Origin of the sequence: Sphingobium baderi, from assembly GCF_001456115.1 — a bacterium.
GTDB lineage: Bacteria > Pseudomonadota > Alphaproteobacteria > Sphingomonadales > Sphingomonadaceae > Sphingobium > Sphingobium baderi_A.
Genome location: NZ_CP013264.1, coordinates 223,192 through 274,663 on the forward strand (window position 1 = coordinate 223,192; position 51,472 = coordinate 274,663).

Below are 51,472 nucleotides of genomic sequence, written 5' to 3' on the forward strand. Positions count from 1 at the left end.
TTCTGCACGAACACGTCCTCCACCCGCATCGCCAGCGCCGCGCCGACCCGCGCGAACGAATAGACCATCAACCCGATCAGCGCCCGATCGCGCAGGCCGGCATGGGTGGTCACGTCGATCCTGTCGAGCAACGCCCGCGCCTCGTCGGGGGCCAGCACCGGCGTCTTGCCGCGCCGCTGGCTATGCGCCGGCCCACGCACCGACGCGGCGGGGTTCACTGGCACGACATGGCCCGTCACCAGCCAATCGAACAGATGCTTCACGCCGGCGAGTTGCTGCTTGACGCTGGGCGCGGCCAGCTCGCGCCCCAGCGCCTCGATCCAGGCCGCGACGTGGAGCGGCTGCACGCCGGCAAGGGAGGCGACGCCGCGCGCCTCACACCAGGCCAGGAAGTCGCCCGCCGCGCGCGCATAGGCGCGGCGTGTGTGCGGGTTGCGGATGGTGACGGCAAAGAACTCAAGGAAGCGCAGCCGCGTTGCGTCGTCGGCCGCCGCAATCAGTGCCGGCAGCGCCAGCGTGGGCGAGGGCAGGAGGGCGAGCTGGTTCATCGTGCAATCTTCTCCCAGCGCGCCGGTTCGGGACACGGCTGCGCCAGCTCCCGGCGCAGCTCGTCAAACACCTCGTCGGCGGGGCGGACCGATTCCAGTTCGGCCGCCGATGCGTCCAGCACCCGGCCTAGCAGCTCGTCGCGTAGGTCGCGGTACGGCTCCAATTCACGAAAGTTCTGGACGATCGCGAACACCGCCTCGGATGGATCAACGAACATGCCGCGCTCGACCCGCTCCAACAGCCAATCGGCCTGATCGCCGGTCAGATACGCCTCGAAGCGTAGCCCGCCCGCACGGGCCTGCTCGCGCAGCGCCTTGGCCTGGTCGCGCTCGGCGTAGTTGTCAGCGAAAGCCTCGTCGTCGTCCATATCGCTTCCTTCGGCGGTGGATCTCGGGATCGTTTAAACGGCCTCGCCTGGGTCGCCGCGATAGCGCACCCAAAGGCCGCCCATCGCGTCGCGGTAGCCCCATGCGTCGGCGTAGGTCGTCGGCTCCTGCGCCAGCCAGGCCATGATCGTCAGCATATCCTCGGCAATGACGGCATCGAGGTTGCACAGGTGCAGGATCGGGAAATGGCCGCACTCGTCGCCGTTCCACCAGGCCAGGAGGAAATCGGCCACCTTGCGCGATGCGCCGGTCTCGGCCGCGCGCGTGGCGGGCAGAGCGACGGGCAGCAAACGGCCGATTGCCGCGCCGACTTCATCGAAGCTGACGGCGCGAATGACAGGCCGGCGCTGCGGGGGTGCCGTGTGGGCGATCCCGCTCATGCGCGCGCGCTCCCCTCGCGGCGCGGTCGTCCACCCCGGACATGCGCGCCAGGATCAATGATCGTCTCGGCATGGCGGCTGAGATTTTCGACCGCGCCGGCCATGCCGAATATCTCGACCCGCCCGCCCTTGTTGTAGATGCGCCCCGCTATGGTGCCGTGGAGGATGGCGCGTGCCTTCGGCTCGATCGTCAAGTCGCCCATGATCGTGCCGTGCAGGATGAACCGCACGCCGCCCTGCAGGGTCGCGTTGCCGGTGATGGTGCCATAGAGCGCCATGTCCTCGCCAATCGCGAACGGACCCTCAATGCTGTCGTGAACCGCGCGCATTATGAAGCCGCCTAAGATCAGTCAGACGAATCAAAGCTGCCCCGTTGCAACGAGTTGACCCAGCAGGGCATTGACACGGGTCTGCCATCCGGGGCCGCTGCCGCGCAGATGCTCCACCGTCTTTGCATCCAGTCGGATTTTCACCTCCACCTTCGGCGCTTCCGACTTCGGCCGCCCGCGCCGGGAAGGCTTCATCCCGGCCATGAACGCCGCATCCATCGGCGGATTGTCATCGTGAACCTTCGGATCAAACTTGGCCATGATAGAACCTCACTTCGTGCTTCTCTGCTGGGCGTAGGCTGATGGCGCGCACCGCATCGTTATGAGAGCCTTCGGTGAAAAAGCACATGCAGGCGATCACCGATCAGGCCCATGCCGACGAAACGAACCTCTCCATAATCGAAGCGATCATCTTCGCGCTCAAACGCCGTATCCCAATCGAAATCTTCCGCAGCTCGCAAGGATACGCCGTGCTTGGCGATATTGGCTTCATCCTTGGCCGGGTCGAACTCGATTTCCATAGCAAATAGCGTACACCCATTAAATCGAGGAAGCAATGATTTTCGGGTGCACAAAAATTATGTTGAGTGCCACGCTATTTGGCCACATGATGCCATGATAAATGGCCAAGATGGGTGGTTGCCGGCAGCTCCGGGCCTTTCAGAGAAGGTTTGAAAATGGCGCCAACTCGGCGACGGTGCCGACCAGGCTTTGCCGGGTCAGGATCGCGAGATATTCCTCGACCGTATAGGGCGGCGCGGTAAGACGGGCGCGCACCTTTGCAACGGCGCTGCAAAAGACGCCGGGTGCGAGGTGTAAATGGCTGGTCAGAAATTCGTCGGGATGCTGCGCCTCGATGCCATAGGACGCGAGGGACGAAGCGGGAAAATGCTTGAGGTTCTGCGTCACGATCACGTCGCAGCGCCCGACGATCGCGGCGGCCAGCACATGCCGGTCGCCGCGATCGGGCAAATCAAGAGATGGAATCAGCGTGTCATAGCCCGTCACAAGGGCGTCGCGCATCGCCCTGTCCATGCGGTCGCGCGTGCGTTCCAGCGCGGCTCGGTCGCGGTGCGGTTCGTTGCGTAACAGCGCCTCGATCCACTCGCGATGAATGTCCGCGCTCCATTTGGCCTTGAACAGATCGGTAACGGCAATCTGCATCAGCAGATCGCGCATGGGGGCGGGATAGAGGACGTTAGCGTCCAGCAGCGCCGTATAATGGCTCATGCGTGACGATAGCCCATGTCCTGTTCCTGGGCCTCTCGGGCCAGTTCATCCAGCACGGTTTCCCGGTCGCGGTCGTCACGGGCCTTATAGGCCATCAAATCTTCCATGCGGATACGGCGGTGCGTGCCGACCTTGCGATGCGGGATCACGCCGGTATCGAGCAGGTTGATGAGGAAAGTGCGCGAGACATTGAGCATGTCGGCCGCCTGCACGGTGGTCAGCTCCGCATCCTCGGGAATGATCGTCACACCGCGACCGGCGGCCATCGCGTCGAGAATATCCATGAGCAGCGACACCGCGCCGGCGGGCAGCTCTATGGGCTTCTCCTGTTCGGCGTCGCGCACGCGCAAGGTCAGCGGGCGTTTCTGGCGGGCATAGCCGGCAAGCACCTGGCCCGACAGGCGCGCTATGGCGGCATCCTGCGGTGTCGGCGGCATCTGGCGATGGGCGAGCATGTTCATGGTGGACTCCTTCTCCCTTGAAGTAGGGCATAAACGCCGCAAACGCAATAAATGACATAAGTGACAATATCTAGCCGCCAAGATTCATGGCCTGTTCTATGTGTGATAAAGGACATTATCATACATAGGACGGCATGTGAATCCGGGGCAGGAAGCGCCTTGTATAACGACAAAACTATAATTATATTTCCGTCATGTCGTCCGTTCGCTTTTCGTGGAACCCGCTCAAAGCGGAAGCCAATCTGAAAAAGCACGGCGTCAGTTTCGAGACAGCGGCCCGCGCCTTCGCGGACCCTTTCGCACTCAGTGAGCAAGATCGGATCGAAGGCGGCGAGCAGCGATGGCAGACCTTGGGCCTGGTGGAAGGACATTTGCTCCTGCTGATGGCCCACACCGTCGCCGAGGATGACGATGACGGCGAATATGTGGAGGTCATTCATATCATTTCGGCCCGAAAAGCCGATCGGAAGGAAAGGCGACGTTATGAAGAAGAAAGACGCTGATACCGTGCGCTTCCAGCTCGATCCGGCGGACCTGCCCCCGCTGACCGACGCGCAGAAGGCCGAACTAGACGCCTTGCAGGCGCTGCCGGATAGCGAAATCGACTATAGCGACGTGCCGGCGCTATCGGACGATTTCTGGAAGGGTGCCGAGCGCGGCCGCTTCTACAAGCCGATCAAGCAACAGGTCACGGCGCGGCTCGATGCTGATGTGCTGGCGTGGCTCAAATCGCAAGGCAAGGGCTACCAAGCCCGCATGAACGCTATCCTGCGGCGCGAAATGCTGGCGACCGTGGAGCGGCGCAAAAGCGCCTGACATATGAACATCACCGACAAGGCCCGCACCATCGCCGCCGTGCGCGCGATCAGGCCGGCATCGCTGCATCTGTCGTGGTCGGACGGGACGGCGGCCGATCTCGATCTCGGCGCGATCTTCACCGATCGCGCCTTTGCGGCGCTGCGCTATGCGGGCGAGTTCGCCAAGGTCGAAGTCGGCGATTGGGGGCATAGCCTGGTCTGGCCTTCGGGAGTCGAGCTGGGCGCGGATATGCTGTGGCTCGAAACGCTGTCGGCGACATAGCAGAAAAGACATGGGGTCTTGGCGGTCACTGTCCCTGCGCCTTGACCTCGATCGTGCAGCGCACCGGCTTTTCTGCCTTTTCCGCCTGCTCTCGGCATTTCTGCACCGTCTCGCGATTGGCGTCCGACAGCGGCGAGGCCGCGACGATCAGCCGCCAGCTATCGGGCGCAGCGCTCTGCATCAACCGCTGCCCCGCCTCCCACGGCCCGCGCTCATTGAGAACGCGGGTCGCGATGCGCTCGGGCCAGCGCCAGCTATCCGGCGTCGCGCGCGCCAGCGGGCCGGCAAGGAAAGCGTAGAGCAACAGCCCCGCCACCACACCGCCCGCACCAACGATATACAGCCAGCGGTTTTGCTCGTCGCCCCGGCGCGCGGATGCGAGCCGGTTGCCGATCTCACGGGCGGCCTGGTCCAGCCCCCCGCGCGCCTCGGCGACAAGCCGCGCGTCCTCGCGGCGCGCGGCCGTAGCCGCCGTCGCGATCTGGCTCGCCATGGAATCCGGCGTCATCGACAGCAGCGGACTTTTGGCGATGGGGTCGATCCGCTGGGCGAGCGCCACCAATATCTTTTCGGTGCGCTCCAGCGTCGGCCCATAGTCGGGTATCTCGATATTCTCGCGCGCGGCGGTCAGCCCCTCGATCGCGGCGCGCAGCAACGCTACCTCGCCATGCACCGATGCCAACCGATCCTCGACCCGCGCGAACGCCCGCGCCGGATCGTCGGCGTCTTCATCCTGATCGCTCATGCGCCCTCATCCCTGGGCAACTGCCCGAACATCGCCAGAAAGTCCCGGACGGCGATGATCCGCGCGCCCTCGTAACGGACCATCGACAGCAAATCGCGCTTGTCGCCGGTCACAAGATGATCGGCGCTGCCGGCGACGATCATCGCCAACAGGAAATTGTCGTAAGGATCAGCGCAGGCCATCACGCGCGGAAGGTCCGTCACCATCACGGCCACGTCGCGCAGCTCGTTGACAAGCCGCCCCGCCAGCGCCGGCAAAAGCCGCTCGCGGATTTTGGGATAGCGCGTCACCCGCGCCAGCTCGTCCAGTTGCTCCTGGGAGGTCAGCAGCGCGAACCGCCCTTCCCGCCAGAGCGTGACGATCTGCGCGGGGGGCGATCGGCCCGACAGCAGCGCGCTTATGAGGACATTGGTATCGACGACGACACGCACGGGTCAGCCTGCGGGCTGACGCGCGGCGGTCACCGCCTCTCCTATCAGCGCGTCCAGCTCGTCGGGCGCCATATCTTCAAACTTGCCCCGCGCCTCGGCGATGGTCTGATCGAGCACACGCCATTTTACCGCTTCCTCGATGAAGCGGGAAAGATCGCCTTTCTTCATGCCGCGCTGGGCCAGGAAGCTACGCACTGCAATGTCGGTATTCTTCGATACCGAAACGGTCCAGCGGGTCATATCATTCATGGGTTCGACTCTCTGTTTAAACGCATAGCACCTTAGCGTGATAGGCGCTTATCCGCAAAGCATCAGCGACCAAGGCCACGATCACGGCCAATCCCTAAATCCTGCGTCAACTCGCGGCCCAAATCGCCCCGGCCTATGTCGCGGCTACGCTCCATGCCCATTTCAAGCCCCAGCTCGCGGGTGCGGTCGCGCAGGATCGATTCCACCTGGGGATCGCGCTCAAGGCTTTTCGCCATGCCCGCCATTTCCTTGCCCGCCTTCTCGCGGCCCGTCATGTCGCCGGCGCGATACAGCGCGTCCCGCTGGGCGCTGAGGCCCTGCCAGCGTTCCACGAACCGATCGGCGCGCAAGTTCGGATCGGCCCGCACGCGCGCCTCCTGCGCCATCGCCTCGACCATCGGGCCGCTGCGCCCCGCCGCCGCCTCGCGCAGCAAGCCGGGATCGCGCCGCATCACCGATGCCATATCGTGCGAGGCCCCCGCCCTGATCTGGTCCAGCGCCTGCGTCGCGCGCTCGAGCGCGACCTTCTGATGTTCCAGCACTGGCCCGCCCGATGCGCGCGCCTGCAACACCGCCTCGGCCGAACGCGAAGCCCGCTCGACCGCGCGCCGGAAATCGCGATCCTGGCGCTGCTCGGCACGCGCGGGGGTTTCCTTCGCCGGCGCCGGCGTGCGCGGCGACAATTTCAGCCCGTCGAACATGCCCCGCTTGGGAGCCGCCTTCTCCTTCGCGGCGTCCTTCGTATCCGGCGCGGGTTCGGCCGCCTTCGCCGGCTCGGCTGACAGCTTCAACCCATCGAACATACCGCGCCGCGGCCGCCCTTCGCCCGCGGCCTTTGCCTCGCCAGCGCCGCGGCCCTCGCCGATCTCGCGCGTGCGTGGATCTTCGCCCATCTGGCGCATGGTGCCGGCACGCACCCCGAGAAGCTCCACGCCCTTGCGCTCGGGCGCATCCGCAACGCGGATCTCGCCCGACACGCCTCGCCGGTCGGCGAAAGCACGAATCTCCGCATCGCGGTCGCGACTATCGGACGCGCGATCATAATCCGACGCCATATCCTTCGGTCGCTCGCGCGATAGCGTGCGGATAAGCTGGCGCTCGTCGGCGAAGTCGTCGCGGCCATAATGAAGATGGACGCTCTCCCGGTGCCGGGACATGCCGACATAGGTTGAGTAGCGGTCCATCCCCGGCGTCACCAGCGCATGATCCTGATCGACCGTCACGCCCTGCGCTTTATGGAATGTCGCCGCATAGCCATGATCGACATGGGCATAGTCTTTGAGGTCGAACGCGACGCTGCGGCCATTTTCGAGACTGACCACCATGCTGTCGGGCGACACGCGCTCGACCTTGCCCAGCGTGCCGTTCTTCACCCCCAGCCCGCGATCGTTCTTGAAGAACATGATGTGGTCGCCGGTCGCGAACGCGCGCTCGCCCCGCTCGGCCGACACATGCACGTCCTGGCCCAGCTCGCCATTGGCGCGCAGCCGCTCGCGCGCTTCCTCGTTAAGCTCCCGGACCTCGGCATTGGTGTGGGTGAGGATGATCCGGCTCTTCTCGGGTTCGGCGAGGCGGGCGTGATCCCAGCCCTCGATCAGTTCGGCCCGTGCCTGCTCGCGTGTCTCGGCCGCGTGGACCATGCCATGCTCGGCATAGGCACGGATCGCCTCGTCGGTCCTGCCGGTGGCCAGCGCGCGGGTCGCCTCCTTCTGCCAGTCCTCATGCTGCCGGCGTATCTCGGTGATCTCAGCCCAACCGTGGCGCTCGGTCACGGCCCGGAACGCCGCCCCGGCCTCGATCGCCTGCAACTGCTCGGGGTCGCCGACAAGGACGACCTTGGCCCCTGCCTGTTCGGCATGGGACAGCACGCGCTCCATCTGGCGCGTGCCGATCATGCCCGCCTCGTCTATGACAAGCACGTCGCGCGGGCCTAGCAGCTCGCGGCCCTGTCCCCATTGATATTCCATGCTCGCGATCGTGCGCGAGGCGATGCCCGAACCGCCCTCAAGCCCCTCGGCCGCAATCCCCGACAAGGCCGCACCGCGCACCTGATAGCCGCCGCTCTCCCACGCCTCGCGCGCCACCCCCAGCATCGCGCTCTTGCCGGTGCCGGCATAGCCGACGATCGACGCCAGGCCCTTGTCGCCGGTGATATGCTCCAACGCTCCGCGCTGCTCGGCCGACAGGTCCAGCCCCCTCCCCTCGGCCGACGCCAGCGCGCGGCTCACATGGGCGTCGCCGACGCCATGCCCCCGGTCGATCGCCAGCCCTTCGGCGGCGCGTTCCAACCGCTGCTCGGTGTCGATCATGTCGCGCGAGGTAAAGCGGTCCTCGCCCTTCCCGTCCTTGCCCAGCGCCACCAGTTCGGGCGAGGTCCGCACCGCGCTCATCACCTGGTCGAACTGGTCCTTGCCGTCGCTGTGCCGGAACGCGAACTGCGCGAGGTCGCGGCGCGTGAACGTCGCCTGTTGCCGGGTGATCGCGTCCAGCGCGATCTCGGGCCGCGCAATGATCTTCTCGCCATTCTCGCGCGCGATCCGGGCATGGTCCTCGACCCGCTCGGCCTCAAGCCCCTGTCCAGGCATGCGCGACGCCGCTGGGCCGATCTTGTGCTGCGGCTCAAGGTCGATGCCCTGCGCCTCCAGGCTGCGATGGTCGATCCGCGCGTCAATATCCAGCGCAGCAAGCCGCTCGTTGACATGATCGGCCCATGCCTCGCGCCACTCCTTCAGCAGCGCGCGGTCATTCCAGTCGCGGTTCTTGTTCCCGAACCCGTCTGGGCCGACATCGCGCATCGACAGCATGACATGGGCATGGGGTTTCGGTTGCCCATCTTTCCCCATGTCCCAATGCACATTGAGGTCGGCCACCATGCCGCGTTCGACAAACTGCTTTTCGACAAAATCACGGGCGAGCTGGATGCCCTGTTGCTGGTTCATCTCGCGGGGAATCGAGAACTCGACCTCGCGCGCCAGTTGCGCGTCGCCCCGCTTCTCCTTCGCCTCGACCTCGTTCCATAAGGTCGCGCGATCGTTTAAACGCTCCGGTGCACCCTCGGGCAGCATGATCTCCGAATGGACGACGCCGGCCTTATTCGAGAAATCATGGTTCCGCCCAAGACGGTCATCGTGCAGCCGTTCCGCCGCGCGATAGGCCGCGCTCGCAACGGCACTCGATCCGTTGACGCGGCTGATGACCTTGGCCGAGAAATGGTAGATTGCCATGACGGATGATATCTTCTCTTTCTTCGTGCACAACCGCAAGGTTGTATAAGCGCGCACTCACACTCTCTGCCGTTCGTCTGATTGACTTTGCCGCATTTTTTGTTTGCCACAGTTCTTCGCAACTACGATCGTGCTACGCTGCGGCTCTCAGCCTCGAGCGCGACGGAGAGAATATGCGTAAGGTCCGTGACTATGACGCCGAACTGAAGGCGCTGGGCGACAAGGCCCGCGCTCTCAAGGTGAAGAAGGTGCAGCAGCTAGGCGAACTCGTCACGTCGACCGGTGCCGACGTGCTCGATCTCGATACGCTCGCCGGTGCGTTGCTTGCTGCCGTGGAATCCGCGGATGCGGAAGAAAGGGAGGCTTGGCGCGCGAAAGGCTCCACCTTCTTTCAGCGACGTGGGAAAAAGGCTCGCGGCTGATGTCGCGGAGACCGGTAAGGCGATGGTGCGCACGCATCATGCTATCCGCCGTGTCGAGGCAAGCCATCGTCGGACCGACACAAGGGAATGGATCATGGCCCGACGCGAGCGCACCCGCCATCTCATAGAACTAGGCGGCCTCATCCAGAAAGCCGGCCTGGTCGAGCTGGCCGATGATGATCGTGCCACCCTCTACGGGGCACTGCTCGATCTTGCCGCGAAGGCGCGTGAAGATGGCAACGCGCTCGCGCTGTGGAAGCGGCGCGGCAAACGCGCGTTCGACGCAGACGCGGAGGGTAACAGAGAGCAATTCGGCCATGGCTGAGCGGCCCGATTTTCATATCATTACCGGCGGCCCCGGTTCGGGCAAAACCACGCTGATCGATGCATTGGCTGCGTGGGGCTTCCACCATATGCCCGAAGCCGGTCGCGCCATTATTCGCGATCAGGTCGCCATCGGCGGCACCGCCCTCCCCTGGGCCGATCGCGGGGCCTTCGCTGAACTGATGCTGGGCTGGGAGCTACGATCCTGGCATGAGGCGCATAACAGAAAAGGCCCGGTGATCTTTGATCGCGGCGTTCCTGATGTGTCGGGCTATCTGCACCTATGCGGGTTGCCCGTTCCTGCTCATGTCGCACGCGCCGCCGATCTGTTTCGCTACCAGCGCCGGGTGTTCATCGCTCCGCCCTGGCGCAAGATTTTCGGACAGAACGCGGAATGGAAGCAGGACTTTTTGGAAGCGCAGGCGACATATGAGGCGATGGTCACGGTCTATGCCGACCTTGGCTATGAGCTTGTGTCCCTGCCTCTCGTTCCGGTCGCTGAAAGAGTGCGCTTCGTGCGCGCAAGAATGTGGAGGATCAATGACTGACCGCGTTCCCCGTTCATGGCAGCTCCTGATGGTCGGGTCAGGCGTGCATCGGATCTCGCCCGACCTTTGCGACCGGCTTGTCCGCCTGCTTGATCTCTCGCCGCAAACCCGACTCATCGAAATCGAGACCGATCAGGGTGGTGTCAGCGTTTCACGCGACTGGCCCAGCGACAGGATGGAGGAGGTTTCAGCAATAGAAGCTGAAATCGAATCCTCTCCCGGCATCATCCGCATGACCATGTTCCAGGCGGCCTGACATGGAATGGCTCCGCCAGCTTGGCCGCGCAATCCGCAACCTCGCCCGCATATCACGTCAGAATCCTATATGGGCGATCACGGCCTTCACGCTCAGTCCCATAAGGTTGATCCGTCATCTGCTCGGCGTGCTGTTCCTGTTCCTCGCGACAGCCATCGTGCTCGGCCTGGGCATGCAGTTCATCTTTCGCACGCTGATCGGCCTGGCCCACGATTCCAACCTCTACCAGACCATCATGATGCTGACGGGCCTGGTCGTCATTCTCATCACGCTGCGCGCGCTGTTCCAACCCCTCATCCTTGCTTATGGCGGCCCCGACGACACCCACGGCTCGGCCCGCTTCGCCACGGATCGCGAGACGCGCCCCCTCGCCCAAAATGGCGACGGCCTGATAATTGGCCGCGACCGCAAATCGGGCAAGCTGCTGCGCTATGCCGGCCCCGCCCATTTGCTGACGATTGCGCCGACGCGCACCGGCAAGGGCGTGGGCACGATCATTCCTAACCTGCTCGACTATCCGGGGCCAGTCGTCTGCATCGACCCCAAGGGCGAGAACGCCCGCATCACCGCGCGCCAGCGTGGGACATTCGGCCCGGTCCATGTCCTCGATCCCTTCGGGGTGACGGGGCTTCCCTCGGCCGCGTTCAATCCGCTCGACCGGATCGACCCGGACAGCCTTGATCTCGCGGACGACTGCATGACGCTGGCCGATGCGCTGGTCTATGACGCCCCCGGCGAAGCCGGAGAGGCGCACTGGAACGAGGAAGCCAAGGCGCTGATCGCCGGCATCATCCTGTCGATTGTCACCAGCGAGCCGCCAGCGACGCGCACCCTTGGTACGCTCCGCGACCGGCTGACCCTTGCACCTGCCATTTTCCCGACCATGCTGGAGGCCATGCAGGCCCAGGGCGGTCTCGCCGCGCGCGCCGCCAACCGTCACCTCGGCAAGTCCGATCGCGAAGCCGCCGGCGTGCTGTCGGCCGCGCAGCGCCATACCCATTTCCTCGACAGCCCGCGCATGACGGCCGTGCTGGGACAGTCCGATTTCGCGTTCGCCGATGTGAAGGCGTCACCTGCCACCGTCTATTTGGTGCTGCCGCCCGATCGGCTCGCCACCTATGCTCGCTGGCTGCGCCTGATGCTCGCGCAGGGGCTGGCCGATCTGACACGCGCCCCGGCCTCCCCTAGCCGCTCTGTCTTGTTCCTGCTCGATGAGTTCGCGGCGCTGGGTCGCCTCGAACCCGTCGAGCGCGCTATGAGCTTGATGGCCGGCTACGGCATCCAGCTCTGGCCGATCTTGCAGGACGTTCACCAACTGCGCGCGCTCTACGAGCGCCGCGCCGGCACCTTCTTGTCGAACGCCGGCGTGTTGCAGGTGTTCGGCGTCAACGATCATGATAGCGCAAAACTGGTCTCCGATCTGCTCGGGCAGGAGACGGTAGTGTTCGAGACGATGAGCCGTGCGCTCGATGCGGAAGAAACCGGCATCTCCTTCGGCACCCAGCATGTCGCGCGCCTCCTGCTCACCCCCGATGAGGTCCGCGCCATGCCGGCGAACCTCGAACTGCTGTTCCTCGCGGGGCAACGGCCGATCATCGCCACCAAGCTCGCTTACTACGCCGATCGCGAGTTCGCAGGGAATTTCGATCCGGTAAAGCGTGTTTAAACGGGCCAAATGCATACAAAATAATATCGTTTGTATATCTAACCGATGGCGTTTCGCTATATAGAAATGCGCGCACAATCAACGGAAGGTGTTAAAAATCGTGCTGTGGCGGTCTAAAGGTGAGTTTTGGGGTATGGCCTCACCGTTAGCGATCGACGCGGCGGTGGATGATACCCCGAAGGTCGGAAATCTAGCTTCTAAAAAATAGGCTGCTAGGAAGCCCGTAGAGTGCGTTTGCTATCTCAACCTCATTCCCTTTGCCCCCAAGCCTGGAGTGCGCCTTAGCGGCTCGAAAATAGCCCATGTCGCGACGTTTCCGCCTTCCCTGCCCTTTCCGATTGATTACCACCCTATCCGCCTGGCTTTTCTGGAAAGCCAATTACAACGGTGAAACTGAGCGTGGTGTTGGAAGGCTGGGTGCTGCGGCGCGATCAACCCTTGTTCATTATTAAAAGCGTGCCGGCGTAGCCGGCTCATTATGGGGATGCCGGGTGGGGATCGCGTAGCGATCTGGGGGCGGCCGAAGGCCGCGAGCCGGCGGGGCGGAGCCCCAAGAGGCGGCGCTTTTCTTCTTTTGATGAGGGTTCGACGATCGTGGAGTTATCCACAGGCAAGGCTACCCGAAAACTCACCGTTTGTGTTCTGATTCAAAGATTCTTCTAGATTCAAGATTCAGGGGGTCTGAAACCCGCAGAAAACCAACAAAAACTGCCTTGAAAAGTGAGTGTTAGGGTCGAGTCGCGTGAGTTTTAGGGTAACCTTCGGTGAGTTTTGGGGTCGGTAAAAGTGAGTTTTGGGGTCGAGTCCGGTGAGTGTTGGGGTAGCCACATTTTCATCGGTGAGTTTTGGGGTAGCCCTGCCTGTGATCGAACGGCGAGCTTTAATAATTGCCTAGCTCACCGTAGCTGATAAAGTGAGAGCATGAATCGTACAAGCTCACCTGTAAAAAGCGGAAAGGCAAAAGTTGCCCGGGGCGAGGATACCGCCCTCACTCTCGCGCAAAAGGGACGCGGCAATCCCTTCGATCCCGCCAATTAGGCCCAGTCGGCCCGAAGCTGCGATTTTGGCCATGTTGAAGAACAAAGATTGAACATGGCGATCTACCAGGCTCGCTCTTGTCCTCCAATCTCGTAAACATCGGTCTCGATCGAGCACCTGTAGCTCTCTGCGATGTTGAACATCTCTGTCTGGAGAGATGCGATCTCATCATCGAGGCTGACGCCATCGGCACCCTGATCATAGGCGACGGTCAGCGTGTAATCGCAGTTCCCGGTCTTTTGCATCTGGTAATCCCGCTCCAGCATCGCCTCAATGCGCTCGCGAGCGGGCTTTCTGCCACGACCATGCTTGTTGAAGTTCTCGATGGTCAGATGCAGGGCGATGGTGACAGAAGGCGGCTTTTCCGGCAGCCCGATCCTTGAAGGAATGACGTCAAGCGCCCGATAGACGGTCATTCTTGAGATCTTGAGGTCGCGCGCGACGCTGGCCTTGCTCGCGCCGGCGGTGATCCGGCGTCGGATTTCATCGTCATCGATGTTTTTCTTCCGGCCTTTGTAGACGCCTTCGGCGCGCGCCGCCTCGATCCCGGCGCGCTGCCGGTCCTTGATGAACGTCAGTTCCATGTCCGCGACCATGCCCAGAATGGTGATCACCATCCGCCCCATGCTTCCGGCCGTCGTCACCTCCGGCTCAAGCACCCGCAATGAGGCTCCCTTCTGGTCGAGTTCATGAACCAGATTGAGAACATCGCGTGTGGAGCGACCGAGCCGATCGAGACGCAGGACGACGAGTTCGTCATCGGCGCGCAGGAACTGCATGATCGTCTCAAGCTCCGTGCGTCCAGTGCGCGATGCGCCCGAGCCTGTTTCGGAGCGGAGGATTTCACAGCCCGCTGCCTTCAACCGGGCAACCTGGATGTCGAGATCCTGGTCGATGGTGCTGACGCGGGCGTAGCCGACGCGGGTCATGGGCAAATCCGTCACATTAGGGTGGCTTTGCCCTCGTACAGTAACATTGGTGACGGAACCACCCTTTTGTGACATGTCGTATATGTCACTTCCGATCGTCACGTTCGGGTGCACCCAAATGGTGCGAGCGGAAAGGCCCCGGTCAGGCAGCAAGCCGCCCAAAATCGATCCGGCTATTCAGATCGAGGTCGAAGCGGCCATAAGGATTGACGTGGCTGTAAATCAGCGGTGTGAGGCCGCGATAATCATCCGGCGTCATCCGGCCCGTCCATTTCGGTTCCACCAGCACGCTCTGAAGCATTCGGGTGTTCACATAGACAAGCGACGCTTGCAGCAAATGTAGCGCCAGGACCGAGAGCTGCTGCTCATCGATGCGGTTAGTGGCGATCTCGCCGCCCTTGCCGAAGAAAACGAACCCATTGGCACTGTTCCAGTTTTCAACGACATTCAGGCCTTCATGAATTTCGCGGCGGAAGGACTCCTCGCGCAGATACCGGCACAGGAAGATCGTCTTGACCGCGCGGCCCAGCTCACTCAACGCCTTGTAGGTCGGGTGCATCACCTCGGAGCGGCTAAACCGGCGCAGGATCGCCTCCGGGTCGGCGGTTTTTGTCTGCATCGCGGCTGCATATTTGACCATCTCGTCATATTGCTGCTCGATCTCATCCCAGTTGATCGGACTGGAGAGGATCGGCTGCAAGTGGGGAAGCCGCGTTCGCATGCCGACATCGGGAAGAGCCAGCTTCTGGCGAGCGATCGCTTTCAGGCGGGGTGCAAGCTCAAATCCGAGAAGCCGGCAAAATGCAAAGCCAACCGCGCTTTGGCCATGACTATCAACATATTGTCGCTGGATTTCCATGTCGGTGCAATGGCGCAGCACGCCCTCGATCATGGAGGCGACCTCGGAGGAAGAGCAGCGCTTGAGCTGGGAATAGACGCATGTCGCGCGTCGTTCGACATGCCAGTAGATCATGACGCCCCGTCCACCATAACGCGCATGCCATTCCGTCATCAGGTTGCGATCCCAGGCTCCGAACTTTGTGGAATCTGACGCACAGGCCGTGCCGGCGTCCCCCCAGACTGCAGCATTGCGGATTGCCAGGGTCGCATTCGCAACCCTGGCACACGCCTCCTTGAGCGCCGCGGCATGAACGAAGCGGCGATGGACATGCAGCAGCTCTTCATAGCTGACATCGGGGGTGGCGCCGGCGATCCGCTTGAGCCCGGCATTCGTTCCCAGGCCGTAGAGGCATAGCAGGAGACGTTGATCCAGCGCGGTTTTCGGCAGTGCAACACGCGAGGCCGATGTTTCGAACGCTTCGAGAAGTCCCGTATCAAGGGCAGCCTCCTTCAGTACGTCGAGCAGCCCGGTCATCGGCCAGCGTTGGCCGATCTCGGTCTTGATCGAGGCGAGACCCCTGGGTTCGGGCAAGGGTTTGAACGGGGTGAGAGATATACGGTTCTCGCCGCGCCACAGCAGCCGAACCTTGTCGTTCCGGGGAATATTGGCATTGAGGAGCAACAGTTCCTGAGCAAGCTCTTCCCGGATGGCGCTTGAAAATGCACGCGCATCCGCCGTCAGGTTCAATCCTGTGTAATATGCTTCTCGCCGCGCATCGAAGTCCTTGGGAAGATCGTCATCGGGATTGCGGTATCGGTCCGCCCCGACAACCCAGATTTCCTTAGAACGGATGCGATCGCGCAGTTGCGCGAGGACACAAAGCTCATAACTGATCCGGTTTACGCGCCCCTCTTCATCAATGACGGAACTGCGCCATCTCGCCGGAATGACCTCGTCGACCGGCACTGCGTGCGGCGGCACGTAGCGGCATCCATCATCCACTTTGCTTCTGATCCAGTCCAGGGCCGCCAGCACCGGACGCCACACGGCGTTGTTCGACCGGAACTCCAGTGCCGAAAGCAGGCTTGGCAGCATACGGCGATAATGATTGGCCCATGACCTCCGCATCACCTTGTAGATCCGCCGATCCAAGGCGCCCTTTGCCTGGCTTTCCTTGATGATCGCCGCCAGTTTGTCCTTGCCGGCGATTGGGAAAATGACATCGCAGATGCGCCCGGATGGATCGTCGATCGAAGCGCTGGCAATCTCGACCAGGAGTCGCTCCTTGCCATAGACCCGCTCGATGTCTTTCGCGATATCGCCCACCACCTTGCGTTTCGAGCGCGATCCGATCTTATGGACCGTCTCGATCAGCAGGTCGACCATCGCATCCGTAAGCTGAGCTTCCCGCGCCATCAGATAAACGGCATAGAGCCCGAGCTGGCGCGCCGGTACATGCCGGCGCATCTCCGAGGCTTTCTCGCCGGCAACCCGGCGAACGATCTGATCGACCCATGCCTTGCCCGTGACCGATAGGAAATCTCGGGGAAGAGCAAGCCGTTGGATAAAGGCGAGTTTGGCGGTCACGCCAAGAATGTTTTCGAGCGTCGCCTGACCTGCATCCCCCTTCATCGTGTTGAAGCCGGTCGGGCCATCGGGATCGGCGAGCGAGGCTTCCAGCAAGGCGACCGCATCCGGCGCAAGCCGATCGCGGACTCGGGCCAACAGGGCCTCCAGATAGAGGTGTCGTTGCGAACGGACGAGGCGTTCCAGCTCCTTGCGCGACGGCCCATAGATACGGCGGTCGCGGCACCACAGGAAAACATGCTCGAGCATGGCATTGATCGGCTGCCCGCCCGCACAAAGATCGTCGGAAATCCACCTCGACAACGCCCTGCGATCCGTCTGCGTCATACGGCGGAACCCGAGATGCCGCAAAATCTCCGCGCAATGCCGGCGGGCGGTGCGCCCGGAAAAATCATAGTGGTTCACGGATTTGGCATCGAGACCAAGTTGCTCCGCCAGATACAAGACACCGTCGGAGGGTATCGACGCATGATCCGGCACAAAGAAGCCATGCCCGGCGAAAAATCTAAGCTGAACCGCCAATCCCAGTCGTGCCGTCTCCGCTTTGCCGGTCACGAACGCGATGTCCGAAAAACTCAGGCTCCAGGAGCCGATCAGATCCCCACTCGAAACGCCAAGGCTCATAACGCCGCTCCCTTATCGGAGCGGAACGTCGTTCCTCGCATGGGCGATCGTCAACAACAACCAGCCCGTTCCCGACGTGTTCTCCAAGATGACCAAAATCGCAGCTTCGGGCCGACTGGGCCAACCAGGACTTGTTCATCTGCGACGTGCTGGACGCCATCCCCAAGGATGACATGGCCTCGATGGAGCATCCCGTCTTTTCGCTCTCGACCAAGCCCGACAACCGGACGCGGCGCTACGAGCATAACGGCAACGTCATCGAGATTATCCCCTCGGGCAAGGGGCTGGCGACGATCCACGACAAGGACATATTGATCTACTGCATTTCGCAGCTCGTCGCGAAGATGAACCAGGGCCAGCAGCCGAGCCGCACGGTGCGCCTGCAAGCCTATGACATGCTCGTCGCCACCAACCGGCAAACCAGCGGCGAAGGCTATCGGCTGATGGCCGACGCCCTCGCCCGCCTGCGCGGGACCACGGTGCGGACCAACATTCAAACGGGCGGTATCGAGGAAACGCGGATTTTCGGCCTGATCGAAGAAGCCAAGATCACCCGCAAGACGTTCGACGGGCGAATGCTCGATCTCGAAATCACCTTGTCGGATTGGGTCTATCGCTCGGTTATCAGCAAGAACGTCCTGACGCTCCACCGGGACTATTTCCGGCTCCGCAAGCCGTTCGAGCGGCGCATGTATGAGCTGGCCCGCAAGCATTGCGGCGTGAAGGACGAATGGAAGATCGGCCTAGAGCTGCTACAGAAGAAATGCGGCTCCAACAGCCCGCTCCGGGTGTTCCGCGCCTTGGTCAAGAAGGTCTGCGAGCATGACGCCGATCACGGCCATTTCCCCGACTATGCGGTGACGATGGACGATGACGTGATCCTGTTCCGCAACCGGTCGGGCCTCAAGTCCAAGCCCGATCCGGTCGCCAGCGCCGGCGACGATGCGCCCTATATCGACCCCGAAACCATGCACGACGCCAAGACGGCCGCGCCAGGCTATGACGTGTATGCGCTCTATGACGAATGGGTGTCGTGGTGGCACGACATGGGCAAGCCCGAACTCAAAAGCCCTGCTGGCGCGTTTCTCGGCTTCTGCAAGAAACGGCACGAACGCAAGCCGCTGCGCTGATTCCCGCCCTATGCGGGCAAGCGGCCATGTTCACATGCCCGCATGTTTGCATGTGAGCATGCTCACTTGCCTACGGGGCTTTCCCCCATCTTTCGCAGCCAGTCGTTGAACGCCTCGGCCATCGCATCCTGTAGGCTCATGCCGTGCTTGCGAGCGGTCATGTGCATGGCGAACGACATTTCCGGGCTGAAATAGCCCGTCATGGCCTTCTTGCCCTGACGGCTCGGCGCAACCGGGCTGCTGCTCGATCCGCTGCCGGGGCTTGCGCCTGTGCTGCGGGCGATCGGCGCGGCCGCCCTCCCCTCCGGCTCGGCCGTCGCCGGCGTCGGCGCGGAATCGCGATCCCGCAATGCAAGCAATGATCCTTTCCGGCTGCTCATGCGCTGGCCCTCCGCTTCTTCGATGCTTGCATGTTTACATGCTGGCATGTCCACTTGTAAAGCTGGCGCACCTCGTCGGCCGCCTTGCCGTTCGGCTCGATCTCCATCGCCGTCTTGCCTTCGGCCGCCGCATGGCGAAAGGCGGCACGATCGGCGATATGGTGGGGGCAGGCGTCCAGCCCATAATCCTGCACGAGCTGCGCGGCCTCGTCATACATGCGCGGAGCGGTCGGGCTTCCCGCCGTGAAGATCACGAACGCGGGCTTGCCGCGCATCTTCACAAGGCTGGCGGTCGTCTTGATCGCGGCCAGGTCGAACGCGCTGGGGCGGCAAGGGATCAGCACCAGGTCGGCCGCTTCGACGGCGGCGCTCGCCGCGCTGTCGGCATGGGGCGGGGTGTCGATCACGATGAACGCCGCGCCCTGGCCCGTCGCCTGCTCGATCTTGGCGGCAAGGCGAGGGGGTGCGCTGTCAATCACGACCGGGGGCGCATCCTGTCGCCATGCCGCCCACTGGCTCGCCGTCGCCTGTGGGTCGAGGTCGATCACAAGGGCGGTATGCCCGGAATCCTCGGCGGCTGCGGCCAGATGCAGGGCGAGGGTGGTCTTGCCCGCGCCGCCCTTCTGGCTGATGATCGCGATTGTTGGCATGTGAATATCCTTACATGACCGCATGTTTGCATGTGGTCATACTGGCTCGGTTCGGCTGCGTCAACGAAACCCCGAATTGCGGGGAGGGGAAGGCGGTCTAGCTATCCTCGCCGCCCTCATCCTCGCTGTCATCGTCCAGCGGTTCATGCTGCATCTGTCCGTGATCCTCGATCGGGCAAAGCGGCGCTCCGGCCACCATGAAGCGAGATCCGCTTGCGATCTCGCCCCCGCCATGTGGGTCGTCACCTTGGGCCAAGACTGCTTGCGGGCTTGGGGAGCGAAGCGAGTAGGGCCACGGTGCCGCGCCAGCGGCAGGCGCATGTCCCCTGCCTGGATTGAAATTGTTGCTCAACTGAGCTACATTATCGGCTTGACCAAGGAGGTTCCAATGGCCGCTACCGCTTTCGTGCGCGCGCGCATCGACGAAACATTGAAGGATGAAGCCGCCGCCGTGCTGGCCGAGCTGGGGCTGACCGTCTCGGATGTGGTCCGCATGACCCTTACGCGGGTCGCCAAGGACCATGCGCTGCCGTTCGAGCTGAAGGTGCCGAACGCCGAAACGCGCGCCGCGATCGAGGCGTCCCGCGCGACGATGAAGGCCCGCCGCGCCCGTTTCACCGATGCCCAGGAAATGTTCGATGCCCTCGACCAAGAAGCCCGCCAGCAGTAAGCGGGCTTCGTTCCCAAGAGAGGCGTCCTACGAAAAAAGGTTTGTCAAGGATTGGGAGCGGCTGTCGCGCAGCGGGCGCTACAACATGAAACAGCTCAAGGAAGCGATGATGATGCTCATCGCCAACAATGCGCCATTAGGCCCGGAATGGCTGGATCATCCGCTGAAAGGCGATTGGAGCGATCATCGCGAGTGCCATATCGGCGGCGATTTCCTGCTGATCTATACGATTGAGGGGAATCTGGTGAACTTCGTGCGCGCCGGCACTCATGCGGAACTGTTTGAATAGCCATGCGCGTGATCTTCATCCGCCACGGCCAAAGCACCGGCAACGCCGGCGTGCCCTGCGATGATCTCGGCGCGATCGAGCTGACGGAGCTGGGCCAGGAACAGGCGCGCGAAGTCGCGGCGAGCTGGACGCAAGCGCCCGCGCTCATCGTCACATCGCCCTATACGCGCACGCAACAGACGGCCGCGCCGACGATCGCGCGCTTTCCCGGCGTGCCGGTGGAAGTGTGGCCGATCGAAGAGTTCACCTATCTGCAACCGGCGCGCTGGAACGGCACGCGCAGCGCGGAGCGGATGCCGCACCTCGAACGCTATTGGAGCGTGGCGGACCCGGACTATTGCGACGGGGAAGGGGCGGAAAGTTTCGGCACTCTGCTACGGCGCTGCGAGGCGGCGCTAACGCGCCTCGCCGCCATGCCTACGGGATCGCTGGTCTATGTGTTCGGGCATGGGCAGTTCATCCAGGCCGCGCGCGCGATCGTCGCCGACGCTCATCTGGATGATCGGGGCAAGATGCTCGGATTCTGGCGCAAGGGCGAGCCGCCCGCTATCAGCAACGCGCAGCAGGTAGGGTTTCATTGGCAGGGCGATCGTTGGGCCTGTGCGCCGGCGATTGCCGCCTAGATCAACACCCGCTCCACCTCGTCCAGCGTCACGTCATCGGGCCGCCGATCGTAGAGCTGCGTCGTGCGCGTCGAGCTATGGTTCGCCATCGTCGCGGCCGTCTCCAGGGTGCCGCCGTTTTTCAGATAGGCGGTGATCCCGGTCGCGCGGAACGAATGGTTGCCGATCGCGGTCGCGATCCCGGCCGCCGCCGCGCGCCGGCGCACCATCGCGAACGCGCTTTGCTGGGGCAGGGGGGTAGCGGTCAGCCGCTTGGTCTTGCGGCCGATCGTGCGGAACAGCGGCCCCTTGCGATGCTCGCGCAGCTCGCACCCCTCGATATAGGCCAACAGATATTCCTCTAGATTGTGGTGACAGGGCATTTCGTGGCGCTTACCGCCCTTTTCGTGCAGCCGCACCCATAGGCGGCGGTTCTGCACGAAAGCATCGTCAACGGTCATGGCGACGGCCGCCCCGATCCGCGCGAACGTATAGACCATGAGGCCGATGGCTCTGTTGCAAAGATTGGCGGCAGTCAGAGGTAGGCTGTCGCTCTGCGCCGATCAGGCGGCTGCTGCGAAATGGTGGTTGAGCATGCCCATGGCCTCCGTCAGCGCCGAGGGCCCAATGCCAAAAGCTCTCTCCACAAGGCGCACCTCGCCCCTGATGCCGGGCTGCAGGCACCAGGGGCGAGCCTGTCCTTTGCGCAGGGCTCGCATGACTTCGAATCCCTTGATCGTGGCATAGGCCGTGGGGATCGATTTGAAACCGCGCACCGGCTTGATCAGTATCTTGAGCTTTCCGTGATCGGCCTCGATCACGTTATTGAGATACTTCACCTGCCGGTGGGCCGTCTCCCGGTCCAGCTTTCCTTCGCGCTTCAATTCGGTGATCGCTGCACCATAGCTCGGCGCTTTGTCGGTATTGAGCGTGGCAGGCTTTTCCCAGTGCTTCAGGCCTCGCAGGGCCTTGCCCAGGAACCGCTTCGCTGCCTTGGCGCTGCGGGTCGGCGACAGGTAGAAATCGATCGTGTCGCCCCGCTTGTCGACTGCCCGGTACAGGTAGGTCCACTTGCCCCGCACCTTGACGTAGGTTTCATCCAGGCGCCAGCTCGGATCAAAGCCACGCCGCCAGAACCAGCGCAGCCGCTTCTCCATCTCCGGGGCGTAGCACTGGACCCAGCGATAGATCGTCGTATGGTCGACCGAAATGCCGCGTTCCGCCAGCATTTCCTCAAGGTCGCGATAGCTGATCGGATAGCGACAATACCAGCGCACCGCCCACAGGATCACATCACCCTGGAAATGGCGCCACTTGAAATCCGTCATCGTTCCGTCCGTCCAATCTCCGCCAAGCATGCTCAAGCTTCACGATTTTTGCAACAGAGCCGGAGGAGGAGCATGGGGCCATCCTGTCCGCTGCCCTGCCCTCCGCCCGTCTGGGTCGCGCGGCGCAGCGGCACCTGAAGCAAGCGCAGGGGCAGGCCGCCGGTCTGTTCGCGGGCAAGGAAAAGGCGCCCCTTGTCGTCCACCCGCATATGGGATGCGAAATCGCGACCATTGGCATTGGCGTCGATCCGACCGACGGCGCGCAGCAGGAAAGCGCCATTGGCGGCGCGGATGCGCCCTTCCCCGCCGATCAGCACGGCCATGACGCCCGCTTCGCCAAGCTGCCGCCCCGCTTCCCCCGTCAACAGACGATGCACGTCGTCCAGCGCGCTCGGCTGCCGGACCGGCGTGAAGCGCCAGAGCAGATAATCCTCCGCGCGGCCGGTGCGGCAGATTTCGACATCCAGCCGCAGCGCGCCATGCGCCATGCCGCGCACCGCCGCTTCGCCATCCTTCCATGCCTTTCGCGCGGCATCGGCGAGCTTTTCGGTCGCGGTGGCATCGGTGATGAGGGCAGGCGGCGTCGGATAACCGGCAAACCATTCCCCGAAGAGGTCGCTGGCGCAGACCAGCCGCCCGGTCCGGTCCGTCACGGCAATCGCCATATTCGAGGCATCGGCCGCGGCGCGCGCCACCGTCCAGTCCGGTATCGCCTCGCTATCGGCGGCGGCAGGGGGATAGAGATGGCGGAACCAGGACAGCAGCGCCGCGATCACCAGAACGGCAGCGCCAAAACCGGCCCCCAGCGCCCAGTCGCCCGCCGCATAGAGGACAAGGCCAGCGGAGATCAGCGCGGCGACGATCAGCAGCGGCAAGGCAAGGCGCGAGGGTGGCCGTGCCAACCACGCATCATCCCTACTTTTCAACCGCGTGGCCATGCCCGCGTTCCCCCTGCACCCGCCCTGGACCCGCGCCCTGCCTTAGCAATCAGACAGGCGCGATTTCCTCCAATGCGCTGCTTTCAGGCCGCTTGCCAATCCTCAATTTGCGCGCATGCCATTTCCGTCCCATCCGGTGGCGCCAGAACCAGTCGGCGAGGAAATAGCCGATGGCCGCGGCGGCAAAGGAAATCAGCGCCAGACCAAATAGCAGGGCGGGCGCGGCTTCCGAAAAGAGCCAGGCGCACCATTGCCCGATCGTCGCATGGTCATTGACGAGCGCCATGAAACCCGACGCATCGGCGGTCCGGCCCAGCATCCAGTTGCCGATATAGACCGAAGCCCAGAGGATGAACGGCGTCGTTGCGGGATTGGAGAGGAAAGTCATCGCAGCAGCGACGGGGATATTCGCGCGGAAAGGCAGCGCCAGCAGCGCCGCGCCCGCGATCTGCACGCCGGGGATCAGCAGGAAAATGCCGACCAGCAGCCCCAGCGCCACGCCGCGCGGCACCGAGCGGCGGGTGAAGCGCCACAGCGAGGGTTCCAGCACCCGATGCGCGACCGGAGCAAGGAAGCGGTTATTCTCCAGCGATTCGCGGGTCGGGGCATTGGCATGCCACCAGCGGGTGAAGCGCCCCATGCTCGCTTTAGGCCCCATCAGCCGTGCGCCTTCATGATGCGCTGCTGATCGCGCTTCCAGTCGCGTTCCTTGATCGTCTCACGCTTGTCATGGGTTTTCTTGCCGCGCGCCAAGGCCAGTTCCACCTTCGCCTTGCCCCGGCTGTTGAAATAGATGGACAGCGGCACCAGCGTCATCCCCTTGCGCTCGACCGCTCCGTGCATCCGGGCGATCTCCCGTTCGTGCAGCAGCAGCTTGCGGGGGCGCTTGGGTTCGTGATTATAGCGATTGCCGTGGCTGAATTCGGGGATGTTGCTGTTGACCAGCCACACCTGCTCGCCCTTCACCTCGGCATAGCTTTCGGCGATATGGCCCTCGCCAAAGCGCAGCGACTTCACCTCCGTGCCCTGAAGCGCGATCCCGGCCTCGAACACGTCGTCGATGAAATATTCGAAGCGCGCGCGCCGGTTTTCCGCGACGATCTTCTTCTTGTCGAATGTTTCAGGACGGGGACGGGCCATAATTTCCAGAACTAACCAAGAGGGTCCACATATGGGGTCGCAGGCCCATTAAACCAGACCGGCGATCTCCAGCGCCCGGTCGACGGCTGCACGGCTCGATTCCGACGGCCAGGTGATCGGCAGGCGGACGTCGCCGGGCATGTCGGGCCGGACACGCGTGAGCGCATATTTGACAGGCCCAGGTGAAGAATCGCTGAACAGCGCGTCGTGCAGCGGATAAAGCCGGTCATGCAGCGCCAGCGCGCCGGTCCAGTCCGCGCGCGCGCAGGCCGCCTGAAATTCAGCGCACAGGCGCGGCGCGACGTTCGCGGTGACGGAGATGCATCCCCGTCCACCCGATGCATTGAAGGCAAGCGCAGTTTCGTCATTACCCGATAGCTGGCAGAAGTCCGGCCCGCAGGCGAGGCGCTGCGCGGTGACACGCCCCAGATTCCCGGTAGCGTCCTTGATCCCCACTATGGTGCGATAATCCTGCGCCAGCCGGTGGATCACCGGCACGCCGATATCGGTGATGGTACGACCGGGCACATTGTAAAGCACGATCGGCAGGTCGCAGCGTTCCGCCAGATACGCGAAATGGCGATAGACGCCTTCCTGATTCGGCTTGTTGTAATATGGGGCGACGACCAGCGCGGCGTCGGCGCCCGCCGCCTGAGCGGCGAACATATGTTCAAGGGCGATGCGCGTGTCGTTCGATCCGCAGCCCGCGATCACCGGCACCCGGCCCGCCACCTGATCGACGCAGATCGCGATCACGCGATTATGTTCCGCCACCGTCATGGTCGAGCTTTCCCCGGTGGTGCCGCAGGGGACAAGACCGCCGCTGCCCTCCGCGATCTGCCAATCGACGAGGGCGCGGAAGGCCGTCTCGTCAATCGCCCCGTCGCGAAAGGGCGTCACAAGAGCCGGTATGGACCCGGAAAACATGTTTTTACTCCTTCAATTCTCCGGGCTTCCGGGGCATTGTTTGCTTGAACCGCGCGCTATAGCGCGTCATTCAGGGCCTGATAAGGATGCAATTGCGATTATGTCCATAATGCGTTCGCCCCTTTGCCCAGATGGTTTAATGGTTCCTATGCCTTTGATTGCCCTTTTGCTCGTCACCGCCAGCGCCAGCGCGCAGGTGGATGCCCCGGCTTCGTCCAATCCCAACTTTCCGCCCAGCGCGGTCGTTCAGCCCATTCCGGGCCAGGGCAGCACGACCAGCAGCGCAAGCCAGTGGAATCAGGTCAGCAGCCGGGTGGGCGTTTCGTCCGATTCCTCGGTCAATGGCGCCATCAGCCAGTGGCGCGCCCTGCAGCAGAGCGACGGCCTGGGCTTTTCCACCTATGCCAGCTTCATCATGGCCAATCCCGGCTGGCCGGGGGAGGACCGGATGCGGCGGCTGGCGGAAACCGGGATCAATCCCGACAGCTATGATCCCCGGCAGGTAACGGCCTTCTTCGCCCGCTTTCCGGCGCGCACGGCGGTCGGCCACGCGCGCAACGCGCTGGCGCTGATGCAGCTTGGCCGTATGGACGAAGCGCGGGCGGCCGCGCATAACGCATGGACCGGCGGATCGCTGGCGCCGACGGACGAAATGCGGCTCCTGTCGCTGTTCGGGTCGAGCTTCACCGCCGCCGATCACGACCAGCGCGCAGACGTCCTGCTGTGGGGCAATGACGTGATGGGCGCGACGCGGATGCTGGCCTATGTCTCGCCCGCCCGCCGTCCGGTCTATGCGGCGCGGATCGCCTTCCGCCAGAAAGCGCCCGACGCGGCGATGAAGATGCAGGCGGCCGAAGCGCTGGGCGCGACCGATGCGGGCTTCGTCGCGGACAAGGCGATGTGGCTGCGCGACACCGGCAACTGGGTCGCGGCGCGGCAATATCTGGCCAATCGCGCCACCCTGTCCTTCCGGCCCGGCAATGCCGAGAAATTTTACGAGGTGCTGCTGAACCAGGCCCGCGCTTCAGCGAATGACAGCCAGTGGAGCTTCGCATGGGGCATCGCCAGCAAGATCGACGACGCCTATGCGCCGGGCACGGACGTCAGCGGCCGTCCGATCGGCGAGCGGGACGATTATACCAGCCTTGCCTGGCTGGCGGGGACCACGGCTTTCTATAACCTCAACCGGCCCACCGATGCGGTGGGCATGTTCCGCCGCTACGCCACCGCCGCCAAATCGCCGCAGACCCAGTCCAAGGGCTATTATTGGGCCGGGCGGGCCGCGCTGGCAGCGGGAGACACGGCAGCGGCCAACAGCTATTTCCAGCAGGCAGCAGTCTTCCCCGACCAGTTTTACGGGCAGCTTTCGCTGGAGCGGCTGAGCCGTCCTATCCCGGCGCCTGCCGCCTATGAAAGGCCGGTGGAGATCTCCGCCGCCGACCGGGCCGCGTTCAACAACCGTTCGGTCGTGCGCGCCGTGCGGGCGCTGGGCGCGATGGGCTATTGGGAGGATCAGAGCAAATTCGCCCGCGCCATCGCCAATAATGCCGATAGCGACAGCGATCATTATCTGGCTGCCGAACTCGCCAAGAGCATCGGCCGCCCGGACATGGGCGTGATGGTGGGGCGCCGCGCGGTATCCAGCGGCCTGACCGGCTATGGCGAGAGCGCTTTCCCCCGCGTGCCGGTGCCGCCATCGGCCCAGTCCAACTGGACCATGGTGCACGCCATAGCGCGGCAGGAAAGCCAGTTCGACCGCGCCGCCATCAGCCATGCCGGAGCGCGCGGGCTGATGCAGCTCATGCCCGGCACCGCGCGGGAGCAGGCGGGAAAGCTGGGGATGGGTTACAATCCCGGATCGCTGACCACCGACACCAGCTATAACATCATGCTGGGCTCTTCTTATTTCGAGCGGATGATGAGCTATTATGGCGGCAGCTATCCGCTGGCGGTGGCGGCTTACAATGCCGGGCCGGGCAATGTGAACAAATGGCTGGCGGCCAATGGCGATCCGCGTCTGCCGGGCGGCGATTGGCTGCGCTGGATCGAGAATATCCCGATCTACGAGACGAAGAATTACGTCCAGCGGGTGCTGGAAAATGCCGTCGTCTATGAAGCGATGAACCCGGAACGGGCGCGCTTCCGGGGAAGTCCGGCGGTGCTGAGCCGCTATCTGGGGAAGCAGACACCGGGCTGAAGCTGCGGTAAGAGGCGGGCATGACCGCGCATCCCAACTACATCTCGCCCGAAGGCTTTGCCAAGCTGCGGGCGGAATATGACCATTTGCTGGGCGTCGAGCGGCCGCAGGTGGTGGAAGTGGTCAGCTGGGCCGCGGGCAATGGCGACCGCAGCGAAAATGGCGACTATCTTTATGGCCGCAAGCGGATGCGGGAAATCGACGGGCAGCTTCGCCGCCTGTCGCGGAAGATGAAGGATGCCAAGGTCGTCGACCCCAAGACGCAACCGGACAAGGGCCGCGTCTATTTCGGCGCGACCGTCACCATCGCGGACGAGGATGACAAGCGCCGCACCGTCACCATCGTCGGCAATGACGAAGCGGATGCGAGCGCGGGACGAATCGGCTGGGGCACGCCTATCGCGCGGGCGCTGCGCGGGGCGGCGGTGGGCGACCTGCGCCGGGTGATGCTGCCCGCCGGTGAGAAGGAATATGAGGTGATGGCGATTGCCTATCCCGAATAGGAGGCGCGACGCCTGCGATCGCCTGCCCGGGCAGATAGCCGCGTTTCCTGACTTATCCTGTATCAAGCATTTATGCTGTATTTTTCATGCAGGGCAACTATGAGGACGCCCGCGGACAGCCGAGGGTAAACAGCTTTGCGTCATCTGTCGTTCTTCTGCCTGTTGCTGATGCCGTCAGCCGCCGTCTCGGCGGTTTCGGCATTCCAGCCCGTGGCGATGCCGGTCGGCAGTGGAACGGACTCCATGACTTCGGGCGCGGCGCGCGTGGTCAGCGCCATATTGGAATATACGCGCTGGCCGACCGAACACCCCGTCATCCGATTGTGCGTCGCAGGCGCCCCCCGCCATGCCGGCCGGCTGAACGAGGTCCACCTGCCCAATGAAGCGAAAATCGACCTGTCCACCCTGTCCGGTCCGGCCGATCCGGCGCGAAATCTCTGCGACGCGCTCTATATCGGGCAACTCGCTCCCGTTCCGCTGGGCCGCCTGATCGGCGACATGCGCGGCAAGCCCGTCGTGACCATCGCTGAGGACGATCCCGATTGCCGGAGCGGTGCGATGTTCTGCCTGATCTTCGCGCCGCAAACCCTTTCCTTCCGGCTCAACATCGATGCGGTTTCGCGTTCCGCGGTGCGGATCGACCCGCGCGTGCTACGCATGTCGAAAGGGAGATATTGAGCCATGACCGCTCCGTCTGATCCCGCCATGCCGACGCTTCGCACAGTGCTCGCGCGCGTGCATATGCGCCTGATCCTCTTTGCCGTGCTGATGGCTGGCGCGACATTGCTCATCACCGGGGTCGTGGTCATTCGCGGCTATGCCGAGCGCAACCTGTCCCTGATCGCGCAGACGGTCGCCTATACGGTCGAACCGGCGCTCGTCTTTGATGACATGCAGGCCGCGCGCGACGGAATCGCTACGGTCGCCGCATCGGAAAGCGTGCGCGCCGTCGAAGTCCGCGACGTCCGGGGCCGCCTGCTGGTGGACTGGCGACGACCCGATGGCGGCATGATGGCAGCGATCGCGAGGGGCGGCGGCCTGCTCGCGCCATCGCCCGCGCTGGCCACCATCCGGCGGGGCCAGGATGTCATCGCCCATGTCCGCGTGTCCGGCGACGCCGGAGGGCTGGGCCGCTATATTCTTGCGGCGCTGCTGGCGGGGCTCACCTGCCTCATCCTGACCGTCTTAGCCACGCAGATGCTGGCGCGGCGGTTGCAGCAGGATGTCACTGCACCGCTGGCGCGCATCGCGGAGGTCGCCCATGCCGTGCGCGCCGACCGCCAGTTCGACCGGCGCGTGCCCCCATCCGACATATTGGAGATCGATCGACTAGGCCGCGACTTCAACGCATTGCTGGATGAGCTGGATGACTGGCATGCGGGCCTGCTGTCCGAAAACCGGATGCTGGAGAAGCAGGCTACCCGCGACGCGCTGACGGGCCTGGGCAACCGCGTGATGTTCGAGCAGGTCCTGCCCGGCATCATGGCGCGGGCCGATGCCGATGGCGGCGCCTTTGCCGCCGTCTATATCGACGTGAACCGCTTCAAGCAGGTCAACGACCGGCACGGCCACGATGCGGGCGACGCGATGCTGATCGTGATCGCCGCGCGGCTGCGCGCCGTGTTGCGGCCGGGCGATCAGGCTTTCCGGCTGGGCGGCGACGAATTCGCGCTGATCCTGGCGCCGGACATCAAGCGGGAGGATGTGGCCATCCTTACCCACCGCCTGCTTGCGGGCATGGAGCAGCCGATCATGCTGCCCAGCGGCGAGAGCATCGTCGTATCGCTGAGCGTCGGCAGCGCCCTCTATCCCGACGACAGCGCCGACGCCCGCGATCTGCTGCGGCACGCCGATGCGGCGATGTATGCAGCCAAGGCCAGCCGGACCGGAACCCATGACTGACAGACGCGAGACAAGCATGATGCGCCATCCCCTCTCCCTCCTGCTGCCGCTGTTTGCGCTGGCGGCCTGCCAGACCGTTCAGCCGCAACCGCAGCAGGCCGGCTTCACGCCGCAGCAGGTCGCCACGCTCCAGCAGCAGGGGTTCGAACCGGCCGGTGACGACTGGCAATTCGGCATGGCCGACCGCCTGTTGTTCGGGACCGACGAAAGCACGCTGATCCCGGAACAGCAAGCGGCCATAAGCCGCATTTCCCGAGTGTTGGTCGCGGTCGACATTCACGGCGCGAGAGTGGAGGGACATACCGATTCGACCGGATCGGCCAGCTATAACGAGGCGCTGTCGGCACGGCGCGCGCAGGCCGTCGCTGACGCGCTGGTGGTCGGCGGCATGGCGCGGCAGGCCATGCGCGTCGTCGGCATGGGCGCACGCGTCCCCGTGGAGAGCAATCATCTGGCTAGCGGCCGCCGGGAAAATCGCCGCGTCGTGATCATCGTGTCCCCCGCCGATGCGAGTGACCCTGTTCCTCCCGCAAATGCCAGCCTGCCGTAACGCCTTGCCCCTTACGCCGCGCGGATGGCGGTAAGGAAGGCGTTGGCGCGGGCGTCGAGGCGGTGGGCCTCGTCCGCCAGTTGATGGGCGGTGCGGCGCATGGTGTCGGCGCCATCAACCGCTGCTGCTGCATTGTCGCTGATGTGGCGGGCGCTCTGACGGATATGATCGCTGGAGCCGCCTGCTTCCTCGACGCTGGCGGCCATGTCGCGGCTGAACGCTCCGTGGCGGGCGACGGCCTGAAAGACGGAGGCGGAAATGCGGTCCGCCGTCGCGATCGCCGCGTCCATATGAGCGTGACCTTCCGCCACTTGCGCGGCGGTCCCGCGGATTGCGCCGATCCGCCCGGCAATCTCCGCCGCCGCGTCGCGGGTTTGCCCGGCCAGCAGTTTCACTTCGCGCGCGACGACGGCAAAGCCGTGCCCCGCCTCCCCCGCCCGCGCGGCTTCTATCGACGCGTTCAGCGCCAACATGCCGATGGCCCGCGCGATGCTGTCGATCAGGGCGGTGACTTCGCCAATGCCGTCCGCCTGCGCGCTGAGCATCCGGCTCTGGGCCGAACCAAGACGCGCTTGCTCCACCGCCATGCGGATGGCGGCGCCCGCCCGGCGCACTTCATCCTCCATGGACTGGAAAAGCTGGGCCAGATCCCTGCCGGAAGCGGCGATGCCCGCAAGATTGTCGGCGGTCTGCGCCGCCGCGACGGCCATGCCGGCGGAAGACTGCCCATTATGGGCGGCCCGCTCCGCCGCTTCGGTCGCGAGCGCGGAAAGCTTGTCCGCCATGCCGACCATATCGGCGATCAACTGTTCGATATCGGCGCGGAACGTGGCGCTTTCGCGTGTCACCCGCTCCAGCCGTTCCACCCGCGCCAGGGCAAGCCGCGCATCCCGCTCCGCCGCGAGACGCAGCAGCAGCGGACCGCCGAGCGTCCCGGCATAGCGCCCGCCTTCCGTCAGGATCAGCCCTTCGCACCCTTGTCCCTGCGCGGCATAGAGATCGACCAGCGCCTCCACGCTGGCGGCGCGGTCGATGCAGGCGCAGGGCTGGACATGATCGTCCAGCCGCCCACCGAAACTGGGATTGCGAAGCAACGCATGGCCGAAAGGATTGAACAGGATGCGGCGCATGTCCCGCTCATAAATGGCGCCCGCCGGACGATCCTACCCATCCAGCACGGGAAGCAGGCGAAGCGCGGGATTGTCCTGAAAGCGATCAACCGCTTCGCTGAGCGGGCGGCCAAGCCGGATCGCCACGCCATGCTCGACAGGAAGCGATGAGGGCGCGTGCGCCGGCAGGGCATCGGAAAGTGAGGGCGCGAACATGCGCGCCTTTTAGCGGCGCAGTGGTAAATGAGGCGTTAGGATTTGATGACAGTTTTGTTACAAGATACTGTTTTCATGTTATTTTATTCGACGGTTTATAGCCGAAAGCCTCGCGCGCAAGCTTGACCACGGCGGGGTCGGCTTCCGGGAAATCCATCGGCACCAGCTTTTCCAGCGTCTCCGCGATATAGGTGAGCGCAGCGATGCGGCCGGTCTTGCGGTGGTTATTGTCGATGACTTGCCAAGGCGCATGTTTCGTGTCGGTCCTAGCGAACATGTCGTGCATGGCGTCAAGATAATCGGCGCGGCGGGCGCGGTTACGATAATCGTCCGCGCCGGTTTTCCACCGTTTCCATGGCGTGTCGAGCCGTTCGGCGAGCTGCTTGTCCTGCGTTTCCTGGGTGATGTGGACGAACAGTTTCAGGATGTGGCTGCCGGCGTCGGTCTGCTGCCGTTCGAAGGCGTTGATGTCGTCATAAGCGCGCTTCCACTCCTTTTTCGAACAGAAGCCTTCCACCCGCTCCACCAGCACCCGGCCATACCAGCTTCGGTCGAAAATCGCGATGTTGCGTCCGGCGGGCAGGCGCGTCCAGAAACGCCAGAGGAAATGATGATCGCGCTCCTCTTCATTGGGCGCAGCGATCGGGTGGACCTGATAATAGCGGGGATCCCAATCAGCGGCCATGCGCTTGATGATGCCGCCCTTGCCCGCCGCATCCCATCCTTCCAGCAGGATGACGCTGCGTCGGTCGTGGATGACATGGGCGACCTGAATCTTCGCGAGGCGATGCTGAAGGTCGGCCAGCGCCGCGTCATAATCGCCGGTGAACTTCGGACTATTCTCATAGTCCTTGAGGTCGATGGCCATGCGTCATCCTCCCTTCGAGCCTGCAAAAACAAAGCCCTGTCCTTCTTGTAGAGAAGAACAGGGCTTCGACAAGCCTGCGCGGAAGGCGTCTGGTCAGGCCTTGGCCTGCGGCTCCACGACGCGGATGTGAAGTTCGCGAAGCTGCTTGAGTTCCGCCGGGCTGGGCGCACTCATGAGCAGGTCTTCGGCGCGCTGGTTCATCGGGAACAGCGTGATCTCCCGCAGGTTCTGCGCGCCGCAGAGCAGCATCACGATGCGATCCACGCCCGCCGCCATGCCGCCATGGGGCGGCGCGCCATATTGGAAGGCGCGGTAGAGGCCGCCGAAGCGATCCTCCACATCCTGCTGGGACAGGCCGACCAGTTCGAACGCCTTCACCATCGCTTCGGGCGACTGGTTGCGGATCGAACCGGACGCGATCTCGAACCCGTTGCAGACCATGTCATATTGATAGGCGTTGATGGTGAGCGGATCCTGCCCGTTCAGCGCATCCAGCCCGCCTTGCGGCATGGAGAAGGGGTTGTGGGCGAAGTCGATCTTCTTCTCGTCCTCGTCATATTCGTAGAAGGGGAAGTCGACGATCCAGCACAGCTCAAAGCGATCCTTGTCGATGAGGTCGAGCTGTTCCCCCACGCGGATGCGCGCAAGACCCGCGAGCTTCGCCGCCTGCGATTCCTTGCCCGCCGCGAAGAACACGCCGTCATTGGGGCCAAGGCCCAGCGCGGCGATGAGCTTCGCAGTCGCTTCCTCGCCATGATTCTTGGCGATGGGGCCGCCGGGGACGCCGTCCTTGATGTTGATATAGCCAAGGCCCGAATAGCCCTCGCCCCGCGCCCAGTTGTTCATGTCGTCGAAGAATTTGCGGCTACCCGCGCCCGCGCCGGGGGCCGGGATCGCGCGGATCACGCTGCCGCTTTCCACGAGGCTGGCGAAGATGCCGAAACCCGAACCGTGGAAATGCTCGGTGACGTCGGTGATGAGGATGGGATTACGCAGGTCCGGCTTGTCGCTGCCATATTTCAGCATGGCTTCGGCATGGGGGATGCGCGGGAAGCTGCCCGCCGGGGTCACGGGCTTGCCATCGGCGAAACGCTCAAACACTTGCGCGATCACCGGCTCCATGGTGTTCCACACATCTTCCTGCGTGACGAAGCTCATTTCCAGGTCGAGCTGGTAGAATTCGCCCGGCAGACGGTCAGCGCGCGGGTCTTCGTCGCGGAAGCAGGGCGCGATCTGGAAATAACGGTCGAAGCCCGCGACCATCAAAAGCTGCTTATATTGCTGCGGCGCCTGCGGCAGGGCATAGAATTTGCCTGCATGGATGCGGCTGGGGACGAGGAAATCGCGCGCGCCTTCGGGGCTGGACGCGGTCAGGATCGGCGTCGAATATTCGGTGAAACCCGCATCCTCCATGCGGCGGCGCATGTCGGAGATGATCTTCGTGCGCTTGACGATGTTCGCATGCAGCGTCTCACGCCTCAGGTCGAGGAAGCGGTAGCGCAGGCGAATATCTTCGGGATATTCCTGCTCGCCCGCAACCGGAAGCGGCAGGTCGGCGGCGGCGGAGAGGACAAGGGCATCGTCGGCGCGGATTTCGATCGCGCCGGTCGGCAGGTTCGGATTCACCGCTTCGGCGGCGCGGGCGACGACGCGGCCCGTCACCGTCACGACGCTTTCGGCGCGCAAGCTCTCGATTACCTGAAAGACGGGGCCGTCCACCTCGGTGACGATCTGCACCATGCCATAATGGTCGCGCAGGTCGATGAACACGAGATCGCCATGATCGCGCTTGCGATGCACCCAGCCGGAGACGCGGACCGTCTCACCGACGTTGGCGGCAGTCAGTTCGCCGCATTTATGAGTGCGATAGGCGTGCATGGCGTCTGTTTCTTCCCACTGCGTTTTACGGAAATGACAAATTGTTGCGGCCCCGCTAAGAGCAGGTTTGTCGAACAACGACCAGCCCGCCGGGGCGCGGGCCTGCCCATAATAAGATCGAAGACCATATGCAAATCCATCCGCTGATTACCGACAGCAAGACACTCGCCGAATTTTGCGCCCGCATCGCCAAATCCCCCTATATCGCGATAGATACCGAGTTCATGCGGGAAAACAGCTATTGGCCGGACCTGTGCCTGGTGCAGGTGGCCGACCCGCATGAAGCCGCCGCCATCGACCCGAAGGCGCCGGGACTGGACCTGTCCCCCTTGCTCGACCTGATGGTCGACAATGAGGATGTGCTGAAGGTCTTCCACGCGGGCGGGCAGGATCTGGAGATCATCTACAACCTGACCGGCAAGACGCCCCATCCGCTGTTCGACACGCAGATCGCGGCGATGGCGCTCGGCCTTGGCGAACAGATCGGTTATGGCAATCTGGTCGACGCATGGCTGGGGGTGCAACTCGACAAGGGCGCGCGCTTCACCGACTGGGCGCGGCGGCCGCTGGACAAGCGGCAGATCGACTATGCCATTGGCGACGTCACCTATCTGATCCAGATTTTCCCCATGATGCTGGAGGAACTACGCAAGACCGGGCGCGGCGGCTGGCTGGATCAGGAGATGGAGCGGGTGTGCGACCCTGAAAACTACCGCAACGATCCGCAGGAAGCGTGGCAGCGCGTCCGCATCGCCAGCCGCAAGGCCGATGTTCTGGGGCGGCTGAAGGCGCTGGCGGCATGGCGCGAACTGGAGGCGCAGGACAAGAACCTGCCGCGCGGCCGCATCGTCAAGGACGAGACGCTGGCCGACATCGCCAGCCATCCGCCCCGCAGCCAGGAGGACCTGGGCAAGGTGCGCGGGCTGTCCGCGACGTGGAAGAGCAATGATATTGGCGGACGACTGATGGCGGCGCTGGCGGCTTCGCAACCTCTGCCGCGTGACGAGATGCCCGATCGCGAGCCGCGCCGTCCGGGACTGGGCAAGGACGGGGCGCTGGTTGCCGATCTGCTCAAGCTGCTGCTCAAGATCCGGTCGCGGGATATCAATGTCGCCTCCCGCCTGATCGCACGATCCGACGATATCGACGCGCTGGCGGCGGGCGTGCGCGACGGGCTGTCGATCCTGGAAGGCTGGCGTTACGATCAGTTCGGGCGGGACGCGGTCGATCTGGTCGAAGGGCGGCTGGCCTTCGCGGTGAATAATGGCCGGCTCAAGATGACGCGCACGGAAGAGGAGAGATAGGATGCGTTTCGCGATGATGGCGATGCTGCTGCCGTTGGCGGCCTGTGCGGGCGCGGGCGGCGAAGGACCGGCGAATCCGCCCCCCGTGGCTGAAGGACCGTGCCGTAACGATCCCGTCGCCGGTTTCGTGGGTCAGACCGCGACGGCGGACCTCGGCGCGCAGATGCTGGCGGCGTCGGGCGCGAAAACGCTGCGTTGGGGTGGGCCCAATACGGCGATGACGATGGACTTCCGGCCCGACCGGCTGACCGTGATCTATGACGAGAAGATGGTGATCGGTTCGGCCCGCTGCGGCTGAAGCGGGGCGAGCACGTAGACGCGGTCCGGTCTGGACATCTGGGTGCTCGAATCAGCATTCCAGCCCAATCAGCGTGCTGCTGGATACACGGCCGACATGGCGTTGGCCGTCGATTTCGAGCCAGTCCGGCGTCACTTCCAGACGGCGACCGCGAATGGTGGTGCGTAGATGCTCCACCGCGATGCGATTGCGGGAGATGATACGCAGGATCGCAAGGCCGTCGCCACGCGCCGCCATGATGCTGTATCGGTCGCCGCGCAGGATGAAGTGCCAGCTGCCGTCGGTCGGTAGCCATTCATTACCGTCCACCACCTGCACCGGCGCGCCATCGGGCGCGCCCATCCGCACGCTGATCCGGGTGGCGCCATTGCTGCGGCGCGGCGGCGCGAAGATCAGGATCGGCTCCCCTTCCACCGTGATTGGAATGGGCGTATCCCGGAGCAAGCGCGACCCGCCGATGACGAGATGCGGCAGATCGCTGGAAAAAGGCAGGCGGTCGCGGGCGAAATGGCGCTGCCGCACCACCGGATTGGCGTGGAAATTCTGGACCTGCGCGGGTGTCAGCCGCCCTTCTTCCACCAGGCCGTGGCAGGTCGGGCACATCAGCGTCGCGCCGCGCCCTTCCGGTAATCCCAGATAGCGATAGATGGTAACGCCGCAGCGGACGCAGGCGAAACCGCAGGCCTGACGGACGACGGCGCGTTCCTCCGCCGTCAGATCCGGTAGTGAAGGCATCACACGCAAGGCCATGCACGACGCTCCCTGGCAACGCCGTCCGCCTGATGCGGAGCGGCGGTTCCTTCGCAGCGTCCTCCTGCCTGTGAGAACTCTTGTGGCCCCTTGATGCCTTATCGTTGTAATAAATAGCCGCAAGTCAAGTGGTTTGCGCGCGTCCCTTAACGCTGGGGCAGCAGATCGAGATTGCGCGAGGCCGCGATGGCGCGGATGCGGCCGGGGCGCGGCATGGACTTGATCGCGATTTCCGCTACGTCGCCCGCGCTGAACAATTCGACATTGCCAACATCGAAGAGGCGCTGGCCGAAGCTTTGGGTAATCCGCACGCTGCGGATGCTGGACAGCGCGATTTCGGTGCGTTGCTTGGCCAGCAGGCCGCGTTCCATCAGCACTTCACGTTCGCTGAGCGCCAGCCGCTCGCCCTTGTTCATCACCCACCACACGCCGATGGCGAGGATGCCAACCACCGAAATCAGCAGCAGCAGGAAGAGGAAGGGATGCGCCCGGAACATCGCGGGATGTTCGTCATACAGCCATGTTTCGCTCATCGCTCGCTCCTCGGGTCCGCGCCGACTTCGCATGGGGCGCGCCCCGGCGTCAAGCAGGCGCGACCGGCGCGTTAACCGGATTTTTTCATCCTGATTCTAAACTGTCCGCGTGAAAGGCAAGGATCATGGCATACGGCTTGTACGACATAGACGACCGCAAGGCTGGCCACTTCAACCTGCATGAAGCGGGCCAGGAAAAGCGGCAGAGCGGATTTCCACTGACGGCGCTGATTCTGGCGCTGCTGGGCGGCGCGGCCGCGATCCTCGCGATCGGACCGCAATTGCTGTGGTCGCAGCCCGAATCGAAGCATGGCGGGAACCTTGGCGGAATCGTCATCAACACGACATTCAATGCCTGCAGCGGCGCGGCGCGCGCGGCCGCCTGCGTGGTGTCGCCGCGGGAGTTTTCCTATGGCAACACGACCTACCACCTGTCCGATATCCGCACGCCCGACGGCGAGTTTCCCGCCTGCGACGTGGAGGCGCAACTGGCGGGCAAGGCGACGCGCACCTTTATCGGCATCCTTAACGGCGGGGCGTTCGAATCGCTGCCCGATCCCACCGATTCCAACCCGACCGCGCGCATCCTGATGCGCGACGGCGTGTCCATCGGACAGATCATGATCGCCAAGGGCGTAGCCCAGCCATGGGCGCCCCAACCCTATAACTGGTGCGCGCACGCCAATGTGTAGGGCCGGTCTCTAGCTTTCGTCGCCCATGCGGAGCGCGGCGATAAAGGCTTCCTGCGGAATCTGGACGGAGCCATATTCGCGCATCCGCTTCTTGCCCTCTTTCTGCTTCTCCAATAGCTTTTTCTTGCGGGTGATGTCGCCGCCATAGCATTTGGCGGTCACGTCCTTACGCATCGCCGCGATCGTCTCGCGCGCGATCACCTTGCCGCCGATCGCCGCCTGAATCGGGATCTTGAACAGATGGCGGGGGATGAGATCCTTCAGCCGTTCGCACATGCCGCGCCCGCGCGACTCGGCAGTGCCCCGGTGCACGATCATGCTGAGCGCATCGACCGGCTCGTTGTTGACGAGGATGCCCATCTTGACGAGATCGCCTTCCCGCGTGCCGATCTGGTGATAGTCGAAGCTCGCATAGCCGCGGCTGATCGACTTCAGGCGGTCGTAAAAGTCGAATACGACTTCGTTGAGCGGCAGTTCATAGGTCACCTGCGCGCGGCCGCCGACATAGGTGAGGTTCTTCTGGATGCCCCGCCGGTCCTGACAAAGCTTGAGGATCGACCCCAGATATTCGTCGGGGCAGTAGATCACCGCCTCGATCCACGGCTCCTCGATAAAGTCGATATGATTGGCGTCCGGCATGTCGGCGGGGTTGTGCAAATGCCGGGTCGTGCCGTCGTTCATATGGATGTCATAGACCACCGAAGGCGCGGTGGTGATGAGGTCGAGGTCATATTCGCGGGTCAGGCGCTCCTGAATGATCTCCAGGTGCAGGAGGCCCAGAAAACCGCAGCGGAAGCCGAAGCCCAGCGCGGCGGACGTTTCCATCTCGAAGGAGAAGCTGGCATCGTTGAGGCGCAGCTTGCTGATCGAATCGCGCAGCTTTTCGAAGTCGTTCGCATCGACCGGGAAGAGGCCGCAGAACACCACCGGCTGCACTTCCTTGAAGCCCGGCAACGGTTCCTTCGCGGGGTTCTTCACCGTGGTGATGGTGTCGCCGACGCGGGTCTGGCTGATGTCCTTGATCTGGGCGGTGATGAAGCCGATTTCGCCCGGCCCCAGCTCCGCAAGCTGTTCGATCTTGGGGCGGAAACAGCCGACACGGTCGATCAGATGTTCGGTTTCGCCGATCATGAACTTGATCTGCTGCCCCTTTTTGATGACCCCGTTCATCACGCGCACGAGGATGACGACGCCCAGATAAGGATCATACCAGCTATCGACCAGCATCGCTTCCAACGGCGCATCACGGTCGCCCTTGGGCGCGGGGATCTTCGCGACCACGGCTTCGAGGATGTCGTCGATGCCGATGCCGGACTTGGCGGAGGCGAGGACGGCTTCGGACGCGTCGAGGCCGATCACTTCCTCGATCTCCGCCTTCACCTTTTCCGGCTCGGCTGCGGGCAGGTCGATCTTGTTGATGACAGGCACGATTTCATGGTCATGCTCGATCGACTGATAGACGTTGGCGAGCGTCTGCGCCTCCACGCCCTGCGCGGCGTCCACCACCAGCAGCGCCCCTTCGCAGGCGGCGAGCGAGCGGCTCACTTCATAGGCGAAGTCGACATGACCCGGCGTGTCCATGAGATTGAGCTCATATTTCTCGCCATTGCGCGCGGTGTAATCGAGGCGCACGGTCTGCGCCTTGATGGTGATGCCGCGCTCCTTCTCGATATCCATATTGTCGAGCACCTGCGCCGACATTTCCCGGTCGGTCAGCCCCCCGGTGCGCTGAATCAGGCGATCGGCCAGCGTCGACTTGCCATGGTCGATATGGGCGATGATCGAGAAGTTGCGGATATGCGAAAGATCGGTCATGGAGCGGGCCGATAGCAGCCATTTCATGGGCTGTCAGCCAGTCTTGGGCATGGCATAATCGCAATCGGGACAGCGCCGTCCGCTTGAACCGGCAAATGGTTGTGATAGAACGCCATGTAAAGATCGGGTTGCGCGTCATCACATGGGATATTCTGCAACTTTTTTGGGGGTTTTCGACAATGCAGCGTTTCACGAAATTCCTGGCGGCCGCCGCCGGTCTGGCGATGGCGGCTTCGCCCGCGATGGCCGCCGACAAGGGTTCGTCGGCCCGTCAGGCACAGGCCAAGAAGCAGATGGAAATCCCCCGCTGCACCAAGCGGCTGGGCACGGTGGCCATCGTCGAGCCGGACAACCAGTGGTGGCGTGAACTGAGCCTGGGCAGCCCGGAAGCGATCATCAAGCTGTTCGTGCAGCAATCGGGCTGTTTCGGCCTGGTCAATCGCGGCCGTTCGATGGCCAGCCGCAACATGGAACGCGCCATGGCGGATTCGGGTGAATTGCAGGCAGGTTCCAACCTCGGCAAGGGTCAGGTGAAGGCGGCGGACTATTTCCTGCAGCCCGACATCGTCACCACCAACAGCAACAGCGGCGGCAATGCGCTGGGCGGCCTGGTCGGCGGTTTCCTGGGCGGCCGGACGCTGGGCGCGCTGGCTGGCGGCATTTCCATCAAGAAGAAAGAAGCCAATGTCACGCTGTCGATCGTGAACGCCCGCACGACCGAGGAAGAGGCGATGACAGAAGGCTATTTCCGCAAGTCGGACCTCAGCTTCGGCGGCGGTGGCGGCGTCGGCTGGATGGGTGGTCTCGCCGCGGCTGGCGGTGGCGGTTACCAGAACACCGAAATCGGCCAGGTGATCGTGCTCGCCTATCTGGACGCCTATACCAAGCTGGTAACGCAGCTTGGCGGCCTGCCCGCGAACGCGGCGGCAGCGGCTCCGCAGGCGCAGTAAGCACAGCGCATGGCATGGAAAGGGCGCGGCCGGACACCCGGCGGCGCCCTTTTTCTATGCCTGGCTGGCTGCGGCTTCGGGGATGGCGGCGCGAGAGCGGCGGCGCCACCAGCGAAGAATCGCTTCCCCGGCAGGCCTTTCCACCAGACGATTGATCGCCGTGCCTAGAAACAGCGCCACCAGAAAGGCCGTGGCAAACCCGATCCACGGACTATAACCCGCATCCGCCATGCGGAGCATCACGACGAAGCCGACATGCTGGTGGATGAGGTAGAAGGAATAGCTGATCCCCCCCATCCAGACGAGCGGGCGCAGCGCGATGAAGCGCAGCCGCCCGACGATCAGTGCGGAGAAGGCAAGAAGGAGAACGATCGCCACCAGCGTCACGTCCCATGTCTCCATCGTCGCCACCGACAACAGGGCAAGGGCGGCATAGGGCGTCTGCTGCTTCCACGTCCGTTGCCCCGCCCATATGCGATAGGCCAGCATCCCGATCACGAAGAAGGGTGTATAGCGCAATACGAACAGCATAATGATCCGTTCGGGCATGTCGGGCCAGACATGGAACAGCCAGCGCAGGACCAGCCATGCGGCCAGCACCGGCTCCAGCCGCCGGATGCCGATCCATTTCCAGATCGAGATCATGCAGAAGTAGAAGGCAATCTCCACCGTCAGCGTCCAGTAGGCGCCGTCCACTTCCGGCAGGAAAGCGAAGCCCTGGAGCATCGTGAAATTGGCGAGAATCGCGGCAGGCCCGATCAGAAGCTGCGTCGCCTGCGCCAGATATTCGATCGACAGCGTCAACATCATGGCCACCAGATAGGCCGGATATAGCCGCGCCACGCGATTGATCACGAAATCGGGCACATTGCGTATCCGATCGAGCGTGAAGAAGATCGCAAACCCCGAAATGCAGAAAAACAGCAGCACACGATAGTTGCCGCCGGGGAAGCTGAACGGCACATGCTGCGCCTGCGGGAACAATTCCTGAAAGCGCGTGGAATAATGGAAAATGAGCACGCACAGCGCCCCGATCCCGCGCAGGGCGTCCAGCTCCGTAAGCCGAGTGCGCGGGGAGGAAGGCCGAGCCATGTCCGCCCATAGCAATATAACAGCAACGAATCCGTTAATATCGAGGTTAACGGCGCGCCTTAACCTTCTTTTCCATTAACCAGTTTCAACGAACGATGGCTGATCCTGCGGGCGCAGGCCGTTCCGCCGCTTGTTTGAACGCTGCGAGTTGTTCGGCCAGCACTTTGGCGACCATGGGTGCAATGGTGCGAGGTCCACCCTGCCAATAACCGCCGACATGATAGGATAGCGTGACATGCACGCCGCGTTCCGCAGGCGCGATCGTGAATCCAGAATAGCCGTCACCGCCTCGGACTGGAGCGGCCCAGCGCGCCGGGAAGCCGCAATTGCCGCCCCGGCGCAATATAGAGGATGCGGGCATGTTTGACGCTGCCTGCGGGCCTGCCGTCGCGGCCCGGCATCGTTTCGCAGAAGCAGCCGTCCGCGCGAGGTCCAAGCTGCATGTGCGCGGCATCGCCGCTATAACAGTGCTCGCTGCTCCACCGGCGGGCGGGCTATAACAAAACCGCATAGGCGCTGTCCGCATCCGCGGCGATGTCCACACTGCTGCGCGTGGTAAAGCCAATGTCGCTGGCAGCAGCCACTTCGGATCGCGCGGGCCCGGCGGCAAAGGAACAACCCGCCAGCAAGAGCGTGAGCCATTTGGGCATGGAACCCCTCCCCTGCGTAAGGAGAGGGGAAGATAATTCAGGCGGCGCTGCCGTCCAAGATAGCAGCGATGGCAGCCGTCACATCGTCCATGTCCGCCATGCCGTCAACGCGCGACACAATGCCGCGCGCTTCATAGATCGGCAGGATCGGCGCGGTCTTGGCGCGATATTCGGCCATGCGGGTGCGGACGGTTTCTTCATTGTCGTCCGGCCGGCGCTTGAACTCATGGCCGTGGCACTTGTCGCACTCGCCTTCGATCTTCGGCTTCTTGAAGCTGTCATGATAGCCCGCGCCGCAGGTGGCGCAGGTGAAACGGCCGGTGATACGCTCCACCAGCGCATCTTCGTCCACGTCCAGTTCGATCACATGGTCGAGCATGCGATTACGCTCGGCCAGGATGGTGTCGAGCGAATGGGCCTGCGCCTCCGTACGGGGATAGCCGTCGAAGATCACACCGGTTTCCGCAGGCAACGCATCGAGCGCTTCGCCGATGATGCCCGACACGATTTCATCGGACACCAGTTCACCCGCTTCCATCACGGCCTTCGCCTTGAGGCCGACGGGCGTACCCGCCTTGACCGCAGCGCGCAGCATGTCGCCCGTGGAGAGCTGGACCATGCCCCGATCTTCCACCAGACGGCTGGCCTGCGTGCCCTTACCGGCGCCCGGAGGGCCGAGCAGAATGATATTCATTGCGCGCATTCTCCCCTTGTCTTGCGCTTATGCCTGCGCGCCCCTCAGCGCATCCGGCCTTTCAGCTTCGCCTTCTTGATGAGGTCACCATATTGATGGGCGAGCAGATGGCTTTGGATCTGGGTGACCGTGTCGACTGTCACATTGACCACGATCAGCAGGCTCGTGCCCCCCAGATAGAAGGGGATGCCCGCCCGCGCGATCGCGAATTCCGGCACCAGGCAGATGAAGGCCAGATAGGCCGCGCCGATCACGGTGATCCGCGTCAGCACATAATCCAGATAATTTTCGGTATTCTTGCCCGGACGAATGCCGGGAATGAAACCGCCATTGCGCTTGAGATTGTCCGCCGTCTCTTCCGGATTGAACACCACGGCGGTGTAGAAGAAACAGAAAAAGACGATGCCCAGGCCATAGAGCGCCATATAGACCGGGCTGCCATGCGCCAGATACTGGTTCAGCGTCAGCACGAAATCACCCAGCCTGCTTTCGCCGGCCACCGTCTGCCCCGCGAACTGCGAGATGGTGAGCGGGAGCAGCAACAGCGAGGACGCGAAGATCGGCGGAATGACGCCCGCGGTATTGACCTTGAGCGGCAAATGGCTGCGATCCGCCTGCATGATGCCCTGCCGCGTCTGACGCTTGGGATATTGGATCAACACCCGGCGCTGCGCGCGTTCCATGTAGCAGATCAACAGGACCAGACCCAGCGCCAGCACGATGATGAGCATGATGAGCAGGCCGGAAATCGACCCTTCGCGGCCGGACTTGAAGAGATTGCCCAGCGTCACCGGAAGCTGGGCGACGATGCCCGCCATGATGATGAGCGATACGCCGTTGCCGATGCCGCGCGACGTGATCTGCTCGCCCAGCCACATCAGGAACATGGTGCCGCCGATCAGCGAGACCACCGCCGCGACGCGGAACAGCATCCCTGGATCGACCACCGCCTGCACGCCCGATTGCGCGCCGAAGCTTTCAAGGCCAACGGCGATGAAATAGCCCTGCACGGCGGTCAGGCCGACCGTGCCGTAACGGGTATATTGGTTGAGCTTCTTGCGACCGCTTTCGCCTTCCTTCTTGATCGCCGCCAGTTTGGGCGAGAGGGACGCGCCGAGCTGCACCACGATGGACGCGGTGATATAAGGCATGACGCCGAGCGCAATGAGGCTCATGCGCGAGAGGCTGCCACCCGAAAAGGTGTTGAAGATGTCGAGAATGCCGCCGCTCGTCTGGCTGTAAAGCTGCGACAGCGCAGTCGGATCCACACCCGGCAACGGCACAAAGCTCAGAAAACGGAAGACGATCAGCGCGCCCAGCGTGAACCACAGGCGCTTCTTGAGGTCGGTTGCCTGGCTGAACTTCGCCAGGCTGAGATTGGATGCGAGCTGGTCGGCTCTCGATGCCATCGTGGCTGCCCTTCAAATCATTCTTGCCCGAAACGGAAAATTCGGGCCGGAATCGCTAACCCCTTAGCGGGAGGGAAGCGCCCTGTCGAACGGGGAGTTGTCCATCCGCGACGAATGGCCTTCCCCCGATACGCATAGCCCCGCCGACCCATATCGGGCAGCGGGGCCGTGCTTGCAAGTCTTGGCTGCGCCTCAGGCCTTCTTTGCGGCCTTGGCGGTGCCTTTCTTGGCCTTCGCCTTTTCGGCGGCAGACACCAGCTCGATCACTTCGACCTTGCCACCGGCCTTCTCGACCGCTTCGATCGCGCCCTTCGACGCACCAGCGACCAGGAAGCTGACCTTGGCGGTCAGTTCGCCCTTGCCCAGCAGACGGATGCCGTCCTTGCCGCCACGGGCGAGGCTCGCAGCCTTCAGCGCGGCCTGATCGATGGTGGCCTTCGCGTCAAGCTTACCAGCGTCGATCGCCTTCTGCACCGCGCCCAAGTTCACGATCGCGTAATCCTTGGCGAAGATGTTGTTGAAGCCGCGCTTCGGTATCCGCATGTGGAGCGGCATCTGGCCACCCTCGAAGCCGTTGATGCTGACGCCCGAGCGTGCCTTCGCGCCCTTCTGGCCGCGACCGGCGGTCTTGCCCTTGCCCGAGCCGATACCACGGCCGACGCGCATCCGGCCCTTGCGGGCACCGGCATTATCGTTGATTTCGTTGAGCTTCATATCGTGCACTCGCTTTCGCTATGTTCGCGCTGTCCCCAAGGGACCAATGAGGCCGCGCCGTTAGCGCAACCGCCGAAAAAACGAAAGAGGGGTTTCCCCCTCTCCCGTCCTATTTCTTCGGATCGGAAGGCTTAGCCTTCGACCACTTCCACCATGTGGGGCAGCTTCTTGATCGCACCGCGGACTTCCGCCGTGTCTTCCAGCTCCACCACGCGATGCATCTTGCCAAGGCCCAGGCCGATCAGAATCTTCTTCTGGTCTGCGGGACGGCGGATCGGCGAACCGATCTGCTTGATCTTGATGGTCTTTTTCTCTTGGGCCATATCGATTACTCCGCAATCGCTTCGGCGTCAGCCTGCGCGACTTCGGCCGAGGCGCCACCGCGACGCAGAAGGTCCGCGACCTTCTTGCCACGACGCTGCGCCACCGACTTGGGGCTGGTCTGTTCGCCCAGCGCCTCGAAGGTCGCACGGATCATGTTATAGGGGTTCGACGTGCCGTTGGACTTGGTCACGACGTCCGCGACGCCCAGGCTTTCGAACACGGCGCGCATCGGACCACCGGCGATGATGCCCGTACCGGCGGGTGCAGAACGGACGGTCACCTTGCCCGCGCCGAAATGGCCGAGGCCATCATGGTGCAGGGTGCGGCCTTCCTTGAGCGGAATGCGGACCATCGCCTTCTTGGCCGAGGCGGTCGCCTTGCTGATGGCTTCGGGCACTTCGCGCGCCTTGCCATGGCCAAAGCCCGCACGGCCCTTGCCGTCGCCGACGACGACCAGAGCCGCGAAACCGAAGCGCTTGCCGCCCTTCACGGTCTTGGAGACACGGTTGATGTGAACCAGCTTCTCGATCAGCTCTTCGCCCTGCTCCTCGTCGCGGTTGCCGCGACGGTCGTCGCGGCGTCCACGGCCGCCGCGTTCGCCACGGTTGCGATCGCCGCCACGGCCACGGCCACGGCCGGGGCCGCGACCTTCGGTCGGTGCAGCCTCGACGCCCTCGACGGGCGCGACGACTTCATTGGTGTTTTCGTCAGCCATGATCAGAACTCCAGCCCGCCTTCGCGGGCGGCATCGGCCAGCGCCTTGACGCGGCCATGGAACAGGAAGCCACCGCGGTCGAACACGACCTGGGTGACGCCAGCGGCGGTCGCGGCAGCCGCAACGCGCTTGCCGACTTCGGCCGCGGCTTCGGCGTTCGCACCGGTCTTGCCGCGAACATCCTTTTCCAGGGTCGAAGCGGCAGCAACGGTGCGGCCCTGCGCGTCGTCAATGACCTGGGCATAGATGTGCCGGCCCGAACGATGGACGCTGAGACGGGGTTTGGCCCCCGATACCGCCTTGAGGGCGGTGCGAACGCGGCGGCGACGCCGCTCGAAGAGGGAAAGCTTTGCCATCTTACTTCTTCTTCCCTTCCTTGCGGAAGATGAACTCGCCGTCATATTTGATGCCCTTGCCCTTATAGGGTTCAGGCTTACGCCAGCGACGGATCTCGGCAGCCACCTGGCCGACCTTCTGCTTGTCGATACCGCTGATCTCGACCGTGGTGTTATCCGGGGTCTTGATCTCAATGCCCTCGGGCACCGGGAAATCAACATCATGGCTATAGCCAAGCTGCAGCTTCAGGTTTTTGCCCTGCGCGTTGGCGCGGTAGCCGACACCGGTGATCAGCAGCTTCTTGGAGAAGCCCTCCGTCACGCCGGTGATCAGGTTCTGCACCAGCGTGCGTTGCATGCCCCAGAAGGCCCGCGCTGCTTTGGTCTTGTTCGCAGGCTGCACGGAAATGCCGTCATTTTCGAGCGTGTAGCTGATCTCTTCACGCAGCGGCATGGCGAGGGTGCCCTTCGGACCCTTTACCGAGAGCTGCCCGCCCTCGATGGTCGCAGTCACCCCTGCGGGGATCGCGACCGGCTTTTTACCGATGCGGCTCATCAGAACACCTCCGCCAGCACTTCGCCGCCGACATTCTGCTCACGCGCTTCGGCGTCGGACAGAACGCCACGGGGCGTTGAGACAATGGTGATGCCCAGGCCATTGCGCACGATCGGCAGTTCCTTGGAACCCGAATAGACGCGGCGGCCAGGCTTGGACACGCGGGCGACATGCTTGATCGCCGGCTGGCCCTCGAAATATTTCAGTTCGATCCGCAGGCCGGGGTGCTTGCCGAGAGCTTCTTCGGAATAGCCACGGATATAGCCTTCGCGCTGAAGCACGTCGAGCACGCGGGCACGGAGCTTCGAGGCGGGGGACACAACACTGTCCTTCTTCGCCTGCTGCCCGTTGCGGATGCGGGTGAGCATATCACCCAGGGGATCGGTCAATGCCATCTCAAATGATCCTTACCAGCTCGACTTGGTGACGCCGGGGATCAGGCCCTTGTTGGCCAGATCACGAAGCTGCACGCGGCAGAGACGGAATTTGCGGTAATAAGCCCGGGGACGGCCCGTCAGTTCGCAGCGGTTACGCACGCGGGTCGGATTGCCGTTGCGGGGGATTTCCGCCATCTTCAGACGCGCGATCAGACGATCGCTGTCATCAGCGGTCGTATCATTCGCGATCGCCTTGAGCTTCGCATAGCGGCCGGCATATTTCTTCACCAGCTTCTTGCGGCGCTCGTTCTTGTTGATCGAACTCAGTTTCGCCATGACTTAAGTTCTCTTCCTTAGCTAAAGCGTTGGGAGAGAAGCGGGGCCTGCATTCAGGCCGCCTGCTTCTCTTCTTCCTGCGGGAAGGGGAAGCCGAAGAGACGCAGCAATTCGCGCGCTTCCTCGTCCGTCTTCGCGGTGGTGGTCACGATGATGTCCATGCCGCGCACCTTGTCGATGCGGTCATAGTTGATCTCGGGGAAGATGATCTGCTCCTTGATGCCGAAGGCATAGTTGCCACGGCCGTCGAAGCTCTTCGGATTGAGACCACGAAAGTCGCGCACGCGGGGCAGGGCGATGTTGATCAGGCGATCCAGGAATTCATACATGCGCTCGCGGCGCAGCGTGACCTTGGCGCCGATCGGCATGCCTTCACGCAGCTTGAACTGCGCGATCGACTTCTTCGCCTTGGTGATGACGGGCTTCTGGCCCGCGATCAGTTCCATTTCCTCGGCGGCCGAAGTGACCTTCTTCTTGTCCTGGGTCGCTTCGCCCACGCCCATGTTGAGCGTGATCTTTTCGATCCTGGGCACTTCCATGACGTTCTTGTAACCGAATTTCTCGGTCATCGCCTTGACGATGGATTCGTCATACTGCGCCTTGGAGCGCGGAATGTACTTATCGGCCATTACAGCACCTCACCGGACTTGACGGCGACGCGGACCTTCTTGCCGTCGCGATCCTCGAAGCGGACGCGGGTCGGCTTGCCGTCCTTGTCGGCGACCGCCACGTTCGAAATGTGGAGCGGCGCGGGCTTGCGCTCGATGCCACCCTGCGGGTTCGACTGGTCGGGCTTGCGGTGACGCGCATGCACGTTGATGCCTTCCACCAGGACCTTGTCGTCCTTCGGAAGCACCTGGAGCACAGCGCCACTGCGGCCCTTGTCCTTGCCAGCCAGGACGACGACCTTATCGCCCTTCTTGATCTTGGCAGCGCTCATTACAGCACCTCGGGAGCAAGCGAAATGATCTTCATGTGCTTCTTGGCGCGCAGTTCGCGAACGACCGGGCCAAAGATACGGGTGCCGATCGGCTCCTCGTTCTTGTTGATAAGCACAGCGGCATTGCCGTCGAAGCGAATCACGCTGCCGTCAGCGCGACGCACGTCCTTGGCGGTGCGAACGATGACGGCGCGGTGCACGTCCCCCTTCTTCACCTTGCCGCGCGGCTGGGCTTCCTTGACGGAGACGACGATGATGTCGCCCACGCTGGCGAAGCGCCGCTTCGACCCGCCCAGCACCTTGATGCACTGGACGCGCTTGGCGCCGCTGTTGTCCGCGACGTCAAGATTGGATTGCATCTGGATCATGGATCCGGTTCCTTCTCATTTGGCCTACCGGGAAAGCCCAGAACGATTCTGGCCCGGCGGTTCCGAATTTTTTCTGCCTCGACCCGGAAGATTCGAAAGCACGAAGCGCGGGCCTGTAGCCTCTTCTCAGGGAAAAGGCCAGCCCCGCGTTGCGCCTGCGACCTCAATAGGTCAGTGACTAAGCCTCACGCCGCCTGTTCAGGCGACTTGTGCGTGTCCACCCGCTCGATGACCTTCCAGGTCTTGAGCTTGGAAATCGGGGCGGTCTCCTCGATGCGGACCGTCTCGCCTTCCTTGTAGGCGTTGCCTTCGTCATGGGCATGATATTTTTTCGAACGGCGAATGATCTTACCGTAGAGCGCATGTTTCACCTTGCGCTCTACGCGAACCACCACCGTCTTGTCGGTCTTGTCGGAAACCACCGTTCCCGTCAGCACGCGCTTGGGCATCGTGTGTTTCCTTCTTACTTCGCGGCCGAGCGCGAACGCTCGGTCTGCAGCGTCTTGATCTGCGCGATCGACCGGCGGACTTCCTTTACCCGGCTGGGCTTTTCCAGCTGGTTGGTGGCCGCCTGGAAGCGCAGGTTGAACTGCTCACGCTTCAGGTTGTTCAGTTCGGTCGACAGTTCGTCGTCCGTCTTGGTCTTGAGGTCGGCAACGTTCGCCACGGCTTAACCCTCCAGGTGCGAGGTGTCGCCGAGGCGGGCAACAACCTTGGTCTTGATGGGCAGCTTCATCGCGGCGCGCGAGAATGCCTCTGCTGCGAGCGGGCCGGGCACACCGTCCAGTTCGAACAGGATGCGGCCGGGCTTCACGCGAGCAGCCCAATATTCGACCGAACCCTTGCCCTTGCCCTGACGGACTTCGGCCGGCTTCTTCGACACCGGAACGTCGGGGAACACGCGGATCCACAGACGGCCCTGACGGCGGATGTGGCGGGTGATCGCGCGGCGAGCCGCTTCGATCTGACGCGCGGTGATCCGCTCAGGCTCCATGGCCTTGAGACCATAGGAGCCGAAGTTCAGAGCCGAACCGCCCTTGGCGTCGCCCTTGATCCGACCCTTGAAGGTCTTGCGGAACTTCATTTTCTTCGGTTGCAGCATGACGCTATACCTACCTTATTCTCAGCGCGCCGGGCGCACGCCGGAGGTCTGAGCCTCCAGCATCAGCCGGTCGGTGGCCATCGGATCGTGGCCCAGGATCTCACCCTTGAAGATCCAGACCTTGATGCCGCAGACGCCATAAGCGGTGTGGGCTTCGGCTTCGGCATAATCGACGTTCGCACGCAGCGTGTGCAGCGGAACGCGGCCTTCGCGATACCATTCGACGCGCGCGATCTCCGCGCCGCCCAGACGGCCGCCGCAGGTGATCTTGATGCCTTCAGCGCCCAGACGCAGGGCCGACTGCACCGCCCGCTTCATCGCCCGGCGGAACGCCACGCGGCGTTCGAGCTGATCGGCGATGCCCTGTGCGACGAGCTTGCTATCGATTTCCGGCTTGCGGATCTCGACGATGTTCAGCGACACGTCCGACGACGTGAGCGCGCTCAGCTTCTTACGCAGCTTCTCGATGTCCGCGCCCTTCTTGCCGATGATGACACCGGGACGGGCAGCGTAGATCGATACGCGGCACAGCTTGGCGGGACGTTCGATCACCACCTTGGAGATCGCAGCCTGCGGCAGCGACTTCATGATGAACTTGCGGATCTTGAGATCTTCCAGCAGCAGACGGCCATAGTCGGCGCCTTCGGCGAACCAGCGGCTGTCCCAGGTGCGGTTGATCTGAAGACGCAGACCGATCGGATTGCTCTTGTGACCCATGTGCTTACGCCTCCGCTTCTTCGCCAGCTTCACGCACGACAATGCGTACGCGGCTGAAGGGCTTGAGGATCCGGGTCGATTTGCCGCGGCCGCGAGCGTGGAAGCGCTTCAGGGTGAAGCTCTTGCCCACCGATGCTTCCGCGACGACCAGCGCGTCGACGTCCAGATTGTGGTTGTTTTCCGCATTGGCGATGGCCGAGGCCAGCACCTTGCGCACGTCGACGG

At 63.3% G+C, this 51,472-nt stretch carries 68 protein-coding genes and 3 pseudogenes (2 of these 71 running past the window's edge); 21 read left to right on the plus strand and 50 right to left on the minus strand.

All coding sequences use genetic code 11. The annotated features are described in order from the left end of the window. The 8 genes from ATN00_RS01135 to ATN00_RS01170 all read right to left on the minus strand — a co-directional run. On the minus strand, positions 1 to 548 hold the 5' portion of the coding sequence (locus ATN00_RS01135) for a tyrosine-type recombinase/integrase (protein WP_059153565.1). 415 nt of this gene lie to the left of the window's left edge; the window shows 548 of its 963 coding nt (coding positions 1-548); its start codon is at positions 546 to 548; the stop codon falls past the left edge of the window. Next, positions 545 to 916, minus strand: coding sequence for a hypothetical protein (locus ATN00_RS01140; protein ID WP_030092871.1), 372 nt, complete (start codon positions 914 to 916; stop codon positions 545 to 547). Before ATN00_RS01140 ends, ATN00_RS01135 begins: the two co-directional genes overlap by 4 nt. 33 nt (positions 917 to 949) lie before the next feature. Further along, complete coding sequence (locus tag ATN00_RS01145) at positions 950 to 1,315, minus strand: DUF7673 family protein (protein ID WP_030092870.1); 366 nt, start codon at positions 1,313 to 1,315, stop codon at positions 950 to 952. After that, positions 1,312 to 1,644 (minus strand): hypothetical protein, encoded by a 333-nt coding sequence (locus tag ATN00_RS01150; protein ID WP_030092869.1) that lies wholly within the window; start codon positions 1,642 to 1,644, stop codon positions 1,312 to 1,314. The genes ATN00_RS01145 and ATN00_RS01150 overlap by 4 nt, the downstream gene beginning before the upstream one ends. A gap of 30 nt (positions 1,645 to 1,674) precedes the next feature. Beyond that, positions 1,675 to 1,905: a BrnA antitoxin family protein gene (locus ATN00_RS01155; RefSeq protein WP_030092868.1), complete on the minus strand. Its 231-nt coding sequence runs from the start codon at positions 1,903 to 1,905 to the stop codon at positions 1,675 to 1,677. Between the two features lie 59 nt (positions 1,906 to 1,964). After that, positions 1,965 to 2,165 (minus strand): BrnT family toxin, encoded by a 201-nt coding sequence (locus ATN00_RS22695; RefSeq protein ID WP_231746350.1) that lies wholly within the window; start codon positions 2,163 to 2,165, stop codon positions 1,965 to 1,967. Between the two features lie 139 nt (positions 2,166 to 2,304). Beyond that, positions 2,305 to 2,874: a PIN domain-containing protein gene (locus ATN00_RS01165; RefSeq protein WP_062061072.1), complete on the minus strand. Its 570-nt coding sequence runs from the start codon at positions 2,872 to 2,874 to the stop codon at positions 2,305 to 2,307. Then, complete coding sequence (locus ATN00_RS01170; RefSeq protein WP_030092865.1) at positions 2,871 to 3,335, minus strand: helix-turn-helix domain-containing protein; 465 nt, start codon at positions 3,333 to 3,335, stop codon at positions 2,871 to 2,873. The genes ATN00_RS01165 and ATN00_RS01170 overlap by 4 nt, the downstream gene beginning before the upstream one ends. Before the next feature lie 194 nt (positions 3,336 to 3,529). Here ATN00_RS01170 and ATN00_RS01175 point away from each other — a divergent pair, with 194 nt between their 5' ends. The 3 genes from ATN00_RS01175 to ATN00_RS01185 are packed head-to-tail and all read left to right on the plus strand — an operon-like array spanning position 3,530 to position 4,415. Continuing rightward, a complete protein-coding gene (locus ATN00_RS01175) occupies positions 3,530 to 3,838 on the plus strand; it encodes a BrnT family toxin (RefSeq protein WP_062061074.1) in 309 nt (102 codons plus the stop codon). After that, complete coding sequence (locus tag ATN00_RS01180; RefSeq protein ID WP_062061077.1) at positions 3,819 to 4,151, plus strand: BrnA antitoxin family protein; 333 nt, start codon at positions 3,819 to 3,821, stop codon at positions 4,149 to 4,151. Before ATN00_RS01175 ends, ATN00_RS01180 begins: the two co-directional genes overlap by 20 nt. A 3-nt stretch (positions 4,152 to 4,154) precedes the next feature. Further along, the gene (locus ATN00_RS01185) at positions 4,155 to 4,415 is read left to right on the plus strand and encodes a DUF2442 domain-containing protein (protein WP_231746351.1); all 261 of its coding nucleotides are present in this window, start codon (positions 4,155 to 4,157) and stop codon (positions 4,413 to 4,415) included. 25 nt (positions 4,416 to 4,440) lie between these two features. Here ATN00_RS01185 and ATN00_RS01190 read toward each other — a convergent pair whose 3' ends face one another. The 4 genes from ATN00_RS01190 to traA all read right to left on the minus strand — a co-directional run bounded on the left by ATN00_RS01190 (position 4,441) and on the right by traA (position 9,064). After that, positions 4,441 to 5,160, minus strand: coding sequence for a DUF6118 family protein (locus ATN00_RS01190; RefSeq protein ID WP_062061080.1), 720 nt, complete (start codon positions 5,158 to 5,160; stop codon positions 4,441 to 4,443). Further along, complete coding sequence (locus ATN00_RS01195; RefSeq protein ID WP_062061082.1) at positions 5,157 to 5,591, minus strand: putative toxin-antitoxin system toxin component, PIN family; 435 nt, start codon at positions 5,589 to 5,591, stop codon at positions 5,157 to 5,159. The genes ATN00_RS01190 and ATN00_RS01195 overlap by 4 nt, the downstream gene beginning before the upstream one ends. Positions 5,592 to 5,594: 3 nt before the next feature. Then, positions 5,595 to 5,840: a ribbon-helix-helix domain-containing protein gene (locus ATN00_RS01200; protein WP_197413644.1), complete on the minus strand. Its 246-nt coding sequence runs from the start codon at positions 5,838 to 5,840 to the stop codon at positions 5,595 to 5,597. 62 nt (positions 5,841 to 5,902) lie between these two features. Next, positions 5,903 to 9,064 carry a Ti-type conjugative transfer relaxase TraA gene (gene traA, locus ATN00_RS01205; protein WP_062061085.1) on the minus strand — a complete coding sequence of 1,054 codons (3,162 nt, stop codon included), beginning with the start codon at positions 9,062 to 9,064 and terminating at the stop codon, positions 5,903 to 5,905. Between the two features lie 173 nt (positions 9,065 to 9,237). Here traA and ATN00_RS01210 point away from each other — a divergent pair, with 173 nt between their 5' ends. The 5 genes from ATN00_RS01210 to ATN00_RS01230 all read left to right on the plus strand — a co-directional run bounded on the left by ATN00_RS01210 (position 9,238) and on the right by ATN00_RS01230 (position 12,280). Beyond that, positions 9,238 to 9,486 carry a conjugal transfer protein TraD gene (locus ATN00_RS01210; protein ID WP_062061088.1) on the plus strand — a complete coding sequence of 83 codons (249 nt, stop codon included), beginning with the start codon at positions 9,238 to 9,240 and terminating at the stop codon, positions 9,484 to 9,486. A 94-nt stretch (positions 9,487 to 9,580) separates the two neighbouring features. Beyond that, a complete protein-coding gene (locus ATN00_RS01215) occupies positions 9,581 to 9,811 on the plus strand; it encodes a conjugal transfer protein TraD (protein ID WP_062068250.1) in 231 nt (76 codons plus the stop codon). Next, positions 9,804 to 10,358, plus strand: a complete 555-nt coding sequence (locus ATN00_RS01220) for an AAA family ATPase (protein ID WP_062061091.1) — start codon at positions 9,804 to 9,806, stop codon at positions 10,356 to 10,358. Before ATN00_RS01215 ends, ATN00_RS01220 begins: the two co-directional genes overlap by 8 nt. Further along, the gene (locus ATN00_RS01225) at positions 10,351 to 10,614 is read left to right on the plus strand and encodes a hypothetical protein (RefSeq protein ID WP_062061094.1); all 264 of its coding nucleotides are present in this window, start codon (positions 10,351 to 10,353) and stop codon (positions 10,612 to 10,614) included. The genes ATN00_RS01220 and ATN00_RS01225 overlap by 8 nt, the downstream gene beginning before the upstream one ends. A gap of 1 nt (position 10,615) precedes the next feature. Next, positions 10,616 to 12,280 carry a type IV secretory system conjugative DNA transfer family protein gene (locus ATN00_RS01230; protein ID WP_062061097.1) on the plus strand — a complete coding sequence of 555 codons (1,665 nt, stop codon included), beginning with the start codon at positions 10,616 to 10,618 and terminating at the stop codon, positions 12,278 to 12,280. A 1,100-nt stretch (positions 12,281 to 13,380) separates the two neighbouring features. Here ATN00_RS01230 and ATN00_RS01235 read toward each other — a convergent pair. Then, positions 13,381 to 14,349: a recombinase family protein gene (locus ATN00_RS01235; RefSeq protein ID WP_225870698.1), complete on the minus strand. Its 969-nt coding sequence runs from the start codon at positions 14,347 to 14,349 to the stop codon at positions 13,381 to 13,383. A 40-nt stretch (positions 14,350 to 14,389) separates the two neighbouring features. After that, on the minus strand, positions 14,390 to 17,299 hold the full coding sequence (locus tag ATN00_RS01240; RefSeq protein WP_006961814.1) for a Tn3 family transposase: 2,910 nt from the start codon (positions 17,297 to 17,299) through the stop codon (positions 14,390 to 14,392). A 131-nt stretch (positions 17,300 to 17,430) separates the two neighbouring features. Between ATN00_RS01240 and ATN00_RS01245 the strand changes: the two genes are divergently transcribed. Then, positions 17,431 to 18,429, plus strand: a complete 999-nt coding sequence (locus ATN00_RS01245; protein ID WP_156415191.1) for a replication initiator protein A — start codon at positions 17,431 to 17,433, stop codon at positions 18,427 to 18,429. A gap of 62 nt (positions 18,430 to 18,491) precedes the next feature. Here the strand turns inward: ATN00_RS01245 and ATN00_RS01250 are convergent, their stop codons facing one another. From ATN00_RS01250 to ATN00_RS24340, 3 genes and pseudogenes are all read right to left on the minus strand, one after another. Next, positions 18,492 to 18,809, minus strand: coding sequence for a ribbon-helix-helix domain-containing protein (locus ATN00_RS01250; RefSeq protein WP_030093241.1), 318 nt, complete (start codon positions 18,807 to 18,809; stop codon positions 18,492 to 18,494). Continuing rightward, positions 18,806 to 19,459: a ParA family partition ATPase gene (parA, locus tag ATN00_RS01255; RefSeq protein WP_044663650.1), complete on the minus strand. Its 654-nt coding sequence runs from the start codon at positions 19,457 to 19,459 to the stop codon at positions 18,806 to 18,808. Before parA ends, ATN00_RS01250 begins: the two co-directional genes overlap by 4 nt. 97 nt (positions 19,460 to 19,556) lie before the next feature. Next, positions 19,557 to 19,655: pseudogene (locus ATN00_RS24340) on the minus strand (transcription elongation protein SprT); the annotation flags it as partial. A gap of 192 nt (positions 19,656 to 19,847) precedes the next feature. Between ATN00_RS24340 and ATN00_RS01260 the strand changes: the two are divergent. From ATN00_RS01260 to ATN00_RS01270, 3 genes are read left to right on the plus strand one after another with little or no spacing between them, the layout of a single operon-like run. Further along, positions 19,848 to 20,129 (plus strand): type II toxin-antitoxin system RelB/DinJ family antitoxin, encoded by a 282-nt coding sequence (locus ATN00_RS01260; protein WP_017501687.1) that lies wholly within the window; start codon positions 19,848 to 19,850, stop codon positions 20,127 to 20,129. Further along, positions 20,098 to 20,418: a type II toxin-antitoxin system YafQ family toxin gene (locus ATN00_RS01265; RefSeq protein ID WP_062061101.1), complete on the plus strand. Its 321-nt coding sequence runs from the start codon at positions 20,098 to 20,100 to the stop codon at positions 20,416 to 20,418. Before ATN00_RS01260 ends, ATN00_RS01265 begins: the two co-directional genes overlap by 32 nt. Positions 20,419 to 20,420: 2 nt before the next feature. Beyond that, positions 20,421 to 21,041 carry a histidine phosphatase family protein gene (locus tag ATN00_RS01270; protein ID WP_062061104.1) on the plus strand — a complete coding sequence of 207 codons (621 nt, stop codon included), beginning with the start codon at positions 20,421 to 20,423 and terminating at the stop codon, positions 21,039 to 21,041. On the opposite strand, the pseudogene ATN00_RS01275 reads toward ATN00_RS01270, so the two are convergent. The 6 genes and pseudogenes from ATN00_RS01275 to dapA all read right to left on the minus strand — a co-directional run. Further along, positions 21,038 to 21,544 (minus strand): annotated as a pseudogene (locus ATN00_RS01275) (tyrosine-type recombinase/integrase); the annotation flags it as partial. The gene ATN00_RS01270 and the pseudogene ATN00_RS01275 sit on opposite strands and share 4 nt — an antisense overlap. A 39-nt stretch (positions 21,545 to 21,583) precedes the next feature. Further along, positions 21,584 to 22,348, minus strand: coding sequence for an IS6-like element IS6100 family transposase (locus ATN00_RS01280; RefSeq protein ID WP_001389365.1), 765 nt, complete (start codon positions 22,346 to 22,348; stop codon positions 21,584 to 21,586). A 62-nt stretch (positions 22,349 to 22,410) separates the two neighbouring features. Beyond that, positions 22,411 to 23,286: pseudogene (locus ATN00_RS01285) on the minus strand (hybrid sensor histidine kinase/response regulator); the annotation flags it as partial. A gap of 49 nt (positions 23,287 to 23,335) precedes the next feature. Beyond that, positions 23,336 to 23,944: a DUF2062 domain-containing protein gene (locus ATN00_RS01290; protein ID WP_231746352.1), complete on the minus strand. Its 609-nt coding sequence runs from the start codon at positions 23,942 to 23,944 to the stop codon at positions 23,336 to 23,338. Further along, on the minus strand, positions 23,944 to 24,426 hold the full coding sequence (gene smpB, locus ATN00_RS01295; protein ID WP_062061107.1) for an SsrA-binding protein SmpB: 483 nt from the start codon (positions 24,424 to 24,426) through the stop codon (positions 23,944 to 23,946). The genes ATN00_RS01290 and smpB overlap by 1 nt, the downstream gene beginning before the upstream one ends. Before the next feature lie 48 nt (positions 24,427 to 24,474). Continuing rightward, entirely contained in the window at positions 24,475 to 25,353 is an 879-nt protein-coding gene (gene dapA / locus ATN00_RS01300; protein WP_062061110.1) for a 4-hydroxy-tetrahydrodipicolinate synthase, read from the minus strand. A gap of 148 nt (positions 25,354 to 25,501) precedes the next feature. Between dapA and ATN00_RS01305 the strand changes: the two genes are divergently transcribed. From ATN00_RS01305 to yfiB, 5 genes are all read left to right on the plus strand, one after another. Further along, a complete protein-coding gene (locus ATN00_RS01305; RefSeq protein WP_156415193.1) occupies positions 25,502 to 27,550 on the plus strand; it encodes a lytic transglycosylase domain-containing protein in 2,049 nt (682 codons plus the stop codon). A 20-nt stretch (positions 27,551 to 27,570) separates the two neighbouring features. Continuing rightward, entirely contained in the window at positions 27,571 to 28,053 is a 483-nt protein-coding gene (gene greB, locus ATN00_RS01310) for a transcription elongation factor GreB (RefSeq protein ID WP_062061115.1), read from the plus strand. Positions 28,054 to 28,188: 135 nt separating this feature from the next. Beyond that, a complete protein-coding gene (yfiR, locus tag ATN00_RS01315; RefSeq protein WP_231746353.1) occupies positions 28,189 to 28,731 on the plus strand; it encodes a regulatory sequestration protein YfiR in 543 nt (180 codons plus the stop codon). Between the two features lie 3 nt (positions 28,732 to 28,734). Continuing rightward, a complete protein-coding gene (gene dgcN / locus ATN00_RS01320) occupies positions 28,735 to 29,955 on the plus strand; it encodes a diguanylate cyclase DgcN/YfiN (protein ID WP_062061119.1) in 1,221 nt (406 codons plus the stop codon). Then, positions 29,948 to 30,505 (plus strand): outer membrane lipoprotein YfiB, encoded by a 558-nt coding sequence (yfiB, locus tag ATN00_RS01325; protein WP_269465288.1) that lies wholly within the window; start codon positions 29,948 to 29,950, stop codon positions 30,503 to 30,505. Before dgcN ends, yfiB begins: the two co-directional genes overlap by 8 nt. 11 nt (positions 30,506 to 30,516) lie before the next feature. Here the strand turns inward: yfiB and ATN00_RS01330 are convergent, their stop codons facing one another. From ATN00_RS01330 to aspS, 4 genes are all read right to left on the minus strand, one after another. After that, complete coding sequence (locus tag ATN00_RS01330; RefSeq protein ID WP_231746354.1) at positions 30,517 to 31,635, minus strand: methyl-accepting chemotaxis protein; 1,119 nt, start codon at positions 31,633 to 31,635, stop codon at positions 30,517 to 30,519. A 33-nt stretch (positions 31,636 to 31,668) separates the two neighbouring features. Next, the gene (locus tag ATN00_RS23865) at positions 31,669 to 31,830 is read right to left on the minus strand and encodes a hypothetical protein (RefSeq protein WP_231746355.1); all 162 of its coding nucleotides are present in this window, start codon (positions 31,828 to 31,830) and stop codon (positions 31,669 to 31,671) included. A 73-nt stretch (positions 31,831 to 31,903) separates the two neighbouring features. Next, on the minus strand, positions 31,904 to 32,698 hold the full coding sequence (locus ATN00_RS01335) for a polyphosphate kinase 2 family protein (protein ID WP_062061124.1): 795 nt from the start codon (positions 32,696 to 32,698) through the stop codon (positions 31,904 to 31,906). Positions 32,699 to 32,791: 93 nt separating this feature from the next. Further along, a complete protein-coding gene (aspS, locus tag ATN00_RS01340; protein WP_062061127.1) occupies positions 32,792 to 34,576 on the minus strand; it encodes an aspartate--tRNA ligase in 1,785 nt (594 codons plus the stop codon). Positions 34,577 to 34,704: 128 nt separating this feature from the next. On the opposite strand from aspS, the gene rnd reads away from it, so the two are divergent. Together rnd and ATN00_RS01350 are read left to right on the plus strand one after the other, a co-directional pair. Beyond that, positions 34,705 to 35,880 carry a ribonuclease D gene (gene rnd / locus ATN00_RS01345; RefSeq protein WP_062061131.1) on the plus strand — a complete coding sequence of 392 codons (1,176 nt, stop codon included), beginning with the start codon at positions 34,705 to 34,707 and terminating at the stop codon, positions 35,878 to 35,880. A gap of 1 nt (position 35,881) precedes the next feature. Further along, positions 35,882 to 36,178: an I78 family peptidase inhibitor gene (locus ATN00_RS01350; protein ID WP_082635051.1), complete on the plus strand. Its 297-nt coding sequence runs from the start codon at positions 35,882 to 35,884 to the stop codon at positions 36,176 to 36,178. Between the two features lie 51 nt (positions 36,179 to 36,229). On the opposite strand, the gene ATN00_RS01355 is transcribed toward ATN00_RS01350, so the two are convergent. After that, positions 36,230 to 36,913: a hypothetical protein gene (locus tag ATN00_RS01355; protein WP_062068260.1), complete on the minus strand. Its 684-nt coding sequence runs from the start codon at positions 36,911 to 36,913 to the stop codon at positions 36,230 to 36,232. Between the two features lie 161 nt (positions 36,914 to 37,074). After that, a complete protein-coding gene (locus ATN00_RS01360) occupies positions 37,075 to 37,461 on the minus strand; it encodes a PH domain-containing protein (RefSeq protein WP_062061135.1) in 387 nt (128 codons plus the stop codon). Between the two features lie 125 nt (positions 37,462 to 37,586). On the opposite strand from ATN00_RS01360, the gene ATN00_RS01365 reads away from it, so the two are divergent. Then, on the plus strand, positions 37,587 to 38,153 hold the full coding sequence (locus tag ATN00_RS01365; RefSeq protein WP_062061137.1) for a hypothetical protein: 567 nt from the start codon (positions 37,587 to 37,589) through the stop codon (positions 38,151 to 38,153). 9 nt (positions 38,154 to 38,162) lie between these two features. On the opposite strand, the gene lepA is transcribed toward ATN00_RS01365, so the two are convergent. Next, complete coding sequence (gene lepA, locus ATN00_RS01370) at positions 38,163 to 39,968, minus strand: translation elongation factor 4 (protein WP_062068262.1); 1,806 nt, start codon at positions 39,966 to 39,968, stop codon at positions 38,163 to 38,165. A gap of 179 nt (positions 39,969 to 40,147) precedes the next feature. On the opposite strand from lepA, the gene ATN00_RS01375 reads away from it, so the two are divergent. Beyond that, positions 40,148 to 40,918, plus strand: coding sequence for a CsgG/HfaB family protein (locus ATN00_RS01375; RefSeq protein ID WP_062068264.1), 771 nt, complete (start codon positions 40,148 to 40,150; stop codon positions 40,916 to 40,918). Positions 40,919 to 40,972: 54 nt separating this feature from the next. Here ATN00_RS01375 and ATN00_RS01380 read toward each other — a convergent pair whose 3' ends face one another. The 20 genes from ATN00_RS01380 to rplV all read right to left on the minus strand — a co-directional run. Next, positions 40,973 to 42,010 carry an acyltransferase family protein gene (locus ATN00_RS01380; RefSeq protein WP_062061140.1) on the minus strand — a complete coding sequence of 346 codons (1,038 nt, stop codon included), beginning with the start codon at positions 42,008 to 42,010 and terminating at the stop codon, positions 40,973 to 40,975. 85 nt (positions 42,011 to 42,095) lie between these two features. Beyond that, positions 42,096 to 42,371, minus strand: a complete 276-nt coding sequence (locus tag ATN00_RS24275; protein ID WP_306812038.1) for a hypothetical protein — start codon at positions 42,369 to 42,371, stop codon at positions 42,096 to 42,098. 133 nt (positions 42,372 to 42,504) lie between these two features. Then, on the minus strand, positions 42,505 to 42,660 hold the full coding sequence (locus ATN00_RS24280) for a hypothetical protein (protein ID WP_306812039.1): 156 nt from the start codon (positions 42,658 to 42,660) through the stop codon (positions 42,505 to 42,507). 37 nt (positions 42,661 to 42,697) lie between these two features. Further along, positions 42,698 to 43,354: an adenylate kinase gene (locus tag ATN00_RS01390; RefSeq protein ID WP_062061143.1), complete on the minus strand. Its 657-nt coding sequence runs from the start codon at positions 43,352 to 43,354 to the stop codon at positions 42,698 to 42,700. A 44-nt stretch (positions 43,355 to 43,398) separates the two neighbouring features. Next, entirely contained in the window at positions 43,399 to 44,763 is a 1,365-nt protein-coding gene (gene secY, locus ATN00_RS01395; protein ID WP_062061145.1) for a preprotein translocase subunit SecY, read from the minus strand. A 192-nt stretch (positions 44,764 to 44,955) separates the two neighbouring features. Continuing rightward, on the minus strand, positions 44,956 to 45,477 hold the full coding sequence (gene rplO / locus ATN00_RS01400; RefSeq protein ID WP_062061148.1) for a 50S ribosomal protein L15: 522 nt from the start codon (positions 45,475 to 45,477) through the stop codon (positions 44,956 to 44,958). A 131-nt stretch (positions 45,478 to 45,608) separates the two neighbouring features. After that, on the minus strand, positions 45,609 to 45,800 hold the full coding sequence (gene rpmD / locus ATN00_RS01405) for a 50S ribosomal protein L30 (RefSeq protein WP_062061151.1): 192 nt from the start codon (positions 45,798 to 45,800) through the stop codon (positions 45,609 to 45,611). A gap of 5 nt (positions 45,801 to 45,805) precedes the next feature. Continuing rightward, complete coding sequence (rpsE, locus tag ATN00_RS01410; protein ID WP_082635052.1) at positions 45,806 to 46,516, minus strand: 30S ribosomal protein S5; 711 nt, start codon at positions 46,514 to 46,516, stop codon at positions 45,806 to 45,808. A gap of 2 nt (positions 46,517 to 46,518) precedes the next feature. Beyond that, the gene (rplR, locus tag ATN00_RS01415; RefSeq protein WP_062061154.1) at positions 46,519 to 46,872 is read right to left on the minus strand and encodes a 50S ribosomal protein L18; all 354 of its coding nucleotides are present in this window, start codon (positions 46,870 to 46,872) and stop codon (positions 46,519 to 46,521) included. Position 46,873: 1 nt separating this feature from the next. Further along, positions 46,874 to 47,407 carry a 50S ribosomal protein L6 gene (gene rplF, locus ATN00_RS01420; protein ID WP_062061158.1) on the minus strand — a complete coding sequence of 178 codons (534 nt, stop codon included), beginning with the start codon at positions 47,405 to 47,407 and terminating at the stop codon, positions 46,874 to 46,876. After that, a complete protein-coding gene (rpsH, locus tag ATN00_RS01425; protein ID WP_062061165.1) occupies positions 47,407 to 47,802 on the minus strand; it encodes a 30S ribosomal protein S8 in 396 nt (131 codons plus the stop codon). Before rpsH ends, rplF begins: the two co-directional genes overlap by 1 nt. A gap of 12 nt (positions 47,803 to 47,814) precedes the next feature. After that, a complete protein-coding gene (gene rpsN, locus ATN00_RS01430) occupies positions 47,815 to 48,120 on the minus strand; it encodes a 30S ribosomal protein S14 (protein WP_007686564.1) in 306 nt (101 codons plus the stop codon). A gap of 53 nt (positions 48,121 to 48,173) precedes the next feature. Further along, a complete protein-coding gene (gene rplE, locus ATN00_RS01435; RefSeq protein WP_062061168.1) occupies positions 48,174 to 48,749 on the minus strand; it encodes a 50S ribosomal protein L5 in 576 nt (191 codons plus the stop codon). Further along, positions 48,749 to 49,060: a 50S ribosomal protein L24 gene (gene rplX, locus ATN00_RS01440; RefSeq protein ID WP_062061171.1), complete on the minus strand. Its 312-nt coding sequence runs from the start codon at positions 49,058 to 49,060 to the stop codon at positions 48,749 to 48,751. Before rplX ends, rplE begins: the two co-directional genes overlap by 1 nt. After that, entirely contained in the window at positions 49,060 to 49,428 is a 369-nt protein-coding gene (gene rplN / locus ATN00_RS01445; protein ID WP_021244954.1) for a 50S ribosomal protein L14, read from the minus strand. Before rplN ends, rplX begins: the two co-directional genes overlap by 1 nt. 185 nt (positions 49,429 to 49,613) lie before the next feature. Then, complete coding sequence (gene rpsQ, locus ATN00_RS01450) at positions 49,614 to 49,877, minus strand: 30S ribosomal protein S17 (RefSeq protein WP_062061174.1); 264 nt, start codon at positions 49,875 to 49,877, stop codon at positions 49,614 to 49,616. A gap of 14 nt (positions 49,878 to 49,891) precedes the next feature. Further along, positions 49,892 to 50,095, minus strand: a complete 204-nt coding sequence (gene rpmC, locus ATN00_RS01455; protein ID WP_021244952.1) for a 50S ribosomal protein L29 — start codon at positions 50,093 to 50,095, stop codon at positions 49,892 to 49,894. 3 nt (positions 50,096 to 50,098) lie between these two features. Continuing rightward, the gene (rplP, locus tag ATN00_RS01460) at positions 50,099 to 50,530 is read right to left on the minus strand and encodes a 50S ribosomal protein L16 (RefSeq protein WP_037472393.1); all 432 of its coding nucleotides are present in this window, start codon (positions 50,528 to 50,530) and stop codon (positions 50,099 to 50,101) included. 21 nt (positions 50,531 to 50,551) lie between these two features. Then, positions 50,552 to 51,247 (minus strand): 30S ribosomal protein S3, encoded by a 696-nt coding sequence (gene rpsC, locus ATN00_RS01465; protein ID WP_062061177.1) that lies wholly within the window; start codon positions 51,245 to 51,247, stop codon positions 50,552 to 50,554. Between the two features lie 4 nt (positions 51,248 to 51,251). Continuing rightward, on the minus strand, positions 51,252 to 51,472 hold the 3' portion of the coding sequence (gene rplV, locus ATN00_RS01470; protein WP_021244949.1) for a 50S ribosomal protein L22. Its footprint extends 166 nt past the window's final position; the window shows 221 of its 387 coding nt (coding positions 167-387); its start codon lies off the right edge, out of view; the stop codon is at positions 51,252 to 51,254.

Bases quoted from the DNA above. Each gene is read 5' to 3' on its own strand.
- ATN00_RS24275 (WP_306812038.1), bottom strand. From the start codon at position 42,371: ATGCCCGCATCCTCTATATTGCGCCGGGGCGGCAATTGCGGCTTCCCG.
- rpsN (WP_007686564.1), bottom strand. From the start codon at position 48,120: ATGGCGAAACTGAGTTCGATCAACAAGAACGAGCGCCGCAAGAAGCTG.
- ATN00_RS01230 (WP_062061097.1), top strand. From the start codon at position 10,616: ATGGAATGGCTCCGCCAGCTTGGCCGCGCAATCCGCAACCTCGCCCGC.
- lepA (WP_062068262.1), bottom strand. From the start codon at position 39,968: ATGACCGATCTTTCGCATATCCGCAACTTCTCGATCATCGCCCATATC.
- ATN00_RS01185 (WP_231746351.1), top strand. From the start codon at position 4,155: ATGAACATCACCGACAAGGCCCGCACCATCGCCGCCGTGCGCGCGATC.
- ATN00_RS23865 (WP_231746355.1), bottom strand. From the start codon at position 31,830: ATGTTCGCGCCCTCACTTTCCGATGCCCTGCCGGCGCACGCGCCCTCA.
- rpsC (WP_062061177.1), bottom strand. From the start codon at position 51,247: ATGGGTCACAAGAGCAATCCGATCGGTCTGCGTCTTCAGATCAACCGC.
- ATN00_RS01265 (WP_062061101.1), top strand. From the start codon at position 20,098: ATGCCCTCGACCAAGAAGCCCGCCAGCAGTAAGCGGGCTTCGTTCCCA.
- aspS (WP_062061127.1), bottom strand. From the start codon at position 34,576: ATGCACGCCTATCGCACTCATAAATGCGGCGAACTGACTGCCGCCAAC.
- ATN00_RS01210 (WP_062061088.1), top strand. From the start codon at position 9,238: ATGCGTAAGGTCCGTGACTATGACGCCGAACTGAAGGCGCTGGGCGAC.
- greB (WP_062061115.1), top strand. From the start codon at position 27,571: ATGACCGCGCATCCCAACTACATCTCGCCCGAAGGCTTTGCCAAGCTG.
- ATN00_RS01165 (WP_062061072.1), bottom strand. From the start codon at position 2,874: ATGAGCCATTATACGGCGCTGCTGGACGCTAACGTCCTCTATCCCGCC.
- ATN00_RS01170 (WP_030092865.1), bottom strand. From the start codon at position 3,335: ATGAACATGCTCGCCCATCGCCAGATGCCGCCGACACCGCAGGATGCC.
- ATN00_RS01155 (WP_030092868.1), bottom strand. From the start codon at position 1,905: ATGGCCAAGTTTGATCCGAAGGTTCACGATGACAATCCGCCGATGGAT.
- ATN00_RS01330 (WP_231746354.1), bottom strand. From the start codon at position 31,635: ATGCGCCGCATCCTGTTCAATCCTTTCGGCCATGCGTTGCTTCGCAAT.
- ATN00_RS01220 (WP_062061091.1), top strand. From the start codon at position 9,804: ATGGCTGAGCGGCCCGATTTTCATATCATTACCGGCGGCCCCGGTTCG.
- ATN00_RS01350 (WP_082635051.1), top strand. From the start codon at position 35,882: ATGCGTTTCGCGATGATGGCGATGCTGCTGCCGTTGGCGGCCTGTGCG.
- ATN00_RS22695 (WP_231746350.1), bottom strand. From the start codon at position 2,165: ATGGAAATCGAGTTCGACCCGGCCAAGGATGAAGCCAATATCGCCAAG.
- dapA (WP_062061110.1), bottom strand. From the start codon at position 25,353: ATGTTTTCCGGGTCCATACCGGCTCTTGTGACGCCCTTTCGCGACGGG.
- ATN00_RS01280 (WP_001389365.1), bottom strand. From the start codon at position 22,348: ATGACGGATTTCAAGTGGCGCCATTTCCAGGGTGATGTGATCCTGTGG.
- ATN00_RS01200 (WP_197413644.1), bottom strand. From the start codon at position 5,840: ATGAATGATATGACCCGCTGGACCGTTTCGGTATCGAAGAATACCGAC.
- rplN (WP_021244954.1), bottom strand. From the start codon at position 49,428: ATGATCCAGATGCAATCCAATCTTGACGTCGCGGACAACAGCGGCGCC.
- rplX (WP_062061171.1), bottom strand. From the start codon at position 49,060: ATGAGCGCTGCCAAGATCAAGAAGGGCGATAAGGTCGTCGTCCTGGCT.
- ATN00_RS01140 (WP_030092871.1), bottom strand. From the start codon at position 916: ATGGACGACGACGAGGCTTTCGCTGACAACTACGCCGAGCGCGACCAG.
- rplR (WP_062061154.1), bottom strand. From the start codon at position 46,872: ATGGCAAAGCTTTCCCTCTTCGAGCGGCGTCGCCGCCGCGTTCGCACC.
- dgcN (WP_062061119.1), top strand. From the start codon at position 28,735: ATGACCGCTCCGTCTGATCCCGCCATGCCGACGCTTCGCACAGTGCTC.
- rpsH (WP_062061165.1), bottom strand. From the start codon at position 47,802: ATGGCATTGACCGATCCCCTGGGTGATATGCTCACCCGCATCCGCAAC.
- ATN00_RS01260 (WP_017501687.1), top strand. From the start codon at position 19,848: ATGGCCGCTACCGCTTTCGTGCGCGCGCGCATCGACGAAACATTGAAG.
- ATN00_RS01190 (WP_062061080.1), bottom strand. From the start codon at position 5,160: ATGAGCGATCAGGATGAAGACGCCGACGATCCGGCGCGGGCGTTCGCG.
- ATN00_RS01175 (WP_062061074.1), top strand. From the start codon at position 3,530: ATGTCGTCCGTTCGCTTTTCGTGGAACCCGCTCAAAGCGGAAGCCAAT.
- ATN00_RS01270 (WP_062061104.1), top strand. From the start codon at position 20,421: ATGCGCGTGATCTTCATCCGCCACGGCCAAAGCACCGGCAACGCCGGC.
- ATN00_RS01360 (WP_062061135.1), bottom strand. From the start codon at position 37,461: ATGAGCGAAACATGGCTGTATGACGAACATCCCGCGATGTTCCGGGCG.
- rplF (WP_062061158.1), bottom strand. From the start codon at position 47,407: ATGAGCCGCATCGGTAAAAAGCCGGTCGCGATCCCCGCAGGGGTGACT.
- ATN00_RS01355 (WP_062068260.1), bottom strand. From the start codon at position 36,913: ATGCCTTCACTACCGGATCTGACGGCGGAGGAACGCGCCGTCGTCCGT.
- ATN00_RS01215 (WP_062068250.1), top strand. From the start codon at position 9,581: ATGGCCCGACGCGAGCGCACCCGCCATCTCATAGAACTAGGCGGCCTC.
- rpsE (WP_082635052.1), bottom strand. From the start codon at position 46,516: ATGGCTGACGAAAACACCAATGAAGTCGTCGCGCCCGTCGAGGGCGTC.
- yfiB (WP_269465288.1), top strand. From the start codon at position 29,948: ATGACTGACAGACGCGAGACAAGCATGATGCGCCATCCCCTCTCCCTC.
- rpsQ (WP_062061174.1), bottom strand. From the start codon at position 49,877: ATGCCCAAGCGCGTGCTGACGGGAACGGTGGTTTCCGACAAGACCGAC.
- ATN00_RS01290 (WP_231746352.1), bottom strand. From the start codon at position 23,944: ATGGGGCCTAAAGCGAGCATGGGGCGCTTCACCCGCTGGTGGCATGCC.
- ATN00_RS01390 (WP_062061143.1), bottom strand. From the start codon at position 43,354: ATGAATATCATTCTGCTCGGCCCTCCGGGCGCCGGTAAGGGCACGCAG.
- rplP (WP_037472393.1), bottom strand. From the start codon at position 50,530: ATGCTGCAACCGAAGAAAATGAAGTTCCGCAAGACCTTCAAGGGTCGG.
- ATN00_RS01365 (WP_062061137.1), top strand. From the start codon at position 37,587: ATGGCATACGGCTTGTACGACATAGACGACCGCAAGGCTGGCCACTTC.
- rplE (WP_062061168.1), bottom strand. From the start codon at position 48,749: ATGGCCGATAAGTACATTCCGCGCTCCAAGGCGCAGTATGACGAATCC.
- parA (WP_044663650.1), bottom strand. From the start codon at position 19,459: ATGCCAACAATCGCGATCATCAGCCAGAAGGGCGGCGCGGGCAAGACC.
- ATN00_RS01380 (WP_062061140.1), bottom strand. From the start codon at position 42,010: ATGGCTCGGCCTTCCTCCCCGCGCACTCGGCTTACGGAGCTGGACGCC.
- ATN00_RS01375 (WP_062068264.1), top strand. From the start codon at position 40,148: ATGCAGCGTTTCACGAAATTCCTGGCGGCCGCCGCCGGTCTGGCGATG.
- ATN00_RS01150 (WP_030092869.1), bottom strand. From the start codon at position 1,644: ATGCGCGCGGTTCACGACAGCATTGAGGGTCCGTTCGCGATTGGCGAG.
- smpB (WP_062061107.1), bottom strand. From the start codon at position 24,426: ATGGCCCGTCCCCGTCCTGAAACATTCGACAAGAAGAAGATCGTCGCG.
- ATN00_RS01180 (WP_062061077.1), top strand. From the start codon at position 3,819: ATGAAGAAGAAAGACGCTGATACCGTGCGCTTCCAGCTCGATCCGGCG.
- rplO (WP_062061148.1), bottom strand. From the start codon at position 45,477: ATGAAGCTCAACGAAATCAACGATAATGCCGGTGCCCGCAAGGGCCGG.
- secY (WP_062061145.1), bottom strand. From the start codon at position 44,763: ATGGCATCGAGAGCCGACCAGCTCGCATCCAATCTCAGCCTGGCGAAG.
- ATN00_RS01145 (WP_030092870.1), bottom strand. From the start codon at position 1,315: ATGAGCGGGATCGCCCACACGGCACCCCCGCAGCGCCGGCCTGTCATT.
- ATN00_RS01305 (WP_156415193.1), top strand. From the start codon at position 25,502: ATGCCTTTGATTGCCCTTTTGCTCGTCACCGCCAGCGCCAGCGCGCAG.
- rpmD (WP_062061151.1), bottom strand. From the start codon at position 45,800: ATGGCCCAAGAGAAAAAGACCATCAAGATCAAGCAGATCGGTTCGCCG.
- ATN00_RS01240 (WP_006961814.1), bottom strand. From the start codon at position 17,299: ATGAGCCTTGGCGTTTCGAGTGGGGATCTGATCGGCTCCTGGAGCCTG.
- ATN00_RS01250 (WP_030093241.1), bottom strand. From the start codon at position 18,809: ATGAGCAGCCGGAAAGGATCATTGCTTGCATTGCGGGATCGCGATTCC.
- ATN00_RS24280 (WP_306812039.1), bottom strand. From the start codon at position 42,660: ATGCCCAAATGGCTCACGCTCTTGCTGGCGGGTTGTTCCTTTGCCGCC.
- traA (WP_062061085.1), bottom strand. From the start codon at position 9,064: ATGGCAATCTACCATTTCTCGGCCAAGGTCATCAGCCGCGTCAACGGA.
- ATN00_RS01225 (WP_062061094.1), top strand. From the start codon at position 10,351: ATGACTGACCGCGTTCCCCGTTCATGGCAGCTCCTGATGGTCGGGTCA.
- ATN00_RS01335 (WP_062061124.1), bottom strand. From the start codon at position 32,698: ATGGCCATCGACCTCAAGGACTATGAGAATAGTCCGAAGTTCACCGGC.
- rnd (WP_062061131.1), top strand. From the start codon at position 34,705: ATGCAAATCCATCCGCTGATTACCGACAGCAAGACACTCGCCGAATTT.